The 56533-nt window shown below is 68.9% G+C and carries 51 protein-coding genes, 3 tRNA genes, 1 pseudogene and 1 riboswitch (2 of these 56 only partly in view); of the genes and pseudogenes, 28 read left to right on the top strand and 27 right to left on the bottom strand.

All coding sequences use genetic code 11. The features are described from left to right. The 3 genes and pseudogenes from ACFY2X_RS22675 to ilvC all read left to right on the top strand — a co-directional run. Positions 1–679 (top strand): annotated as a pseudogene (locus ACFY2X_RS22675) (acetolactate synthase large subunit); its annotated part reaches 1067 nt to the left of the window's first position; the annotation flags it as partial. A 70-nt stretch (positions 680–749) separates the two neighbouring features. After that, positions 750–1274: an acetolactate synthase small subunit gene (gene ilvN, locus ACFY2X_RS22670; protein ID WP_389940708.1), complete on the top strand. Its 525-nt coding sequence runs from the start codon at positions 750–752 to the stop codon at positions 1272–1274. Positions 1275–1403: 129 nt separating this feature from the next. Beyond that, positions 1404–2384, top strand: coding sequence for a ketol-acid reductoisomerase (gene ilvC / locus ACFY2X_RS22665; protein ID WP_389940755.1), 981 nt, complete (start codon positions 1404–1406; stop codon positions 2382–2384). 68 nt (positions 2385–2452) lie between these two features. Here ilvC and ACFY2X_RS22660 read toward each other — a convergent pair whose 3' ends face one another. The 3 genes from ACFY2X_RS22660 to dacB form a co-directional block, all read right to left on the bottom strand. Beyond that, entirely contained in the window at positions 2453–3730 is a 1278-nt protein-coding gene (locus ACFY2X_RS22660; RefSeq protein WP_389940706.1) for a CAP domain-containing protein, read from the bottom strand. A 380-nt stretch (positions 3731–4110) separates the two neighbouring features. Further along, the gene (locus ACFY2X_RS22655; protein ID WP_389940704.1) at positions 4111–5145 is read right to left on the bottom strand and encodes a CAP domain-containing protein; all 1035 of its coding nucleotides are present in this window, start codon (positions 5143–5145) and stop codon (positions 4111–4113) included. Positions 5146–5337: 192 nt separating this feature from the next. Beyond that, positions 5338–6879, bottom strand: coding sequence for a D-alanyl-D-alanine carboxypeptidase/D-alanyl-D-alanine-endopeptidase (gene dacB, locus ACFY2X_RS22650; protein ID WP_389940702.1), 1542 nt, complete (start codon positions 6877–6879; stop codon positions 5338–5340). 120 nt (positions 6880–6999) lie between these two features. On the opposite strand from dacB, the gene ACFY2X_RS22645 reads away from it, so the two are divergent. Further along, the gene (locus tag ACFY2X_RS22645) at positions 7000–8343 is read left to right on the top strand and encodes an MFS transporter (RefSeq protein ID WP_389940700.1); all 1344 of its coding nucleotides are present in this window, start codon (positions 7000–7002) and stop codon (positions 8341–8343) included. Here the strand turns inward: ACFY2X_RS22645 and ACFY2X_RS22640 are convergent. After that, the gene (locus ACFY2X_RS22640) at positions 8324–8869 is read right to left on the bottom strand and encodes an FHA domain-containing protein (RefSeq protein ID WP_389940698.1); all 546 of its coding nucleotides are present in this window, start codon (positions 8867–8869) and stop codon (positions 8324–8326) included. The genes ACFY2X_RS22645 and ACFY2X_RS22640 overlap by 20 nt on opposite strands. 97 nt (positions 8870–8966) lie before the next feature. On the opposite strand from ACFY2X_RS22640, the gene ACFY2X_RS22635 reads away from it, so the two are divergent. The 3 genes from ACFY2X_RS22635 (at position 8967) to ACFY2X_RS22625 (ending at position 12857) form a co-directional block, all read left to right on the top strand. After that, on the top strand, positions 8967–9494 hold the full coding sequence (locus tag ACFY2X_RS22635) for a PadR family transcriptional regulator (RefSeq protein ID WP_389940696.1): 528 nt from the start codon (positions 8967–8969) through the stop codon (positions 9492–9494). After that, positions 9491–10198 carry an ABC transporter ATP-binding protein gene (locus ACFY2X_RS22630; RefSeq protein WP_389940694.1) on the top strand — a complete coding sequence of 236 codons (708 nt, stop codon included), beginning with the start codon at positions 9491–9493 and terminating at the stop codon, positions 10196–10198. Before ACFY2X_RS22635 ends, ACFY2X_RS22630 begins: the two co-directional genes overlap by 4 nt. Before the next feature lie 61 nt (positions 10199–10259). Beyond that, positions 10260–12857: an FtsX-like permease family protein gene (locus tag ACFY2X_RS22625; protein WP_389940692.1), complete on the top strand. Its 2598-nt coding sequence runs from the start codon at positions 10260–10262 to the stop codon at positions 12855–12857. A 148-nt stretch (positions 12858–13005) separates the two neighbouring features. On the opposite strand, the gene ACFY2X_RS22620 is transcribed toward ACFY2X_RS22625, so the two are convergent. Continuing rightward, positions 13006–13908, bottom strand: a complete 903-nt coding sequence (locus ACFY2X_RS22620) for a hypothetical protein (RefSeq protein WP_389940691.1) — start codon at positions 13906–13908, stop codon at positions 13006–13008. Positions 13909–14122: 214 nt separating this feature from the next. On the opposite strand from ACFY2X_RS22620, the gene serA reads away from it, so the two are divergent. Further along, a complete protein-coding gene (gene serA, locus ACFY2X_RS22615; RefSeq protein WP_389940689.1) occupies positions 14123–15712 on the top strand; it encodes a phosphoglycerate dehydrogenase in 1590 nt (529 codons plus the stop codon). Positions 15713–16702: 990 nt separating this feature from the next. Further along, positions 16703–19573 (top strand): discoidin domain-containing protein, encoded by a 2871-nt coding sequence (locus ACFY2X_RS22610; RefSeq protein WP_389940687.1) that lies wholly within the window; start codon positions 16703–16705, stop codon positions 19571–19573. On the opposite strand, the gene ACFY2X_RS22605 is transcribed toward ACFY2X_RS22610, so the two are convergent. From ACFY2X_RS22605 to ACFY2X_RS22590, 4 genes are read right to left on the bottom strand one after another with little or no spacing between them, the layout of a single operon-like run. Continuing rightward, complete coding sequence (locus ACFY2X_RS22605) at positions 19561–20445, bottom strand: ROK family protein (protein ID WP_389940685.1); 885 nt, start codon at positions 20443–20445, stop codon at positions 19561–19563. The genes ACFY2X_RS22610 and ACFY2X_RS22605 overlap by 13 nt on opposite strands. After that, positions 20442–21608 (bottom strand): sugar ABC transporter permease, encoded by a 1167-nt coding sequence (locus ACFY2X_RS22600; protein WP_389940683.1) that lies wholly within the window; start codon positions 21606–21608, stop codon positions 20442–20444. Before ACFY2X_RS22600 ends, ACFY2X_RS22605 begins: the two co-directional genes overlap by 4 nt. Next, positions 21605–22345, bottom strand: coding sequence for an ATP-binding cassette domain-containing protein (locus tag ACFY2X_RS22595; protein WP_389940681.1), 741 nt, complete (start codon positions 22343–22345; stop codon positions 21605–21607). The genes ACFY2X_RS22600 and ACFY2X_RS22595 overlap by 4 nt, the downstream gene beginning before the upstream one ends. After that, on the bottom strand, positions 22346–23425 hold the full coding sequence (locus tag ACFY2X_RS22590; protein WP_389940679.1) for a sugar ABC transporter substrate-binding protein: 1080 nt from the start codon (positions 23423–23425) through the stop codon (positions 22346–22348). It lies immediately after the preceding gene. A gap of 109 nt (positions 23426–23534) precedes the next feature. Between ACFY2X_RS22590 and ACFY2X_RS22585 the strand changes: the two genes are divergently transcribed. Next, positions 23535–24707: an ROK family protein gene (locus ACFY2X_RS22585; protein WP_389940677.1), complete on the top strand. Its 1173-nt coding sequence runs from the start codon at positions 23535–23537 to the stop codon at positions 24705–24707. 169 nt (positions 24708–24876) lie between these two features. Here the strand turns inward: ACFY2X_RS22585 and ACFY2X_RS22580 are convergent, their stop codons facing one another. Beyond that, a complete protein-coding gene (locus ACFY2X_RS22580) occupies positions 24877–25557 on the bottom strand; it encodes a C40 family peptidase (RefSeq protein ID WP_389940675.1) in 681 nt (226 codons plus the stop codon). Beyond that, positions 25545–25772: riboswitch (cyclic di-AMP (ydaO/yuaA leader) on the bottom strand. It overlaps the preceding gene by 13 nt. 170 nt (positions 25773–25942) lie before the next feature. Between ACFY2X_RS22580 and ACFY2X_RS22575 the strand changes: the two genes are divergently transcribed. Together ACFY2X_RS22575 and ACFY2X_RS22570 are read left to right on the top strand one after the other, a co-directional pair. Then, entirely contained in the window at positions 25943–26989 is a 1047-nt protein-coding gene (locus ACFY2X_RS22575; protein ID WP_389940673.1) for a 3-isopropylmalate dehydrogenase, read from the top strand. A 173-nt stretch (positions 26990–27162) separates the two neighbouring features. Beyond that, complete coding sequence (locus ACFY2X_RS22570; RefSeq protein ID WP_389940671.1) at positions 27163–28257, top strand: branched-chain amino acid aminotransferase; 1095 nt, start codon at positions 27163–27165, stop codon at positions 28255–28257. Between the two features lie 54 nt (positions 28258–28311). Here the strand turns inward: ACFY2X_RS22570 and ACFY2X_RS22565 are convergent, their stop codons facing one another. Further along, positions 28312–28905 carry a Uma2 family endonuclease gene (locus ACFY2X_RS22565; protein WP_389940669.1) on the bottom strand — a complete coding sequence of 198 codons (594 nt, stop codon included), beginning with the start codon at positions 28903–28905 and terminating at the stop codon, positions 28312–28314. 407 nt (positions 28906–29312) lie between these two features. Between ACFY2X_RS22565 and cimA the strand changes: the two genes are divergently transcribed. Next, complete coding sequence (gene cimA, locus ACFY2X_RS22560; protein ID WP_389940667.1) at positions 29313–30890, top strand: citramalate synthase; 1578 nt, start codon at positions 29313–29315, stop codon at positions 30888–30890. A 47-nt stretch (positions 30891–30937) separates the two neighbouring features. On the opposite strand, the gene ACFY2X_RS22555 is transcribed toward cimA, so the two are convergent. Both ACFY2X_RS22555 and ACFY2X_RS22550 read right to left on the bottom strand, forming a co-directional pair. Continuing rightward, entirely contained in the window at positions 30938–32623 is a 1686-nt protein-coding gene (locus tag ACFY2X_RS22555) for a heparinase II/III family protein (protein ID WP_389940665.1), read from the bottom strand. A 123-nt stretch (positions 32624–32746) separates the two neighbouring features. Next, positions 32747–33721 (bottom strand): helix-turn-helix domain-containing protein, encoded by a 975-nt coding sequence (locus ACFY2X_RS22550; protein ID WP_389940664.1) that lies wholly within the window; start codon positions 33719–33721, stop codon positions 32747–32749. Between the two features lie 70 nt (positions 33722–33791). Here ACFY2X_RS22550 and ACFY2X_RS22545 point away from each other — a divergent pair, with 70 nt between their 5' ends. Continuing rightward, on the top strand, positions 33792–34388 hold the full coding sequence (locus tag ACFY2X_RS22545; protein WP_389940662.1) for a cyanamide hydratase: 597 nt from the start codon (positions 33792–33794) through the stop codon (positions 34386–34388). 110 nt (positions 34389–34498) lie between these two features. Here ACFY2X_RS22545 and ACFY2X_RS22540 read toward each other — a convergent pair whose 3' ends face one another. From ACFY2X_RS22540 to ACFY2X_RS22510, 7 genes are read right to left on the bottom strand one after another with little or no spacing between them, the layout of a single operon-like run. Continuing rightward, complete coding sequence (locus ACFY2X_RS22540) at positions 34499–34861, bottom strand: antibiotic biosynthesis monooxygenase family protein (RefSeq protein ID WP_389940660.1); 363 nt, start codon at positions 34859–34861, stop codon at positions 34499–34501. Positions 34862–34921: 60 nt separating this feature from the next. Continuing rightward, on the bottom strand, positions 34922–35509 hold the full coding sequence (locus tag ACFY2X_RS22535) for an alkaline shock response membrane anchor protein AmaP (RefSeq protein ID WP_389940658.1): 588 nt from the start codon (positions 35507–35509) through the stop codon (positions 34922–34924). Between the two features lie 5 nt (positions 35510–35514). Then, a complete protein-coding gene (locus ACFY2X_RS22530; RefSeq protein WP_389940656.1) occupies positions 35515–36246 on the bottom strand; it encodes a DUF6286 domain-containing protein in 732 nt (243 codons plus the stop codon). Continuing rightward, a complete protein-coding gene (locus ACFY2X_RS22525) occupies positions 36243–36716 on the bottom strand; it encodes an Asp23/Gls24 family envelope stress response protein (protein WP_389940654.1) in 474 nt (157 codons plus the stop codon). The genes ACFY2X_RS22530 and ACFY2X_RS22525 overlap by 4 nt, the downstream gene beginning before the upstream one ends. After that, positions 36713–36901, bottom strand: coding sequence for a hypothetical protein (locus ACFY2X_RS22520; protein ID WP_389940652.1), 189 nt, complete (start codon positions 36899–36901; stop codon positions 36713–36715). Before ACFY2X_RS22520 ends, ACFY2X_RS22525 begins: the two co-directional genes overlap by 4 nt. Continuing rightward, positions 36898–37164, bottom strand: a complete 267-nt coding sequence (locus tag ACFY2X_RS22515) for a hypothetical protein (RefSeq protein WP_389940650.1) — start codon at positions 37162–37164, stop codon at positions 36898–36900. The genes ACFY2X_RS22520 and ACFY2X_RS22515 overlap by 4 nt, the downstream gene beginning before the upstream one ends. After that, positions 37161–37661 (bottom strand): Asp23/Gls24 family envelope stress response protein, encoded by a 501-nt coding sequence (locus ACFY2X_RS22510; RefSeq protein WP_389940648.1) that lies wholly within the window; start codon positions 37659–37661, stop codon positions 37161–37163. The genes ACFY2X_RS22515 and ACFY2X_RS22510 overlap by 4 nt, the downstream gene beginning before the upstream one ends. 333 nt (positions 37662–37994) lie before the next feature. On the opposite strand from ACFY2X_RS22510, the gene ACFY2X_RS22505 reads away from it, so the two are divergent. Then, positions 37995–38771 (top strand): fumarylacetoacetate hydrolase family protein, encoded by a 777-nt coding sequence (locus ACFY2X_RS22505; RefSeq protein ID WP_389940646.1) that lies wholly within the window; start codon positions 37995–37997, stop codon positions 38769–38771. Then, positions 38764–40137 carry a glutamate--tRNA ligase gene (gene gltX, locus ACFY2X_RS22500; protein ID WP_389940644.1) on the top strand — a complete coding sequence of 458 codons (1374 nt, stop codon included), beginning with the start codon at positions 38764–38766 and terminating at the stop codon, positions 40135–40137. Before ACFY2X_RS22505 ends, gltX begins: the two co-directional genes overlap by 8 nt. Here gltX and ACFY2X_RS22495 read toward each other — a convergent pair. Next, complete coding sequence (locus tag ACFY2X_RS22495; RefSeq protein ID WP_389940642.1) at positions 40031–41407, bottom strand: MATE family efflux transporter; 1377 nt, start codon at positions 41405–41407, stop codon at positions 40031–40033. The genes gltX and ACFY2X_RS22495 overlap by 107 nt on opposite strands. Before the next feature lie 54 nt (positions 41408–41461). On the opposite strand from ACFY2X_RS22495, the gene ACFY2X_RS22490 reads away from it, so the two are divergent. Continuing rightward, a complete protein-coding gene (locus tag ACFY2X_RS22490; RefSeq protein WP_389940640.1) occupies positions 41462–41998 on the top strand; it encodes a PadR family transcriptional regulator in 537 nt (178 codons plus the stop codon). Positions 41999–42085: 87 nt separating this feature from the next. On the opposite strand, the gene ACFY2X_RS22485 is transcribed toward ACFY2X_RS22490, so the two are convergent. Continuing rightward, entirely contained in the window at positions 42086–44065 is a 1980-nt protein-coding gene (locus ACFY2X_RS22485; RefSeq protein WP_389940638.1) for a M3 family metallopeptidase, read from the bottom strand. 175 nt (positions 44066–44240) lie between these two features. Between ACFY2X_RS22485 and ACFY2X_RS22480 the strand changes: the two genes are divergently transcribed. The 3 genes from ACFY2X_RS22480 (at position 44241) to ACFY2X_RS22470 (ending at position 44531) form a co-directional block, all read left to right on the top strand. Then, positions 44241–44312, top strand: a tRNA-Gln gene (locus ACFY2X_RS22480). Positions 44313–44368: 56 nt separating this feature from the next. Further along, positions 44369–44444, top strand: a tRNA-Glu gene (locus ACFY2X_RS22475). Between the two features lie 14 nt (positions 44445–44458). Beyond that, positions 44459–44531, top strand: a tRNA-Glu gene (locus ACFY2X_RS22470). Between the two features lie 204 nt (positions 44532–44735). Here the strand turns inward: ACFY2X_RS22470 and ACFY2X_RS22465 are convergent. Both ACFY2X_RS22465 and ACFY2X_RS22460 read right to left on the bottom strand, forming a co-directional pair. Beyond that, entirely contained in the window at positions 44736–46469 is a 1734-nt protein-coding gene (locus ACFY2X_RS22465) for a hypothetical protein (protein WP_389940636.1), read from the bottom strand. Between the two features lie 51 nt (positions 46470–46520). Then, positions 46521–47237 (bottom strand): IclR family transcriptional regulator, encoded by a 717-nt coding sequence (locus tag ACFY2X_RS22460; RefSeq protein WP_389940634.1) that lies wholly within the window; start codon positions 47235–47237, stop codon positions 46521–46523. Positions 47238–47307: 70 nt separating this feature from the next. On the opposite strand from ACFY2X_RS22460, the gene leuC reads away from it, so the two are divergent. The 4 genes from leuC (at position 47308) to ACFY2X_RS22440 (ending at position 49961) form a co-directional block, all read left to right on the top strand. Continuing rightward, positions 47308–48687, top strand: a complete 1380-nt coding sequence (gene leuC, locus ACFY2X_RS22455; protein WP_389940632.1) for a 3-isopropylmalate dehydratase large subunit — start codon at positions 47308–47310, stop codon at positions 48685–48687. A gap of 12 nt (positions 48688–48699) precedes the next feature. Then, entirely contained in the window at positions 48700–49287 is a 588-nt protein-coding gene (leuD, locus tag ACFY2X_RS22450; protein WP_389940630.1) for a 3-isopropylmalate dehydratase small subunit, read from the top strand. Further along, positions 49266–49520: a hypothetical protein gene (locus ACFY2X_RS22445; protein WP_389940628.1), complete on the top strand. Its 255-nt coding sequence runs from the start codon at positions 49266–49268 to the stop codon at positions 49518–49520. Before leuD ends, ACFY2X_RS22445 begins: the two co-directional genes overlap by 22 nt. 141 nt (positions 49521–49661) lie before the next feature. Beyond that, entirely contained in the window at positions 49662–49961 is a 300-nt protein-coding gene (locus tag ACFY2X_RS22440) for an HU family DNA-binding protein (RefSeq protein WP_389940753.1), read from the top strand. 51 nt (positions 49962–50012) lie between these two features. Here ACFY2X_RS22440 and ACFY2X_RS22435 read toward each other — a convergent pair whose 3' ends face one another. Beyond that, positions 50013–50213, bottom strand: coding sequence for a hypothetical protein (locus ACFY2X_RS22435; RefSeq protein ID WP_389940626.1), 201 nt, complete (start codon positions 50211–50213; stop codon positions 50013–50015). Between the two features lie 67 nt (positions 50214–50280). Here ACFY2X_RS22435 and ACFY2X_RS22430 point away from each other — a divergent pair, with 67 nt between their 5' ends. Beyond that, complete coding sequence (locus tag ACFY2X_RS22430) at positions 50281–51504, top strand: MFS transporter (protein ID WP_389940624.1); 1224 nt, start codon at positions 50281–50283, stop codon at positions 51502–51504. Positions 51505–51582: 78 nt separating this feature from the next. On the opposite strand, the gene ACFY2X_RS22425 is transcribed toward ACFY2X_RS22430, so the two are convergent. Beyond that, a complete protein-coding gene (locus ACFY2X_RS22425; protein ID WP_389940622.1) occupies positions 51583–52389 on the bottom strand; it encodes a TetR/AcrR family transcriptional regulator C-terminal domain-containing protein in 807 nt (268 codons plus the stop codon). Positions 52390–52601: 212 nt separating this feature from the next. On the opposite strand from ACFY2X_RS22425, the gene ACFY2X_RS22420 reads away from it, so the two are divergent. Next, positions 52602–54059 carry an MFS transporter gene (locus ACFY2X_RS22420; protein WP_389940620.1) on the top strand — a complete coding sequence of 486 codons (1458 nt, stop codon included), beginning with the start codon at positions 52602–52604 and terminating at the stop codon, positions 54057–54059. Positions 54060–54093: 34 nt separating this feature from the next. Here ACFY2X_RS22420 and cofC read toward each other — a convergent pair whose 3' ends face one another. Beyond that, on the bottom strand, positions 54094–54780 hold the full coding sequence (cofC, locus tag ACFY2X_RS22415; RefSeq protein WP_389940618.1) for a 2-phospho-L-lactate guanylyltransferase: 687 nt from the start codon (positions 54778–54780) through the stop codon (positions 54094–54096). Positions 54781–54845: 65 nt separating this feature from the next. Between cofC and ACFY2X_RS22410 the strand changes: the two genes are divergently transcribed. Further along, positions 54846–55559, top strand: a complete 714-nt coding sequence (locus tag ACFY2X_RS22410) for a lysophospholipid acyltransferase family protein (RefSeq protein WP_389940616.1) — start codon at positions 54846–54848, stop codon at positions 55557–55559. A 20-nt stretch (positions 55560–55579) separates the two neighbouring features. Next, positions 55580–56533, top strand: partial view of an NAD(P)H-dependent glycerol-3-phosphate dehydrogenase gene (locus tag ACFY2X_RS22405; RefSeq protein ID WP_389940614.1) — the 5' portion only. The gene runs 57 nt beyond the window's last position; the window shows 954 of its 1011 coding nt (coding positions 1–954); it begins with the start codon at positions 55580–55582; the stop codon falls past the right edge of the window.

Genomic DNA, 56533 nt, shown 5'->3' with positions numbered 1-56533 from the left:
CCGGGAGACCTACCCGCTGGGCTACGACGAGTTCGAGGACGGTTCGCTCGCCCCGCAGTACGTCATGGAACGGCTGAGCGAGCTCGTCGGGCCGGACGCCATCTACACGGCGGGCGTCGGCCAGCACCAGATGTGGGCCGCCCAGTTCATCGGTTACGAGAACCCCGGCACCTTCATCAACTCCGGCGGTGCCGGCACGATGGGCTTCGCGCTCCCGGCCGCGATGGGCGCCAAGATGGGCCGTCCCGACGCCACGGTCTGGGCCATCGACGGTGACGGCTGCTTCCAGATGACCAACCAGGAGCTGGCCACCTGCACCATCGAGGGCGTGCCGATCAAGGTCGCGATCATCAACAACGGCAACCTCGGCATGGTCCGCCAGTGGCAGACGCTCTTCTACAACCAGCGCTACTCCAATACCAACCTGCAGACGGTCCGCCGGATTCCGGACTTCGTGAAGCTGGCCGAGGCGTACGGTTGTGTCGGCCTGCGGTGCGAGCGCCCCGAGGACGTGGACGCGACGATCAAGAAGGCGATGGAGATCAACGACGTGCCGGTCGTGATCGACTTCGCGGTTCATCAGGACGCCATGGTCTGGCCGATGGTGGCAGCCGGGACCAGCAACGACGACATCAAGTTCGCGCGCGACATGGCGCCGGTCTGGGACAGCGAGGACTAGCGGTGAGTGATCGAAGCGAGCGGGCGGACGGCAGCGGCAGCCCGGCGGGTCGCCAGGCGAGGAGGAAGGCATGAGCAGGCACACGCTCTCCGTGCTGGTGGAGAACAAGCCCGGCGTGCTCGCGCGCGTCGCGTCGCTGTTCAGCCGCCGTGGGTTCAACATCGACTCACTGGCGGTCGGGCCGACCGAGCACGAGGACATCTCACGGATGACCATCGTGGTCAACGTCGAGGATCTGCCCCTTGAGCAGGTCACCAAGCAGCTCAACAAGCTGGTCAACGTGTTGAAGATCGTGGAGCTCGACCCGGCCCAGTCGGTGCAGCGCGAGCTCACGCTGATCAAGGTGCGCGCCGACGCCGACAACCGCTCAAGCGTGCTGGAACTGGTGAACCTGTTCCGCGCGCGCTGCGTCGACGTCGCCTCGGACGCGGTGACCATAGAGGTCACCGGCACGCCGGACAAGCTGCAGGCGTTCATCAAGGTCCTGGAGCCGTTCGGGATCAAAGAACTCGTTCAGTCGGGCATGGTGGCCATCGGCCGCGGGGCCCGTTCCATCACCGATCGTTCTCTCCGGGCTCTGGACCGGACCGCGTAAGCCGTACGGGAAACCCGGAGCACGTTGGGTTGGGGGCGAGGGAGCGAGAGATGAGCGAAGCGGATCCCGCGCTGACGAGTCCCCGAGCGAGCACGACCATAATTTCGAAAGGTTAAGCAAGTGACTGAGATCTTCTACGATGACCAGGCCGACCTGTCGATCATCCAGGGCCGGCACGTGGCCATCTTGGGATACGGCAGCCAGGGCCACGCTCACGCTCTCTCCCTGCGTGACTCCGGGGTGGACGTCCGGGTCGGCCTGCCCGAGGGCTCCAAGAGTCGGGAGAAGGCCGAGGCCGACGGCCTGCGCGTGCTCGCCCCGGCGGAGGCCGTCGAAGAGGCCGACCTGACCATGATCCTGGCGCCTGACCACATCCAGCGCCACCTCTACGCCGAGCACGTGGCCCCGAACCTGGTCGAGGGCGACGCCCTCTTCTTCGGTCACGGCCTCAACATCCGGTACGGCCTCATCGAGGCCCCCGAGGGTGTGGACGTGGCCATGGTCGCGCCGAAGGGCCCCGGCCACCTCGTCCGCCGCCAGTACACCGCGGGCCGCGGCGTTCCGTGCCTCGTCGCCGTGGAGAAAGACGCCAGCGGCAGCGCCTGGGACCTCGCGCTGTCCTACGCCAAGGGCATCGGCGGCACCCGCGCCGGCGCGCTGAAGACGACCTTCAAGGAGGAGACCGAGACCGACCTGTTCGGCGAGCAGGCCGTCCTCTGCGGTGGCGTTTCCGAGCTGATCAAGGCCGGTTTCGAGACGCTGATCGAGGCCGGCTACCAGCCCGAGGTCGCCTACTTCGAGTGCCTTCACGAGATGAAGCTGATCGTCGACCTGATGTACGAGGGCGGCATCCACAAGATGTACTGGTCGGTCTCCGACACCGCCGAGTACGGCGGCTACTCCCGCGGCCCGCGCGTGGTGACGCCGGAGACCAAGAAGGAGATGCAGCGCATCCTCTCCGAGATCCAGTCCGGCGAGTTCGCCAAGGAGCTGGTGGACGAGTTCGACGGCGGCCAGAAGAAGTTCACCGCCTACCGTGACGAGCTGGCCCAGCACCCGATCGAGAAGACCGGTGCCAAGCTCCGCCCGATGATGAGCTGGCTGAAGTAGCCTCAGGCTCTCTCATACGGCATGCGCCCCCGCGAGGTTCTCGTCGCGGGGGCGTCGCCGTTATCTGATCAGTGCTTGGCGAAGTCCTGGGTCCAATAGGGACCCCGGCTGCTGGGCGCCACGCCCACCCCGATGTGGGTGTAGGCGCAGTTCATGATGTTGGCCCGGTGGCCCGAGCTGTTCATCCACCCCTTGAGCACCTCGGCAGGGGTCCGGTAACCGTAGGCGATGTTCTCCGCCCAGGCCGACATCGGGCTGAATCCGGAGGCCTTGATGCGGTCGGTCATGGTCCGGCCGTCCTGCGAGGTGTGGCTGAAGTAGTTCTTGGCCGCCATGTCGGCCGAGTGACCCTGGGCGGCCGATTGCAGCTGCGGGTCACTCTTGAGCGGACCGCAGCCACCCTTCTGCCGCTCGATGTTGGTCAGCCGCACCACTTCTTCCTGGTCCGACGAGCCCTGGCCGGACGTCGGGGTCGCCGTCGGCTTGGAGGTGGGGCTCGCGGTGGGGGTGGCGGTGGGGCTCGCCGTGGGCGTGGGCGAAGTCCTGGGTCCCTTGGCGAAGTCCTGGGTCCAGTAGGGACCCCGGCCGCTTGTGGCCATGCCTGCGCCGATGTGGGTGTAGGCGCAGTTCATGATGTTGGCCCGGTGCCCTGAGCTGTTCATCCACCCCTTGACCACCTCGGCAGGGGTCCGCTGGCCCATGGCGATGTTCTCCGCCCAGGCCGACATCGGGCCGAACCCGGTGGCCTTGATGCGGTCGGTCATGGTCCGGCCGTCCTGGGAGGTGTGGTTGAAGTAGTTCTTGGACGCCATGTCGGCCGAGTGGCCCTGGGCGGCCTTGTGCAGCTTCGAGTCATGGATGAGGGGGGCGCAGCCGCCCTTCTGCCGCTCGATGTTGGTCAGCCGTACGACCTCTTCCTCCTCCGGCGAGCCCGGCCGGGAGTCCGAGGGGGCGGTCGGGGACGCCGTGGGGGTGGGGGAACACGTCAGCCGGGCCGCTTCGGACTTGGCGACGTGGCCCCGGTAGTCGGTGACCAGGGTGTAGTAGACGCCGGGGGAGCACGACGCGGTCATCGTGATCCGTACCTTGTCGCCTCTCGTGGAAGCACTCTTGAGGATCCGGTCGGGACCGGCCTGGGCGCGGTTGAGACGCATGCGGACCAGCGTGGTGTCGTCGCAGTCGAGCCGCTCGGCGGACACCTGGATCTTCCCGTCGGGGGTGACATATGGCGTGGCCGCTTCCACGCGGCACGTGTTCAGCGAACCGGTCGCCGCGTAGGCGGTGGCCGGGATGCTCAGTGCTGCCAGACTCCCGAGGCACGCGAGTGCCCCTAGTGGTCGGCGCATGTTGGTTCCTCCAGAGGGTTCGACGCTGGATCGGTCGGTATTCTGTCGGTAAAGTCTCAGTCTTGTCACGAAAAATTAGGTAAAATCCTGTGAAGCAGGTAAACCACTGTGACTTCTGGGGCGTCTGGATCTTTCCGCTCACCCTCTGGCAAAACCCCCTCACGCGGCCCGGGGAAGCCGGCCGGGAGCTCGGCGGCCCAGTGCTGGGCGGGCTTCGGCCGGGAGCATCCGAGAACCGCATATCCGCTGGTCCGGGTAGGGGGGCGGGTCTTCCTCGGGACCGGCAGGAGGGCGGATCCCCCATATGAGCCGACGCCCCCGCGACGATCATCCGTCGCGGGGGCGTCGTGCCTCTCCGCCACCTCCGGCGGGGGCTCGGTCTACTTGGCGGCGAAGTTCTGGGTCCAGTAGATCTGGCCCTTGGAGTTCTTGGCCGCGCCGACGCCGATGAGGTTGTACTTGCAGTTCATGATGTTGGCCCGGTGGCCCGAGCTGTTCATCCAGGCGCTGACCACGTCGGCCGGGGTCCGCTGGCCCATGGCGATGTTCTCCGCCCAGCCCGACCCGCCGGTGAAGCCGGCCTGCCGGATGCGGTCCATGAAGCTACGGCCGTCCTTCGAGGTGTGACTGAAGTAGTTCTGGGCCGCCATGTCGGCGGAGTGGCCGTAGGCGGCCTTGCGAAGCTGCGGGTCGTGCTTGAGCGGCTGGCAGCCGCCCTTCGCCCGCTCGACGTTGGTCAGCCGTACGACCTCGTTCTCCTCGGCCGTTCCCACCGTGCCGGCCGGCGGGGTCGCCGTGGGTGTGGCGGTGGGGGTCGGCTTGGGAGGCTTGGTGGGGGTCGCCGTCGGCTTCGGGGGCGTCGTGGTGGGCTTGGCCGTCGCCGTGCTCGTCGGGGTGGGCTTGGCCGTCGGGGTGGAGCTGGTCGTCGGAGTGGGCTTGACTGTCGCGGTGGGCTTGACTGTCGCGGTGGGCTTGGGCGTCGCGGTGGGAGTCCCCGGGTCCACGGGGGTCGTCGTGTCCACGGGAGGCGGCGTGTCCGTGGGGGAACAGGACAGCCGCGACGTCTTGGACTGGCTGACGTTGCCCCGACGGTCGGTGACCACCGTGTAGTAGACGCCGGGGGAGCACTGCAGAGTGACGATGATCCGCCCGTTGCCCGTTCGCCTGGACACGCTCTTGACGACCTGGTCGGGGCCGGGTGTGACGCGCTTGAGCCGGATGCGGATCAGCGAGGCGCGAGCGCAGCCGAGCCGCCTGGCGGACGCCAGGATATTTCCGGCGGGAGTGACGTACGGCCTGGCCGCTTGCACACGGCAGGTGGCCTGCGGGGCCGCCGCGGCCTGGGCCGTGGCGATCGGCATGGCGAGGGTCGCCAGGCTGCCGAGGCACGCGAGTGCCCCCAGTGCTCTGCGCATGTTGGTTCTCCAGGGGGGTTAAGGTCTGGTTTCCGCCCATATTTTGGTGGTGATCTATCCCCCTGTCACCAAGTTGTGGCAGAAAAATTTTGATGTCAGGTAAACCTGTGTGCCTCCTGAGACGTCTGGGACCGTTCCCATCTGCCGACTTCCCCGCCGTCTGACGGGGAAGTTGACAGAAAGTTCAATGGCTCAGCATTGGACGGGCTTCAGCCAGGAGCATTCGAGCTCCGGGCCGTCCTGGGGCGCCTGGCGGAGCTGGGTGACCCCGTCGACCGGGGTGTCGCGCCGGAACTGGGCGAGGCGGATGGCGATCTTGTCTTCGATGTCCTTGGGGGAGCCGGACAGATACTGGTTGAGCATGACGGAGAAGACCAGGGGCTCGTTGTCCGCGCTGGTCACGTAGCCGGACAGGGACGTGACGCCGGTCAGCGAGCCGGTCTTGGCGTGGACGTTTCCGGCGGCGGGCGTGCCGCGCATGCGGCTGCGCAGCGTGCCGCCGACCATCCGGTCCGGCTGCCCCGCGATCGGCAGCGAGCCGTACCAGGTGGAGAACCAGGGCTTGGAGCGCAGCGCGATCAGCAGGTTCGTGATGCCGCCCGGCGTCAGGCCGTCCATCCGGGACAGGCCGGAGCCGTCACGCAAGCGCAGCGTCGGCATGCCGTTGGCCCGGGCGAACGAGGTGATGGCGGCGAGCCCGGCGCTCCAGGTTCCGGCTCCGGAGACCTTGCGCCCGATCGACTTGGTCAGGATCTCGGCGTGCATGTTGTTGCTGAGCTTCATGAACGGGACGAGCAGTTCGCTCAGCGGCATCGACTGGCGAGAGGCCACGGTGGCGGCCTCCTCCGGGGTCGCCTCGCGGACGGTGGGCCCGAGCACCCGCACGCCGTGCTTGGCCAGCGCCTTGCGGAAGAGCGAGGCGACGTATCCGGTCGGATCGTGGACGGCGACCCACTCGTCGTAGCCGTCCGCGACGGTTCCGGTGATCACCACGGTGTTGGTGCCGTGCTGGCGCTCGACCAGCACGTCGGTCTCGGTTCCGGTCGTCGCGTGATTGACGATCTTCAGGTAGTCGGTCTCGGGCGTGGTCGACACCTTGGCGGGCTTGCCGGCGGCGTCGCCGGGGGCGACCGAGACGATGACGGAGCCGGCGTCGTAGTCGGTGTCGGGTGAGGCGGTCAGCGCGGAGATCTGCGCCGCGTAGTAGTACGGCTCGTCGTCCCAGGCCCAGTCGGTGCCGAGCCGTACCGAGTCGAACCAGGTGTCGTCGGCGACCAACTTGCCCGTGACGACCTTGATCCCCGCCTCGGCCACGCGGGCGGCCAGCGCGTCGTAGTCGGCCGCGAGGAGGGTCGGGTCGCCGGTGCCCTTGAGGTAGAGGTTTCCGGCGAGGGCCGAGCCCGCCCGGCGGCCGGTCGACAGCACGCTCGTGGTGAAGCGGAAGTCCGGGCCGAGGGTGTCGATCGCGGCGGCCGAGGTCACCAGCTTGGTGTTGGAGGCGGGGGTGAGGATCTTGCCTGAGTCCAGGGTGTAGAGCTCCTCGCCCGAGGTGGCGCTCCTGACCACCACTCCCGCCCGCGCCGGGGTCAGCCGCGCGTCACCGAGGATCTGGTCGATGTCCTTGACCAGGTCGGTGACGCCGGGGGCGGGCTCGATCGCGCGTGCCGGGGCCGAGGCCCAGGTGAGGCTGGCGAGCAGGAGGACAGAGATCGCGGTTCTTCGTGAGGGCCGCACGGCTTCTCCTGTGGTAGGGGTTTGCGGAGATCATGAGTAATCGCGACCCGGGCAACAATACGGAAATCTTCGTATTTTTCGGGCCTGTTGAGCGGTCGCTTGCTGCGCTTGAATGTGGCCATGGTCACACCGGCGCCCACTCCCGTCGTCGTCACCGTGCCGCGCGGCGTGCGCGTCGGCTACGGGGTCGGCTCAGTCTGCACCGCGACGTTCTCCACGGTCCCTGGATTGCTGCTGTTGTTCTACATGACCAACGTGCTGGCGATCTCTGCCTGGATCGCCGGAGCCGTGGTCTTCCTCCCCAAGCTGTGGGACATGTTCATCAACCCCTGGGTGGGCCAGCGTTCCGACCGCACGGTCTCCAGGTTCGGGGCGCGCCGGCCGTGGATGCTCCTCGGCGCGCTGACCCTCCCCGTGACGTTCGCGCTGACGTTCGCCGGTCCGCCGCTTACCGGCGCTCCCGCCGCGCTGTACGTCGCCCTCTGCTACTTCCTCACCGCGACGGCCTTCGCCTTCTACGAGGTGCCCTACAAGGCGATGCCCGCCGAGATGACCGACGACTACCACGAGCGCTCCTCGCTGCTGCAATGGAGGATGGTCTTCCTCGGCCTGGCGATCCTGCTGTCCGGGGCCGTGGCGCCGGTGATCGCCGGCACCGACGCCGCCGGCTACCGGCGGATGGGGCTGGTCATCGGCGCGGTGCTGCTGGTCGCGATGCTCGCGTCCTTTCTCGGTACGGCGCGTGCCCCGATGGTCGCCAGGACCGAGGCCGAGCCGTCGATCCGGGCGCAGTTCGCCGCGGCCCGCTCCAGCAGGCCCTTCCTGACGCTGCTCGGCCTGAGCTGCGCTCAGATGTTCGCCGCGGGGACCATGCTGGCGGGCGCGCCGTACTTCGCCACCTACGTCCTGGGCGATCCCGGGGCCACCACCACGCTCTTCCTGGGCATCGTCGGGCCGCTGCTGGTCACGATGCCCGGCTGGGTCTGGCTGTCCAGGCGTTACGAGAAGCGGGGGGCCATGGTCGTCGCGTCGTCGCTGTTCGCGGCGGGCGCGATCGGGATGGTCTTCTCCGGGGACCTCGGGATGCTCTATGCCCACGCGTGCGTGGTGGTCGTCGGCATCGGCTACGCGGGGCTCCAGCTCCTGCAGTTCTCGATGCTGTCGGACGTGATCGCCCATGACGCGATGGTCACCGGCAAGCGCCGCGCCGGGGTGTTCACCGGGCTCTGGACGGCCTGCGAGACCGTGGTCTTCGCGCTCGGCGCGCTCGTGCTCAGCTGGCTGCTGGGCATCACCGGGTTCGTGGAGTCCGATCCCAGAATGCCGGTGGCGCAGCCGGAGTCGGCGATCGCGGCCGCGCTGTACGGCGGGACGCTGCTGCCGGCGCTCCTCGCCGGGATCAGCATCCTGCTGACGACGCGCTACGCCCTGACCGCCGAGAAGCTCAGATCAGCTGAGGCGTGATCACCAGGAACATGCAGTCTCCGAAGGAGAGGACGTCGCCCGGACGGACCTTCGCCGGTCCGACCAGGCGCCAGTCGTTCAGCCGGGTGCCGTTGAGCGAGCCGAGGTCGACGACGATCCAGCCGTCCTCGTCGCGGCGGAGCTCGGCGTGCACCCGGGAGACGGTCAGGTCGGCCAGGACCAGGTCGCAGGCCGAGCCGCGACCCACCACGTAGCGGGTGCGGCTGTCGCCGGGCAAGGCGAGCCGGGGCAGCCGGGGGCGTCGCCAGGCGGACTCCACGCGCTTGGTGAAGTCGGAGGCCGAGGAGACGATCTCGGTGATCATGCGGCGGAACCGGCCGCGCGGCGGCAGGTCGGCGACGAGATTGTCCAGCTCACCCTGGCTGCGCGCGCGTAACGCCATGTCGACGCGGCCCAGGAACGTCTCGTGGGAAAGTCGGCCTTCCACAGCGCGGTCGCGGAGCTCGTTGATCGCGCGGTCGCGGTCCCCATCGGACGCGCGGGACGGGGGAGGCGGCGAGCTCATCCCCTGAGTATCAGCCCCAGGAGCGGACCCTGTCCAGAATATGCGGATCTCTTGCCCGGCTTGCCGTGACCATACTGAGTATGCATACTCAGTATTCATGGCGATCAGACAAGGGCTCCTCGCTCTGCTGAGTCAGGGGCCCCGCTACGGCTACCAGTTGCGGACCGAGTTCGAGGCGTCCACAGGGGCGACCTGGCCGCTCAACATCGGCCAGGTCTATACGACGCTCTCCCGCTTGGAACGCGACGGCCTGGTGGCTCCGGGCGAGCAGGATGACCAGGGCCGGGTCGTCTACACGATCACCGAGGCCGGTCGGGACGAGATGGAGCGATGGTTCAGCACCCCCGTCGCCCAGGCCGACCGGCCCCGGGACGAACTGGTCATCAAGCTCGCGATGGCGGTCGCCGCGTCCGCGGACGTGCGGCCGATCATCCAGGCCCAGCGTGGCGCGACCATGCGCACGCTTCAGCAGCTCACCCGCGCCAAGCGCACGAGCACCGAAGGCCCCGCGCAGCGCCTGGTGCTCGACTCGATGATCTTCCAGGCCGAAGCCGAGCAGCGCTGGCTCGACCACTGCGAGGCCGTGCTCGCGGCCTCCCCCCAGACGCAGGAGAGACAATCATGAGTTTCGATCCGGTCGTACGGCTCGCGGACGCGAGCCGCGTGCACGGTGACGGACCGCAGGCCGTACCAGCGCTTCGCGGGGTGAGCCTGGACGTCGCCGCCGGAGAGCTGGTCGCGGTGATGGGGCCGTCCGGGTCAGGCAAGTCCACCTTGTTGAACCTCGCCGGCGGCCTCGACCGGGCCACCTCGGGTGACGTGATCGTCGAGGGCACGCCGCTGTCGAGCCTGTCGGCCAAGGAGCTGGCCGGGCTCCGCCGCCGCCATGTCGGCTACGTCTTCCAGGACCTGAACCTGATCCCGTCGCTCACCGCGCTGGAGAACGTGACGCTCCCGCGCGAGCTCGACGGCGTCAGGTTCAAGGACGCCCGCCGCGAGGCGATGGAGGTCCTCACCGAGGTCGGCCTGGAGGAGATCGCCGACCGCTTCTCCGACGAGATCTCCGGCGGCCAGCGCCAGCGGGTCGCGATCGCCCGCGCCCTGGCCGGGGAGCGGCGGCTGATCCTGGCCGACGAGCCCACCGGCGCGCTCGACACCCCGACCGGCGATGAGATCCTCCAGCTCCTGCGCACCCGCTGCGACGCGGGAGCGGCGGTTCTCCTCGTCACCCATGAGCCCCGCTACGCGGCCTGGGCCGACCGGGTGGTCTTCCTGCGCGACGGTGAGATCACCGACTCCACCTCCGCCGCCCTGGAGAGTGCCCGATGAGCGAGCGGATGTACGGCGGGAGCGCCTCGGCGGGCTCCGGTGCCCGGAAAGAGGGGATCGCGTGAGCGCCGTTCTGGCCGCGCTGCGGATCTCCCGCAGGAACGCCTGGCGGGCCAAGGGCCGCAGCGCCCTGATCATCGCAATGGTGGGCCTGCCCGTGCTGCTGATCACGGCACTGCTCACGACCATGGCCACCGTGGACGTCTCTTCGAAGGAGAGCCTCGTCGCCGACCTCGGTACGGCCGACGCCCTCGTGCGCCATGCCGGCCGGCAGCCGGTTGACCAGGAGGACTACGCCGCTATCGGCTTCTCCTTCACAAGGGAAGGGGAAAAGGACGCGCGTCCGTGGACGACCCGGGAGGTCGCCTCCGCGTTCCCGGCCGGCAGTCGCGCGCTGCAGGTCGACTCCACCTACGAGTTCTACGGCTCCGAGCGCTACGGCTATCCCGGGAGGGGCATCGCCATCGAGGTGGTGGAGACGGACCTGCGCGATCCGCTCACCCACGGCATGTTCCGGATGATCGAGGGACGTCCCCCCGCGAGGCCGGATGAGGTGGCGGTGTCGCGACTCCTGATCGAGCGGGGCGCGAAGATCGGCGCGACCATCAAGGTGACCAGGAAGAACGTGGTCAAGAAGGTCGTCGGCGTGGCCGAGCAGGCCTCATGGAAGCGGGATGAGCTCATCGTGGCCCTCCCCGGCAGCGATCTGATGACGGAGAAGCCCGAACGGAACTGGCTGATCGACACTCCTTCTTCGGTGACCTGGGCCGACGTCAAGAAGCTGAACGATCTCGGACTGGCCGTGGCGTCGCGGGCCGTCGTCGAGGAGGCGCCGTACGACGTCGATGAGCCGAGCTCCTGGAACATGTCTGGTCCCGACGATGGTTCCCGGCCGGTCATGCTCGCGATGATCACCTCGATGATCGTTCTTGAGGTGGTGCTGCTGGCCGGGCCCGCCTTCGCGGTGGGGCTGCGGCGCCGCCGTACCGAGCTGGGGCTGGTGGCCGCGCAGGGCGGAGGCGCCCGTCACCTGCGGATGATCGTCCTGATGGACGGGGTGGTGCTCGGCGCGCTCAGCGCCTTTCTGGGCGCGGCGCTCGGGATTCAGTTCGCCCGGGTCGTCCCGTTCTTGGTGGAGTTGTTCCTCGACGAGAGGCTGGGCGGCAGGCCGTTCGAGATCCCCTGGGCGCAGGTCGCCGCCGTCGCGGTGCTGGGGGCGGTGAGCTCGGTGATCGCCGCGGTGGTGCCGGCCGCGCAGGCTGCCAGGATGAGTGTCTCCGCCGTCCTCGGCGGGCGTGCCGAGGCGCCACGCCCCCGGCGCGGCTGGCCGGTCGTCGGCGCGGTCCTGGTCGTGGCGGGTGTGGCTCTCACGATCGCGGGCGTGTGGCTGGACACCCTGGTCATCACCGGCGGCACGCTGCTCACCCAGCTCGGCTTCGTCGCGCTCATGCCCCTGCTGGTCGGGCTGTTCGGCAGGCTCTCCACCAGGCTGCCGCTCCCGCTCCGCCTGGCCTCGCGTGATGCCGCCCGGCACCGTGGCCGCACCGCTCCCGCCGTCGCCGCCGTGATGGGCGGGGTGGCGGTGGCCGTGGCGCTGGCCGTCCCCATGAACAGCGCCTTTGCCCAGGAGAGGGCGGACTACCAACCTCGGGAGGCGGCCGGGGCGTTGGCGGTCATCGTCAGGGATCTGGCCCCCGACGAGTGGCGATCCGTCCATGAGATCCTGCGGCAGGAACTGCCCGGCGTGGCCCCGGTCGAGATGCGGGGTCGCGACGACAGCTCCGACACTTTCCTGCGGCTGGTGATGGAGGGGTGCGGTGACCCATGTGTCATCACCCCGGAGGACTTTCCGGTCGGTGACGAGCGGGTCCTGAGATATGTGCTAGGGCGTGAGGATCCGGCCGCCGAAGCCGCCCTGCGGGCCGGGAAGATGGTGCTCCTCGACCCCGGCGCGATCACCGGCGGTCAGGCCACGATAGAGCTCATCACCCAAAAGGGGGAAACCGAGTCCAAGCGAACGGTCGAGGTGCCCGCGGTGGCGGCGAAGCCCGCCGTGCTCCGGTCGGTTCGGGCAGTCCTGCCACCGGGCCTCCTTGAGAGGCTTGGAGAGAAGACCACGCTCGGGAAGCTCCTCATCGACCCTCGCGAGCACCGGGTCACCGACGTGGAGGAGGAGCGGATCAAAGCTCGGCTGCCGGAGGTGACCTATCATGCCGCCACCTATCTCGAACGCGGTTTCACCGGCGGCTACGACTACGCCCTGCTGGCCGTGCTGGGCGGCGCGGCCGCGCTGCTGGTCCTCGCCGCGGCGTTCACCGCCACCGGCCTGGCCGCCGCGGACGCCCGTGCCGACCTCGCGACGCTGTCGGCGATCGGGGCTCCGGTCCGGATCCGGCGGTTGTTCGTGGCCGGTCAGGCGTGGTTCATCACCGCCTCCGGCGCGGTGCTCGGCGTCCTCTCGGGGGCTGTTCCCGGCCTGGTCTCAGCCTGGCCTGCAAGGGGACTACGCGGTGTGAGCAGGCTGGTGGAGGACAACACCGTTCTCGACGTCCCCTGGTCGCTGCTCGCGGTCCTGCTGTTCGGCCTGCCCGTGCTGGCCGCGCTCGTGGCGGCGATGTTCACCCGGACGAAGGTGTCACTGGTCCGCCGGGCCGGGTAGTGCTCGCGGCCGGGCGGCCACGAGCGCGATCGGCGTCACGGAAAGAATGATCACGACAGGAACGGCGGCCCGCCCGAGCGGGCCGCCGTTCCGGCGTCAGCCGTCTCCGCGCCCTTCGGGCCGGGCGCGCCCGGCCAGAGGTGTTCCGTCAGTCGGTGACGTTGGCGCAGACCACGTGGGCGCCGATCTCGATCATCCGCTGCTCGCTGCGCGCGTCGGCGACTCTGGCCATGAGGATCGGCGCCTCGCTCGCCGCGAGCTGGGGCAGCCGGGCTCGCACCCCGCGATGGATGTCCCTGACCACGTCCTCGGCCGCCGACATGTGCACCTTGACGTGCAGCATGATCCCGGGAGCGCCGGAGGAGGTCCGGGCCTCGGAGATCCACACGTGGTGGACGAGGGGATAGTCGGCGAGCAGATACGAGATCGCGGCGCGCAGGGCGGGCAGGATCGGGTGGTCGCAGCGCCGGTAGCCGGGGTCCACCATCTGCATCGGCCCGGACAGGTGGGGCCGGGGCGCGGGGACCCACGGGCGGGCGGGCGCCGTCGGCACGGGGGTGCTCTGCGCGCGCGCCACTGGGGAATCGGCCCTCTGCGGGCGCGCCACGGGTGGGGCGGGAGGGGGTGCGGGGCGCGAGACCGTGGCCATCGCGCCGGTCGCGTACGCCGTCGGGATCGCACTCGACAGCGCCGGAGTGGGCCCGGTGCGGGTCGAGAGCAGGTAGCGCTGGAGGTCCTCGATGGGCACGGCGGCCGTCACCGGCCCCGCGGCGTCGATCACGATTTCCCGCACACCGGTGACGCGCTGGATGTCGAGGATGGTGTCGGCGTCGCAGGCCGACAGCGAATGGCTGCCACGGTGCAGTGCGTAGGTGCTCGACGAGGTGTAGCCGAGCAAGACACGATCACCGGCCTGCGTCGTGCCGAGCACGACGGAGCGGTCCGGCCGCACGGCAACCAGGAGTCCCCATTCGGCAAGCGCCGACAGCAGGCGGTGCGGGCCGCCGTGCTGCGCGAGCACATCGCCGAGAGCGGGGTTCCCGATGCTCATGTAAGGAACGATAGGTAGGGGACCACGGCTTATGAGGGTAATCGTGAACTTTTAGTGGGATCAATACCAACTTGAATTTTCCGCGCATGGGATGCGTGAAGGTGGGTAACCCGGACGAGTGTCTCGGATTACGGGACAATCGTGAACGCGTTCACAAGCGCCGATAGACTACGTGGGGTCCGTGCAGCCTCTCCGTCCCATAAGGATCCAGCCTGTGAACAAGCCCGTCGTACTGGTCGCAGAGGAACTCTCCGAGGCCGGTCTCGCGGTCCTGGGCGCGGACTTTGACGTCCGCCACACCGACGGCGCCGACCGCGCTCAGTTCCTGCCTGCCCTCGCTGACGTGGACGCGCTCATCGTCCGCAGTGCCACCCAGGTGGACGCCGAGGCGATCGCCGCCGCGCCCAAGCTCCGGGTCGTCGCTCGCGCCGGTGTCGGCCTTGACAACGTGGACGTGGAGGCCGCCACCAAGGCCGGCGTCATGGTGGTCAACGCGCCCACCTCCAACATCACCAGCGCCGCCGAGCACACCGTCGCGCTGATCCTCGCCTCCGCCCGCAACGTCGCCCAGGCGCACACCGCGCTCAAGGGCGGCGAGTGGAAGCGCTCGAAGTACACCGGCGTGGAGCTCGACGAGAAGGTCGTCGCCATCCTCGGCCTCGGCAAGATCGGCCAGCTGGTCGCCCAGCGCCTACAGCCGTTCGGCGTCGAGCTGATCGCCTACGACCCCTACCTCCAGCCGGCCCGCGCCGCCCAGATGGGGGTCCGCCTGGTGTCGCTGGAGGAGGCCCTGCGCGAGGCCGACTTCATCACCGTGCACCTGCCCAAGTCCAAGGAGACCATCGGGCTCATCGGCGACAAGGAACTGCACGAGGTCAAGCCCTCGGTGCGCCTGATCAACGTCGCCCGCGGCGGCATCATCGACGAGAACGCGCTCTACTCGGCGATCAAGGAAGGCCGCGTCGCCGGCGCCGGCATCGACGTGTTCCCCAAGGAGCCGGTGACCGACAGCCCGCTGTTCGAGCTGGACCAGGTCGTCGTCACCCCGCACCTGGGCGCCTCCACCCACGAGGCCCAAGAGAAGGCGGGCACCCAGGTCGCGCGCAGCGTGAAGCTCGCTCTGGCCGGGGAGTTCGTGCCGGACGCGGTCAACGTCCAGGGCGGCGCCGTCGCCGAGGACGTCAAGCCCGGCCTGCCGCTGGCCGAGAAGCTCGGCCGGGTCTTCACCGCCCTCGCCGGAGAGGTGGCCACCAGGCTCGACGTCGAGGTCCGCGGCGAGATCGCCTCCCACGACGTCCGCGTGCTGGAGCTGGCCGCGCTCAAGGGCGTCTTCACCGACGTGGTCGAAGACTCGGTCACCTACGTCAACGCCCCGCTCCTGGCCAAGGACCGCGGCGTGACCGTCGAGCTGGTCACCAGCGCCGAGAGCCCCGACTGGCGCAACGTCGTGACCGTCCGCGGCGTCCTCGCCGACGGCCGTACGGTCTCGGTCTCCGGCACGCTGGCGGGCCCGCGGCAGATCACGAAGATCGTCGAGGTCAACGGCTACCAGATGGAGATCGAGCCGACCGAGCACCTGTCGTTCTTCACCTACACCGACCGTCCCGGCATCGTCGGCGTCGTCGGCCGCATCCTCGGCGACCACGGCATCAACATCGCCTCGATGCAGGTGGCCCGTGACGTGAAGGGCGGCAAGGCCCTCATCGCGCTGACCGTCGACAGCGCCATCCCGGCCGACGTGCTCGACCAGATCGGCACCGAGATCGGCGCCGAGAGCGGCCGCTCGGTCGACCTGGCCGAATAGTCATCCCCGGTACGGCCGCCGCCCCGGATCGCGGGGCGGCGGCCGTACTGCTGTCTCCGCATGTGAGACGGCGCGCGATTGTCTCAGCATGTGAGAAGTCCGTACGGCGGGCGAGACGGCACTCCGTTGACCGGGTAATCTGGCATGAAATGCGCCAGGTTCTCGTACTCATTACCTGCCGCGGCGAGGCCTGACAGGCAGGCCGGCAACTCGCCGCGGTGTGTGGCGTTCGCCGGTTCTGCTCCCCGTCGCCGGTCCGTGACCCGGGCCCGCGACATCAGGCCCGGTCGGTTCCGCGACCGGAGTTCCGACCACCTCACTTGCTCGCATGCGACCGAGACGAGAATCGCCATGTATGACATGTATCCCTGGAATCGTCCTGAAGAGACCGAGAACGAGGCCGCCGACGCGCTCCAGACCGCTCTGGACCGCCGCGACAACGGCGGCGTCCCCACCCGCTGAGCCCTGTCTCACGGATCTCGCCGAAGGGCCATGCCCGGCGGCGTGGCGGCGGACGGTCCTCGCTCGCCGGCCGTACGGGAGGAGTCGCGGTCCGGCCCGGCCGTGACCGCCTGAACGGCGACGGACGACATTCTTGACAACGCCTTGATGACGCACGGCCGGTCGGCCGGGTGGCGGCGATGCCGCCCCCGGCCTTTTGTGATTCTTGAGAATCTCTCGGGTCTCCCCTTGACTTGACGCGTCCAGGAGATCAAAATTCGGGCAATTAGTTAGGAAAGTTACTTAACTACTAACTGAAGCCCGGAGATGTCGATGCTCGGATCTTGGGTGAGAACAGTCCTTGTCGCCGCACTGGTCGTGGTCACAGCCGTGGGAGGGGCATTGACCGCCTTTGCTGCCCCTTCGGTACCGGCGCCCTCACGGTCAACCGCTTCGGGGAGGGCGGATCCGCGGACGGCGGTCTTGGCGCCGGCCGCACTGGGTGGGTACAGGATCCAGTCCTCGTCGAGGACGGCGGACTCCGGCGCGGTGATCTCCACGCCGGGGTACGCCGCCGCCTCGTGGTACCCGGCGGGGCCGCGCTCCACGGTCCTCGCGGCGCTTCTCGCCAACGGCGTGTACCCCGACCCCTTCTACTCCGTCAACATGAAGAACATCCCGGCCGCCGACTTCACCGTGCCCTGGTGGTACCGGTCCGACTTCGTCCTCGGCGACGAGACCGGGCTCAACACCTTCCTCGATGTCACCGGGCTCATCTCGGGCGGGGAGGTCTGGGTGAACGGCACCCGGGTGGCGACAGGCCTGGCCGGCGCCTACCCGCGTCACCAGTTCGACGTGACCTCCCTCGTCCACTCCGGGGTCAACTCGGTGGCCTTCAAGGTCAGCCCGAACGACCCGAACAAGAACCTGACGATCGGCTGGATCGACTGGGTGCAGACACCGCCCGACAAGAACATGGGCATCTTCAGAGACGTGTTCGTACGGCGCAGCGGACCGGTCGCCCTGCGCGACGCCCACGTGGTCACCTCGCTCACAGCCGCGCTGGACCGGGCCGACCTGACGATCAAGGTGGACGCCCGCAACGACTCGCCGTCCCCCGTCACCGCGACCGTCTCGGGCACCGCGGGACCGGTGACCTTCACCCAGGACGTGGCGCTGGCCGCGAACCAGACCAAGACCGTCACCTTCACCCGGTCGATCGACGACCCTCAGGTCTGGTGGCCGTACGGCATGGGCGATCAACCCCTCCACGACCTGGACCTGACCGCGACCGTCGGCGGCACTGTGACCGACACCTCGCACTCCACGTTCGGCATCCGCGACGTCACCTCCTCCCTCGACGGCGGCGGCCACCGGCTGTACAGGATCAACGGTCGTCCGCTGCTGATCCGGGGCGGAGGCTGGTCGCCCGATCTGTTCCTGCGCTACGACCCGGCCTACATCGAGGACAAGCTCCGCTACGTCCGCGATCTCGGCCTCAACACCATCCGGCTGGAAGGTCACCTGGAGCCCGACGGGCTGCTCGACCTCACCGACCGGATGGGCATCCTCGTCATGGCCGGGTGGGAATGCTGCAACAAGTGGGAGGGACACACCAACGGCGGCGAGCCCGGCGTCCCCTGGACCGCGGCCGACTTCCTCGTCGCCAAGGCGTCCATGGCGGCCGAGGCCGCGCGGCTACGTGATCATCCGAGCGTGTTCACCTTCCTGATCGGCAGCGACTTCGCGCCCAACGCCCAGCAGGAGACCGGCTATCTCGACGCGATCAACGCGGCCGACTGGCGGGTCCCGGTCGTCGCGGCGGCCTCGGCCAAGTCATCGCCGCAGCTGGGAAGCTCGGGCATGAAGATGACCGGTCCCTACGACTGGGTGCCGCCGAACTACTGGTACGCCAAGCGGGAGGGCGGTGCCTACGGCTTCAACTCCGAGACCGGTGCCGGGCCCGACGTGCCGACGCTCGACTCGCTGAGGCGGATGCTGTCCGCGACAGAGCTGAACACCCTGTGGCAGAACCTCACCGCCACCCAGTACCACCGCTCATCGTCCAGCACCTTCAACAACCTCAAGATCTTCAACAACGCCATGGTCGGCCGGTACGGCACGCCGACCAGCCTGGACGACTACGTGCGCAAGGCTCAGCTGGCCCAGTACGAGGCGACGCGTGCCCAGTTCGAGGCCTACGGCCGTAATTTCAAGGACGCCTCCAACCCCTCGACCGGCGTCATCTACTGGATGCTCAACAGCGGCTGGAGCTCGCTGCACTGGCAGCTCTTCGACACCTATCTCGACCAGGGCGGCTCCTACTGGGGCACGCGAAAGGCCAACGCGCCCCTTCACGTCCAGTACTCCTACGACGACAGGTCCGTCGTCGTGGTCAACTCCACCCGCGCCGCCGCGCCCGGTCTCACCGTGAAGACCGACGTCTTCAACCTCGACGGAACGAACAAGTACACCAACACCGCCACGGTCACCGTCCCCGCCGACGGAGGCAAGGCCACCGCGGTCTCCATCCCGTCCATCAGCGGCCTGTCGGCGACGTATCTGGTACGGCTGACGCTCAGCGACGGCGGTCGCGAGATCGACCGGAACGTGTACTGGCTGTCCACGGCGCAGGACGTCATCGACTGGGCCAACAACGACTGGTACTACGTCCCCACGACCGCCTACGCCAACCTCAGGGGCCTGTCCGGCATGGCGCAGGCGCCGCTGTCCGTCACCGCGGCCACGCCGTCCGCCGGGACCACCACGGTCACCGTCACCAACACCGGGACCGGCAAGATCCCGGCGTTCTACCTGGACGCGCACATGGTGGACGCGGCGGGCAAACCCGTGCTGCCCGTCCGGTGGTCCGACAACGCGATCAGCCTCTGGCCGGGTGAGTCGAAGACGCTGACGGCCACCTACCGCGCCGCCGACCTGAACGGCTCGGCACCGAGTGTCCGGGTCACCGGTTGGAACACCGCCACCCAGACCGTCCCGGCGGACGGCGGAGGCACCCCGGCCGAGACGCTGCTCTCCCAGGGGCGGCCGGCCACGGCGTCCTCTGTCGAGGGCGGCGCGTACGGCGCGGCCAAGGCGTTCGACGGCGACACCACCTCGACCAGGTGGGCCTCCGCCGAAGGCCACGACCCCGAGTGGCTCCAGGTGGACCTCGGCTCCGTCAGGAGCGTCACCCGCGTGAGGCTCTTCTGGGAAGCCGCCTACGGCAAGGCCTACCAGATCCAGCTCTCCGACGACGGCTCGAACTGGACGAACGCCTACACCACGACGACCGGCGACGGAGGGAGCGACGACCTCACGGGGCTGTCGGGCTCGGGCCGATACGTGCGGATCAGGGGCACGGTCCGCGGCACCGCCTACGGGTACTCGCTCTACGAGACGCAGGTCTACGGGCGATAGGCCCGCCCCTGGGAGCCCGACGCCGTGTAGGCGAGGGCGAGGGCGCCCAGCAGGGGAGCGTCGTGGACGAAGCGGGCGGGACCGATCCCGGGAGGGAACGGGACCGCCCGTGCCACGGCGCTCGCCAGGACGGGCAGGATCCGGTCGGCCTGGCCCATCATCCCGCCGCCGACCACCACGAGCTCGGGGTCGAGGACGACGCACAGGTTGGCCACGGTCATCGCCAGCACGTCCACCGCCTCATCCACGACGTCCCGGACGAGCGGGTCTCCGACCAGGCCGAACAGCTCGGCGGTGGTCACCCGGCGGCCGAGCAGGGCCGAACCCCGCGCGGCCAGGGCGGCGCCGGAGACGCGTTCCTCCATCGGGGCGTGGCCCTCGGTGAAACCCGGCTCGGCCGGGGAACTCAGCAGATAGCCGATCTCCCCGGCCGCACCGTGCGCTCCTGCCACGACCTGGCCGCCGACGACGAGCGCGGCGGCCAGGCCCGTGCCCAGGTTCACGTAGAGCCCGGTGGAGACCCCGCGCAGCGCTCCCCACCGGAGCTCGGCCGCCGCCGCGGCGTTGACGTCGTTGTCGATCACGACCGGGACGGAGCCGAACTCCTCCCGGAGCAGCCGGGGCAGCTCCAGCCCTTCCCAGCCGGGCACGTTCGGCGCGAGCCGTACCCGGCCGTCCCTGATCACCCCGCAGGTCGAGACCCCCACCGCGGCGGGGGAGCCGACGAGATCCCTGGCCGCGGCCAGGGCCCTTGGCAGGATTTCGTCGCCGGTCTTCAGCCGGAGACTCTCCGCCGGAGAGGGCCCGTCCGCGTCCGAGACGCCGATGGCGACCTTGGTGCCGCCGAAGTCGATGCCGAGAACGCGGCTCACCGGGCGTTGCCCTTGCGGGCGAGGGAGTCGATGGCCACGGCCAGCGCGAGGACGGCCGCGGTGACCATGAAGCGGACCGAGGAGTCCACGTTGAGCAGCAGCATCCCGTTGGTGATCGACTGGATGACCAGGATGCCCAGCAGCGCGGCGTAGGTACGGCCCCGCCCGCCGAACAGCGAGGTGCCGCCGATCACGGCGGCCGCGATGGCCATGAGCAGGATGTCGCTGCCGCCGGAGTTCTGGTTCACGGCGGCCAGGCGACCGGCCGCCAGGATCCCGCCGAAGGCCGCCAGGGTGGAGGACAGGACGAAGGCCAGCACCCGGATCCTCGTCACGTTGATGCCCGCCCGGCGGGCCGCCTCGGCGTTGCCGCCCACGGCGTACATCCAGCGGCCGAACGCGGTGTGCCGCAGAACCAGGTCCAGGCCGATCACCAGTGCCCCGAAGATGACCAGCAGCAGCGGCACCCCTCGATCGGCCGACAGGACCGTCACCGCCCCCGCCAGGAGGACGGCCAGCCCCCCGATCCGCAGTGCGATCCAGTGGGAGGGCGTGACCGGCAGCCCGGCGGCCTCTCGCAGCCGCCGGGTGATCACACCGGCCGCCGCGTAGGCGCCGACGAGGCCGGCGACCAGCGTCCAGGCCAGCCACGGCGGCAGCCAGGTGTCGCTGAGCCCGGCCACGAAGCCGTCGAAGGGCAGGTTGATCGTCCCGCCCCGGCCGAGGAGGTAGAGGAGCAGCCCCTGCCAGCCGATCAGCCCGGCCAGCGTCACCACGAACGAGGGCATGCGCAGCCGCGTGTGCATCAGGCCGTGGAGCAGCCCGATGGCCGCCCCGGCCGCCATCGCGACCACGATCGCCGGCAGCGGGCTCCAGCCCTGCCGTACCGAGAGGATCGTCATCACCACCGCGCACAGCCCGCTGACCGAGCCCGCCGACAGGTCGATCTCGCCGAGCAGGAGCACCATGATGATGCCGAGCGAGATCGTCCCGGTGGCGGCCATCTGCAGGGCCAGGTTGGTCAGGTTCTCAGGGGACAGGAAGTGCTCGTTCAGCGACCCGAACACGGCCGCGATGGCGACCAGCCCGCCGACCACCGGCCACGCGCCCAGGTCTCCCTGTCGCAGCCGCTCCAGCTTGTACGGCATGCCGACGACGGTCATGCGTCCTCCACCCTTCCCTGCGAAACCGCCCCGGTGATCGCGGCCACGATGGCCTCCTGCGAGGTGCCGGCCGTGACGAACTCGCCCGCGTTGCGCCCGAGGCGCAGCACCACCACGCGGTCGCTGACGGCCCGCACGTCGGCGAGGTTGTGCGAGATGACCAGCACCGCCAGCCCCCGGTCGCGCAGCCGCCGGATCAGGCTGAGGACCTGGGCGGTCTGCTCCACGCCGAGGGCGGCGGTGGGCTCGTCGAGGATGACCACACGAGGCTCGCCGACGAGTGCCCGGGCGATGGCCACCGACTGGCGCTGGCCGCCGGACAGGGAGGCGACCGGTACCCGGATGTCACGGATCCGCACGTCGAGCTGGTCCAGAAGGTCTCGGGCGGCGCGTTCCATCGCGATGTGGCGGAGCACCGACCAGCGCCGGCGCTCGGTGCCGAGGAAGAGGTTGGCGACCACGTCGAGATTCTCGCAGAGGGCCAGATCCTGGTAGACGGTCGAGATGCCCAGGGCCTGGGCGTCGTGCGGGGTGGTGATCCTGGCGGGACTGCCGTCCACGGTGATGGCCCCGTCGTCCGGGACGACGACCCCGGAGACGGTTTTGACCAGCGTGGACTTGCCCGCCCCGTTGTCGCCCATCAGCGCGACCACCTCGCCCGCACGCAGCTCCAGGCTCGCCCCGTCGAGCGCCTGGACCGCGCCGTAGCGCTTGGAGATGCCGGTAGCCGAGATCATTTACTGGATGCCCGCCTTCGCGCAGGCGCCCTTGACTTCCGCGGTGCAGATGTCCGCGGCCTTGTAGAAGCCGTCCTTCACGACGGTGTCCTTGACCTTGTCCGCGGTGACGGCGATCGGGTCGAGAAGGAAGGCCGGGACGTCGGCGGTGCCGTTGTTCACCGTGGTGGGCGCGGCGGGCTTCTCACCCTTGACCGCCGCCACGGCCAGCTCCGCGGACTTCTCCGCCTCTGCCCTGATGTCCAGGTAGATGGTCATGTACTGCTCGCCGGTGAGGATCCGCTGGACGGCGGCGAGCTCGGCGTCCTGCCCGGTGATCGGCGGAAGCTGCTTGTATCCGGCCCGCTTCATCGCGGCGATCGCGCCGCCCGCCATGCCGTCGTTGGCCGACAGTACGCCGACGATGTTGTCCCGGCCGAGCGCGGTGATCGCCTGCTCCATCTCCTGCTGGGCCTTGTCCGGGCTCCAGTCGGGGGTGTCGAACTCCCGGCCCACCTGGACCTTGCCGTCCAGGATGTTGTGCGCGCCCTTCTTGTAGTCGGCAGAGCTGGGGTCGGTGGTGGAGCCGTGGATCATCACGACCTTGCCCTTGGCCGCCGTGCCCCTGGCGGTGAGCGCGTCGAGCAGCGCCTGGCCCTGCATCTCGCCGACCCGCACATTGTTGAACGAGACGAAGTAGTCGTAGCCGATGCCGGAGATCAGCCGGTCGTAGGCGATCACCGGGATCTTCTTCTGCTTGGCCTGGTTGACCAGAGGGGCCACCGCCCCGGCGTCCACCGCGTCGAGCACCAGCACGTCCGCCCCCTGGGTCAGCGCGGCCTCCACCTGTTGCTGCTGCTTGGCCGCGTCCTGGTCGGCGTTGCTGTAGAGGACCTTGCACCCGGCGCAGAGCTGCTTGACCTTGGCCTCGAAGAGCGGCCGGTCGAACGCCTCGTAGCGGGTGGTCTTGGATTCTGGAAGGAAGAGCGCGATTATCGGCGTCTCTTGGCTCTTCTCGGTCTTGGTAGTAGTGGTTCCACTGCCGCAGGCGGTCGCCGTGAGCGCCGCCGCGAGGGGAACGACCAGCCATCCTCGGTGCATCGCACATCGTCCTTTCGTGCTGCCCCGGAACATGATTGGTAAGAAAGGTATTTTACCATTAAGGGCGTTGGCTAGCCTTTCCCCGGGATCACATGGGAGGGAGAGCGAAGTGCGAAGTCAGCTCGGCAATCCACGGCTGTTGCGGGTGATGAACGAGCGACGTCTTCTCGAGCAACTCCTCGAACACGGCCCGGCCTCGCGGGCCGATCTGGCGAAGGTCACCGGCCTGTCCAAGCCGACCGTCTCGGCCGCGCTGGCCGGCCTTGAGGAGGACGGGCTGGTCCACCTGGTCGGTGAGGTGTCCGGCCGGCCCGGTCCGGTGACCTCGCTCTACGACATGAACGCCGGTGCCGTGCATGTCGCGGGCGTCGACATCGGCCGCGACTGGATCCGGGTCGCGGTGGCCGACCTCCGGGGCCGCTTCGTGGGCCGCCGCGACGACCGCAACGACGCCCGGAGCGAGGACGACCTGGTCGCGAGGGTCCGGGGCCTGGTCAGGGCGGCGGTGACCGAGGCCGACCTCGAATGGTCCTCCATCGCCTACATGGTGGTCGGCGGCCCCGGCGTCTACGATCCCGAGGCCGGGCGGCTGGACCTCACCGCGAACCTGCCCGGCTGGGGCGGCCCCGGCCTGCTGGACCGGCTGCGCGTCGCGCTGGGCATCGACCTGGCGATCGAGAACGACATCAACCTGGCCGCCCTGGGCGAGCACTCCTACGGCGAGGGCAAGGGAAAGTCCCACTTCGCGCTGGTGTCCATCGGCACCGGCGTCGGCATGGGCATCGTCATCAACGGCGAGCTCTACTCGGGGGCGCGCGGCGCCGCGGGAGAGGTCTCCTACCTGCCCGCGGCCGAGGAACTCGCCCCTGACCAGGAGGCGCTGGAACACGGGCTCACCGAGACCATGGTCGGCGCCCCCGGCGTGGTCCGGGAGGCTTGGGCCGCCGGGCTGCGGATGGGGACCGCCAAGGAGGTCTTCGGCGCCGCGGCGGCCGGGGACCCGGTGGCGCTGGCCGTCGTCGAGGCCGAGGGCCGCAGGATCGGCGGGCTGATCGTCGCGGTGGCCGCGGTCCTGGACCCGGAGGCGATCGTGCTCACCGGCGGTGTCGGCCGCAACCTCGACCTGCTCGGCGACTCCATCGCCGGCAGGGTCGCCGAGCTCGGGCCGCTGCGCCCCACCGTGGTGGCGAGTTCTCTGGGCGACAGCGGGGTTCTGCTGGGCGCCGTGGCTCGGGCGCTGAGCCACGCCTGGGACGTCATCTTCGCCACCCGCCGGGCCTGAAGGACGACGGGCTCGGAAGGCCGCCGGCTTGGAGGGCCGCCGGCTTGGAGGGTCGCGGCTCTGGAGGAGCGCCGGTTCGGAGGAGTCGCGGGTTTGAAAGGTCACGGATTCGGAGGACCTTGGGTGCCATGGGCAGGCCTGCCCATGGCACCTAGGGAGCCGCGACAGGTCAGGGGGTGTCCTTCGGATCTTCCTGCTTGTCCTGGACGACCTCGGTGGTCGTCGTGGGGAGGGATTCGGCCGCGCGCTTGAGCTGCTCGGAGAGCTTGACGCCCTCGCGGTCGGGACGGACGGCGCCGACGAACGTCTGGCGGCGCCAGTCGTTGAGCTTCTCTTCCTTGACCACGTCGCCGCTCTGGGGGGCGTGGACCATGTAGCCGGGCCTGGTGATCATGCCGACATGGCCGAGACCGTGGAAGAAGACCAGGTCACCGGGCTTGAGGTTCTTCCAGGGAACCTTCTTGGAAAACGCTCCGTACTGGTCGGCGGCGACGCGGGGCAGCTTGATCCCGGCGGCGCCGTAGGCGCGGAGCATCAGCCCGGAGCAGTCGAAACCACCGTTGCCGGTGCCGCCCCAGACGTACGGGGTGCCGCGCTTGGACATGGCCCACTTCACGGCCTTCTGCCAGGCCGGCATGGGGGTGGCGGCGGTGAGCGCTTCTTTGAGCTTGGGCTTGTCGAGCGTCACCGGAACGGGGGCGGGGATGGGGGTGGCGGTCAGGGCGGGCGAGGTGACCGGGGCGGGGGAGGCGGCCAGGGCGACGGCCGGAGTCGAGAACACTGCGGTGCCTGCGGCGAGCAGGGACAGGGCACGGGGGTAGAACTTGCCGGACAGGGTGATTCCTTCCATAAGGCCGGCCGGGTGAGCTGTCGGGCTCGGGCGTGGAGGTCGCCCTACGGCGCGCGAGTGCGCCGATTCGCCCCAAGGAATCCGGTGGGGAAGGCAGCCGGGACCCGCTCCGGGGGTGGAGCGAAGGTCCGAGCGCCTCGCGGATCCCGAAAGGTGGTTCCCCGGCTCCGCGCAGGCCGAAAGGGGTGGCCGCACGGATTAGGCGTCGATGCGAATGGTGAGGACCATAACGAAACTTAATGAACGGGTCAATAGCTCACAAAACTAGACAAAGCGATCATATAGGTCGTGAGCGCATAAATGATCACGCCTGCCGTGCCACGCGGGTATGTCCGAAGAGTGAGATCGGTGTTCGATTACCGAGACGGGCCGGTAAGGTGCGTGCATGGATTCGCGCAACATTCGCCTGGCAGTCATCCCCGGAGACGGGATCGGCGTCGAAGTCGTCACCGAGGGCCTGAAGGTCCTCCAAGCGGTCGGCACGAAAATGGAGACCACCACCTACGACCTGGGCGCCAAGCGGTACCACAGGACCGGTGAGATCCTCTCGGACGCGGTTCTGGACGAGTTGCGCGGATACGACGCGATCCTGCTCGGCGCGATCGGCGACCCCAGCGTTCCCCCGGGCGTCCTGGAGCGCGACCTGCTGCTCAGGCTCCGCTTCGAGCTCGACCACTACGTGAACCTCCGCCCGGTCAAGCTCTTCCCCGGCGTCGAGACCCCGCTCGGGAAATCCCGTCCCGAGGACATCGACATGGTCGTCGTCCGTGAGGGAACCGAGGGCCTGTACGCCGGAGCCGGCGGCGCGCTGCGCCGGGGCACGCCGTACGAGGTCGCCACCCAGGAGTCGCTGAACACCGCCTTCGGCGTCGAGCGGGTCATCCGCTACGCCTTCGACAAGGCGCTCGAACGACCCCGCAAGAAGCTGACGCTGGTCCACAAGACCAACGTGCTCACCTACGCCGGTGACCTCTGGGCCCGCACGTTCGACCGGGTCGGCCTGGAATACCCCGACGTCACGACCGACTACTGCCACGTGGACGCGGCCTCGATGTTCTTCGTCAGCCAGCCGGAGCGGTTCGATGTGATCGTCACCGACAACCTCTTCGGTGACATCCTGACCGACATCGGCGCCGCCGTCGCCGGTGGCATCGGCCTGGCGGCCAGCGGCAACATCAACCCCGACCGCACCGCGCCGAGCATGTTCGAGCCGGTCCACGGCAGCGCCCCCGACATCGCGGGCCAGGGCAAGGCCGACCCGACCGCGACGATCCTGTCGGTCGCCATGCTCCTGGACCACCTGGGCCTGGCCGAGGAGGCCGCCAAGGTCGAGCAGGCCGTGGCCGAGGACCTGCTCGAGCGGTTGACCGGCTGGGCCGGCCGGACCACCCACGAGATCGGCGACGACATCACCGCCCGAGTAGCCGGCTGAGGAAGCCGCCCCCTCGAATCCCGACGCGCCTGGCGGCTCACCTGAGCCGCCAGGCGCGTCTTCGTTTATCCAGCCCTGACGGCTTTCGCCATAGATGCAGTAGTTTTCCCGTTAGCTGGTCCATCGCAGAATGGACTCAAGCCCAGCCCGCCATGAAGAGAAGGATCTCCGCCATGACCACCGCTCAGAAGCTCAGCTTCGACGTGCAGCTCTCCGACCATGCTCGCACCGCGGCCGAGCGCGAGCAGGTACTGGCGAATCCTGGGTTCGGGCAGATCTTCACCGACCACATGATCTCGATCGACTACACCGAGGGGGAGGGCTGGCACGACGCGCGGCTCATGCCGTACGGCCCGCTGAGCCTGGACCCGGCGACCTCGGTCTTCCACTACGCCCAGGAACTCTTCGAGGGCCTGAAGGCCTACCGCCAGGAGGGCGGTGCGATCGCGTCCTTCCGGCCGTACGCCAACGCCGCCCGCTTCAACCGGTCGGCGGTGCGGATGGCCATGCCGGAGTTGCCCGAGGAGACGTTCGTCGAGTCGCTCGAACTCCTCGTCCAGACGGACCGCGAGTGGGTGCCCACGACCCCGGGCCACAGCCTCTACCTGCGCCCCTTCATGATCGCGACGCAGGCGGCGCTCGGCGTCAACTACCCCTCCAGGACCTACAAGTACATGGTGATCGCCTCTCCGGCGGCCGCCTACTTCGGCGGAGGCAAGCCGGTCTCGGTCTGGCTGTCCACCGAATACACCCGCGCCGCCCCTGGCGGCACGGGCTTCGCCAAGTGCGGCGGCAACTACGCGGCGGCCTTCGTGGCCCAGCGCCAGGCCGTCGAGCAGGGCTGTGACCAGGTGGTCTGGCTCGACGCGAGCGAGCACCGCTACGTCGAGGAGATGGGCGGGATGAACCTGTTCTTCGTCTATGGCGACCGCCTGCTCACCCCGGCCCTCACCGGCACGCTCCTGCCCGGCATCACCCGCGACTCGATCCTCACCCTCGCCGCCGACCTCGGCCTGACCGTCGAGGAGGGGCGCCTGTCGATCGAGGAGTGGCAGTCGGGCTGCGAGTCCGGCGAGCTCACCGAGGTCTTCGCCTGCGGCACCGCGGCGGTCGTGACCCCGGTCGGCTCGGTCAAGGGCGCCGACCGCGCCTGGACGATCGGCGGCGGCGTCCAGGGCCCGGTCACCGCCCGGATCCGCGAGGAACTGGTCGGCATCCAGTACGGCTCCCGCCCCGACCCGCACGGCTGGGTCCACAAGATCTGCTGACCCGCACATGAGGAAAGCCCGGTCTCCCACCAGACCGGGCTTTCCTCGTCGGGCCTACTCTTCGATCAGCTTGCCGGTGTCGATCGTGAGGTTCCACGGCGCGGGCAAGTCAAGGAGGGCACCGAACTTGACGATGACTTCCCGGGAGTACCCAGTCTTGCTGGGGTCGCTGAGAAGTCGGATTTGTTCTTCGAACGTGTCGATGACGAGATAGAGCGGAACGCCTGCCAGCGCACAGTTCCGCGGCTTGACGACATGGTCGTCATTGATGCTGCTTGATGAGACCACTTCTACGACAAGCAATGTGGTGTCGCCGTAGGTTTCGTCCTCGCCCCACATCCTGGGGTTGGGTGGTACGACAGTGAGGTCGGGACGGTAGCGGTCGCTCTGCGGGCCCAGATGGAGCTTGATGTCGTTCCAGATCTTCCAGCCTCGCTCGGTCACCGTGCTGAGGAGTTGGGTGAGGATCCAGAAGACGATGTCGTTGTGAGTTCCGGTTGGCAACTCCCTCACCACGATCCGGCCGTTGATGAGTTCGACGCGCCGGTCAGGCCACCTCTCGCACATCTCTGAGAGACGCCCTCCCAGATCATCTTCATGATCTTGCCGTGATGGCTTCGTTGTTGGTCGATCCAGAACTTTGGCCATGGGTTCATCATCCCCTCCGAGCGGGTGGGCGCAACGTGTTTGACACGCGACCCAAAGTAATCGCAAAGATTTACCTCCGCCCGGAGTTCGGGAAAGTTCTCGTCAGTGTTTTCGAATCATGGTGAGGAATCGCCCATTTCCCCGCTGATCGCCGGGTCGCGGGGAGGCCCGTTTCCTCCGCTCCGGCACGCCGTACATCTCGGATCCTGAGATCCGATGTGTCAAATGGTGTCGGCGTATGGCAGACTCCAGAGCATCATGTTCTACGGTCTGCTCATTATCGGCAGGCGCGCTGGCTGACAAGGGACACCGCCAGCGCGCAGACCTCTCACGTCCGTGAGGGGTCTTTTTGTTTTCCGAAGCCGGATGAGCGCGCGGCGAACGGCCGAACCGCGAAGGAGACTGACATGCCCGACGATCGCTTTCATGTGTATGACACGACGCTCCGTGACGGTGCCCAACAGGAGGGTCTCAACCTCACGGTGGCCGACAAACTGGCCATCGCGCGTCACCTGGACGGCCTGGGCGTCGGCTTCATCGAAGGCGGCTGGCCGGGCGCCAACCCCAAGGACACAGAGTTTTTCAGGCGGGCTCAAACAGAGCTGGACCTGAAGCACGCGCAACTCGCCGCGTTCGGCGCGACCCGCCGGGCAGGGGTGAAGGCAGCCGACGACCCGTTGGTGGCCGCGTTGCGCGAATCCGGCGCGCCGGTCGTGACCCTTGTCGCCAAGAGCCACGACCGGCACGTGGAGCTGGCCCTCCGCACGACTCTCCAGGAGAACCTCGCGATGATCCGCGACACGGTTTCTCACCTTCGTGCGGAGGGCCAGCGAGTCTTCCTCGACGCCGAGCACTTCTTCGACGGTTACAAGTCCAACCCAGCCTACGCGCTGGAAGTCCTGCGCACCGCCGCCGAGGCCGGGGCGTCGGTCATCGCCCTGTGCGACACCAACGGAGGCATGCTCCCCGACGAGCTCGCCGAGGTCGTCCACGCGGCCGTGGAGACGTCCGCCCGGATCGGCATCCACTGCCACGACGACACCGGCTGCGCGGTGGCCAACACCCTGGCCGCCGTGAAGGCGGGCGCCACCCACGTGCAGGGCTGCGCCAACGGGTACGGCGAGCGGTCCGGCAACGCCAACCTGTTCACCGTCGTGGCCAACCTCCAGCTCAAGCGGGGCTTCGACCTCGTCCCGGGGGAGTCGCTGGCCGACATGACCCGGATCGCGCACGCGATCACCGAGGTCACCAACGTCACCCCGAACTCGCACGCTCCCTACGTGGGCGTCTCGGCCTTCGCGCACAAGGCCGGGCTGCACGCCAGCGCCATCAAGGTGGATCCCAACCTCTACCAGCACATCGACCCCGCCCAGGTCGGCAACGACATGCGCATGCTCGTCTCCGACATGGCGGGCCGGGCCTCCGTCGAGCTCAAGGGCCGCGAGCTGGGCTACGAGCTGTCCGCGGAGACCTCGCGCGACCTGGTGAACCGGGTCAAGGAACTGGAGGCCAAGGGCTACACCTTCGAGGCCGCGGACGCCTCCTTCGAGCTGCTGCTCCGCGACGCGGTGGCCGGTCAGCGCAAGCGCCACTTCGAGGTCGAGTCCTGGCGAGTGATCATCGAGCGGACCCGCGGCGGCGAGCTGGTCAGCGAGGCCACGGTCAAGCTGCACGCCAAGGGCGAGCGGATCGTCGCCACCGGCGAGGGCAACGGCCCGGTCAACGCCCTGGACAAGGCCGTCCGGCTGGGGCTGGAGCAGCTCTACCCCGAGCTGGCGGAGGTCGAGCTGATCGACTTCAAGGTGCGCATCCTGGAGGGCGCCCACGGCACCGACGCGGTCACGCGCGTGCTCATCACCTCCAGCGACGCGACCGGCGAGTGGGCCACCGTCGGCGTCGACGAGAACATCATCGAGGCCTCCTGGCAGGCCCTCGAGCAGGCCGTCACCTACGGCCTGCTCCGGGCGGGCCACGCCGCCGACTGAGCCGGCCCGGATCGAGGGGTACGGCCAGGCCGTACCCCTCGAACGCCTCAGGAGAGGTCGGCGCCGCCGACCCGGAAGCCGACCGAGCCCTTGGACGTCTCCAGGTTGACCTTGCCACCGGAGCAGGAGACCGAGGGCTTGTCGGTGCCGGGCACCACGACGGTGAGCAGCGCGTTCTCTGAGGCAGGAGAGATGACCGCGGGGGCGGCCTGCCTCTTCAGGTAGGCGGTGGAGACCCAGCCCTGGTAGGGGTTCTGCTGCCCGCGGACCACGTTGAGCCCGCTCACCGGCTTGCAGGACGGCATCGAGAGCTGGACCAGCGTCGCCTTCCAGCCCGTCTTGTCCTTGACCACGACCTGGCCGCCGGAGTCCGACACGGTGGACAGCTCGGGGGCGAAATGCCAGACGTTGCGGACCCGGGAACCCTTGGGGACCGTGTCCAGCACGGCCATCACGTCCTGGTCGTGGTTGACCAGCACCGAGCGGGTCCTGGGCACGCCGTAGGCCCTGTCGGTCAGCCGGTAGCTCTGCCGGTCCTTGCCGATCGAGGATTTGCTCAGGGCGGTGGCCGTCCTGCCCCGGAACCGGGCGCCGACCACACTCGGCGTGTTGTGGGCCTCGGGGGACATCGTCCAGCGGCGGTAGCCGTTGTTCTCGTAGGAGTGGAAGCCCACGTCGACCAGGACGTCACGGCCCTGGGCGTAGTAGGTCACGCCGAGGTGGTCCTCGTGGCCGTGATACTTCAGGCCGGGACCGAAGCGGATGGAGTAGAACGCCGACTCGGGCTTGTCCCAGGCGGTGCGCCCGTAGACGTAGCCGTTGCCGAACACCCGCACGTTCTTCTTCGAGTGGGAGTAGCCGACCGGCCGCACGTCCGCGCCGCCGTCACCGATCGGGACCATGAACCCGTTCGGCTGGGTGGAGTGGGAGATGAACTCCTCCAGCGACTCCCACCGCCTGGTGATCTCGGCGGGCACCTTCCGGCCGCACTCCTCGATACGGTCCATGGCGACCTTGAGCCGCTCGTGGACGTAGATCGCATAGCGCGGGGCCTGCTCGCGCAGCGCGCCCTGGGAGTCGACGTCCAGCTTCACCGTCTCGGTCAGGCGCTTGACGGCGAGACCCGACCACGCCTCGCGCTTGTACCGGCAGCCGATGCCGAGCAGCGCGATGTCCTGGTCGATGCCGTGGTTGTGGCCCTTCTCGTACAGGCGGGGGTTGGACAGCATCGCGGCGTGCTCGGCCAGGCTCTTGGTCAGCCAGGACTCGTTGACGTGCTTGCTCAGGCAGACCAGCGCGGGGGCGCGCAGCGCGATGGGGTGCTCCTGCCAGGCGTACGAACTGGCCTTGGGACCGCCCCGGCGGGGGTTGTCCGCCACCCAGTCCTTGGCGATCTCGGTGGCACGGGTCAGGTAGGACTCCTGCCCGGTGCTCTCGTACTCGGCGACCAGGCGGCCCATCCAGCGCAGCGAGTGGAAGACCATGCTCCACGAGCGGTTGTGGTAGGGGTCGGTGCGCCAGTTGACGTCCTTGCCGACCTTCACCGGCGGCAGGTCGAGGAACTCGACCCTGCCGCTCATGATGTCGGGTGCCGTCGGGGTCGCCGGTAGCCAGTCGCCCTGGCACTCGGCGGTGCGTTTGACCTTGTCCGCGGCCTCCGCCGTGCCGACCGCTGCGCCGCAGCTCACGAAGAGGATGAGCGAGAGAGTGAGTGCTTTGGTGCGGCGACGCACGCCAGTTCCTTCCGGGCCGAATGAAGAGGGCGGATCATGCTGACCGGATCCCACCAAACCGGTCAAGCTGGCTGGCCCTCTTCCAGCACATTGTTAGCAACTAGATGCGCATCAAGGGTTTAGTCACCCTTGCCCCTCGTCGTCGGGCCCGTCGCCGAAGGTCTCCCGGTAGGCGCTGGGGGAGACCCCGACCTGGCGGCGGAAATGGGGCCGCAGCGCCACGGCCGAGGCGAAGCCCGCGCTGCGGGCCACCCGCTCGATCGGCTCCCGCGTCGTCTCCAGCAACCTCTGGGCGTGCAAAACCCGCTGGTGGAGCAGCCACTGGGTGGGAGTGGTCCCGGTGACCCGGCGGAAGCGCCGGTCGAAGGTGCGGCGGCTCATCATGGCCCGGGCGGACAGGACGTCGACGGTGAGTTCCTCATCGAGGTGGCGCAGGGCCCAGTCGAGGGTCTCGCCGAGCGGATCGCCGTCGGCGGGCGCCGGGACCGGGTGGTCGATGTACTGCGCCTGGCCGCCGGCCCGGTGCGGTGGCACCACCAGGGACCTGGCGATGTCGTTGGCCGCCTGCGGCCCGTACGTCCGGCGGATGAGATGCAGGCAGAGGTCGATGCCGCCCGCGCTGCCCGCGGAGGTCAGGATGTCGCCCTCGTCCACGTAGAGCACGTCGGGCTTGACCCGGATTCCCGGATACGTCGAGGCGAGCAGCGAGGCGTAGCGCCAGTGGGTCGTGGCCGTGCGGCCGTCCAGCAGCCCCGCGGCGGCGAGCACGAACGTGCCGAGGCAGAGGCCGACCACGGTGGCTCCGCGGTCGTGGGCCCGGCGCAACGCCTCCAGCGCCTCTCGTGCCGGAGGACGGCCGAGCGGACGCCGCCAGGTCGGCACGACCACCAGGTTCGCGTCGTTCACGGCGTCCAGGTCGTGCGGCGCGGCGAGCTCGATGCCGAAGTCCGTTCGCACCGGGCCGCCCTCGGCGGCCACCGGGCGCACGTCGAACTCCGGGAGCCCGTCGCGGCGCTCGCCGAAGACGGCGATCGGCACCGAGGCCTCGAACAGCGGGACCTCGTCGAACAGCATCACGGCGACTGTCGTGAACCCCATGGCGGGATCCTATCGATGGATGGCTTCCCAGCCACTCGTGGTGTCTTCCCTGGTAGGACAGGCTGGGCGCATGAGACTCGCCGACATCGTGATCCCCGACACCTCCGCCACCCGCGGCGCGCTGGAGGTGGCCACCGCCTACTGCACGCCGGCCCTGCTGAACCACTCCGTGCGGGCCTACCTGTGGGCGGCGGCGTACGCCGCCATGAACGACATCGCCTTCGACGCCGAGCTGCTGTACGTCTCGTCGATGCTGCACGACCTCGGCCTGGTCAAGGAGTTCGACAATCACACCGTGCCGTTCGAGGAGGCGGGGGGCCACCTCGCATGGGTCTTCGGCGCCGGGGCCGGATGGCCTGTCGAGCGGCGCGTGCGCGCGTCCGAGGTGATCGTGCGGCACATGTGGGACAAGGTGGACGTCTCCCAGGACCCCGAGGGCCACCTGCTGGAGCTGTCCACCGCGCTGGACATCTCCGGCCGGCGGCCTGAGGACTTCCCGGCCGAGCTCCGGGCCGAGGTGCTGGAGCGCTACCCCCGGCTGGGGCTCGGCGAGGAGTTCGTCGCGTGCTTCCGGGACCAGGCCGAGCGCAAGCCGGACAGCCTGGCCGCCGAGTTCGTGCGCGGCGGCTTCGCCGACCGCGTCAGGGCGAACGTCCTGGACCGCTGACCTTCCGGGATCCGCGCCCAGACGCGGCGCTCCGGGCTGCTCACGGCTCGGGCGCGGGCCGGTGTCCCGAGTGGCTCAGGGCTCGCACATGGGCCGGTGCTCCGGGCGGTTCAGGATTCGGACTTGGGGCCGGTGCTCTGGACGACCTCGAACGACCAGAGTTCGGCCCCGCTGGCGGCCGGCCCCTGGTGACCGTGCCCCTGCCCCTGGCCGTGGCCGTGGCCCTGACCGCCGGCCTCGGCGTGTCCCCTCTGGAAGGCCTGGCTCTCGGTCCAGCGCTTGAAGTCCTCCTCGGACCGCCAGCGGGTGTAAACCATGTAGCGGTCGGTGCCCTCCACCGGGCGGAGCAGCTCGAACCACTCGAACCCGTCGGCCGACTCCACGACGCCGGCCCGCCCGGAGAACCGGCGCTCCAGCTCCTCGCGCATCTCCGGGGACACCGTCAGCACATTTATCTTCACTACCGAAGGCACATCTTCTCCTCGAAGCGTTCGAACGTCGGTTCCGCTGACCACTCTATGATCGGCGTCCCGTCAGGCGACGGCTCTGCGGGAGTATGACGGTGCCTCCAGGCTTATCTGGGCGACGGCCGGAACGCTCTCCGTCTCCAGCGCCTGGCGCATGTGCGGGATGGCCACCCCGCCCAACTGCTCGCAGATCGCGCTCATCGGGGCGTTCTCGTCGGCCACCACGCGCAGCCGTACGGCGGGACGCGCGCTCGTGCCGACCATCGCGGCGCTGGCGCCGAGGACGGCGGGGTGCGAGCTGATGTCGGCCGCCACCGCGTCGGCCACGCCACCGCTGTGGATGTTGGTGACCCCTCCGGGGCCGCCTTCCAAGCAGATGTTGCCCAGCCTGTCACGCCGCCCCTGGACCAGCAGCCAGCGCAGGCCGAGCAGGGCGAGGACGATCCCCGCCGCGGCGAGCGCCCACCACAGCCAAGGGCCGTAGCGGGTGAAGGTGTCAAGCACCGGACCGTTGACCAGCGGCTCTTCCGCGGGTGCCCAGCGCTGGGGGAACGCCCTCGCGCCGCGGGCGAGCGCGAGGCCGCCGAGCGTCATCAGCAACAACCCTGTGAGCAGCAACCCCAGCCGGTTGCCCCTCGCGGTCTTCCTCTCCATGAAGATCACTTTCCTCGCAGGTTCACGCGGACGGGGTAGTCGCCTGACGGGCCGAGCGCGGCGATCCGCTCGGTCACGGCCCGCTGTACGGCCTGTGCCAGCCCCGTGGTGTCCCTTAGCGGACTGTGAGCCGTCACCTGCGCGGTCCTCCCGCGCAGCTTGACCGTGGCGCGGTCGACCCCCGGCACCTGCCTGGCCGTGTGCGCCAGGGCGCGGGTGAAGCCCCGGGGCTGCATGCCGACGATCAGGTCCGGGTCACCGGTCCTGATCGGGATGAGCCTGGGCCGTCCCGGCACGAGTGCGAGCAGCACGAGAAGCAGGCCCAGCGCAGTGATCAGGCCGGCGATCGCCATCACCACGGGGTCGTTCCACGTCGTCGACGACGCCCAGCTCAGCAGCCGGTCGTAGGGCACCCAGCGCACCGGCTTGCCGAGCAGTGCGGAGATCACCTCCACCGCGATCAGCGCGCCGATCACGACCATCAGGGCGGCCGTGATCGTGGCGGGGATCACCCGGCGCGGGCGGAAGGCTCTGCGCGCGGCCCGATCGGCGGCGGGCTTTCTCGGAGCCTCCACCGACACGGCCGGTTCGGTCTGCTCCGTGACCTCCGCGCCGGGTGCGGTCGACATCCCTGGGATGAGGCTTTCCTCGGGGGCCGGGGCCTGCGGGCTGGACGCCGCCCCGGGCTCCTGGCCGGGCTCCGGGCCGGACTCGGGACCGGATGTGGGACCGGTCATCTGCGGCCCTCCCCTCGGGGCAGGACGACGCTGGTCATGTTGATGTCGATGTGGCTGACGTTCAGGCCGGTCAGCGCGCGGACCCGGTCGGCGACGTGCCGCCGGATCTCCGCGGACACCTGCCTGAGCGGGACCGGATATTCCACCGACACGTCCAGCTCCACGGCGGTGAGGTTCTCGTCCACGGTGGCGTGGGTGCGTCCCGCGAAGGTCAGCGGCCCCCGCTCGCGAACCTCCCGCACCCCCGCCACCTCTCCGGCGGCGCGGGCCGCGATGCGCGACACCACCCGCTCGGGGATGCTCGTCTTCCCTCGCCGCTCAGCCGGTACGGCCGGCCGTACCGGCTGAGCCTGTTGCGGGACTCGCGCCACACTCTCGGGTAGGACGCCTCCCGGCCGCTGGACCGGGAGAGTGGGCACATCCGCCGGCGCCTCGGAGGACGCGGCGTGGTGTTCGACCGGAGCAGTCATCTCCGCCTCGCCGCCATCCGGGACAGGTCGATCTCGCCACCCTCGACGATGCGGCCGACGAGGAGGCCGACGGCGCCCAGAACGAGCACCAGAAGGAAGGCGCCCAGACCGCCGAAGGCTCCCGCGAAGCCCAGGGCGATGCCGACAAACATTCCGATGACACTCCACATCGGGAACTGGTTCATCGCATACCTCCGATATGAACATTCACGGAGCGGTTCCCCACCAGAGGTGCGAGAGCCGCCCGCACGTCGTCCGCGATCTCCGGAAGCGGTCGTCCCCGCTCGACGACGATGGAGACCTCCACCTCGTCCTCGCGCAGGGCGACCCCGGACACTCTCTCGCCGGGCAGATAGGTCGCGACGGTCCCGAACGGGCCGCCGGACAGGTCGGCGACGTCCGGGCATCGCCGTACGGTGTCAGCTATCTCGTGCGCGAGCTCGCTCACTGGACGCGTGGCTCCGGCTCGGCTCCTTCGATCCTGCCCCTCTCGCCTTCCCCCTGGCCGGGCATGTGGACGTCGTCGACCCTGATGTTGACCTCGACGACCTCGAGTCCGGTCATGCGCTCGATGGCCATGATCACGTTACGGCGCACCCCGGCAGCGAGGTCCGGGATGGCGACGCCGTATTCGATCACCAGGTCGAGGTCGACCGCGGCCTGCCGTTCGCCCACCTCTACAGATACGCCCTGTGTGGCGCTCTTTTCGCCGCCCACGATGCCGCGGACCGCGCCGAGTGCGCGTGCGGTTCCGGCGCCCATGTCATAGACACCCGAGACCTCCCGGGCCGCCAGGCCGGCGATCTTCGCTACGACGCCGCTGTCGATGCTGGTGGTTCCCTTGGAGGTGACCAGGTTTTTGGCGTTTCCCGAGGTGTCGGTTCGGGCGCGAGGCACCGAGGCCTCTTCACTCCTTGGCTTGTCCGTCGTCTTGGCTTCGGTCACGTCGGTTCCCTCCCCCGGGGGAAGATCGTCTGCTTCCCCGATGTTGCCTACTGGGCGTAATACCCCCTTTAACACCAGCAATCGGTACATACCTTTTCTTTGGGTGATGATAGAAATATGCGACTAATGTCATTAATCGCATTTATCTAAAAAGGCATGATTTAGACGTTTTTATGGGTGCGTGATTGGTTTCAAGAGGTGTTGCGTCGCTCGCGGGCACCGTGCGTGACGTCCGGATCTCGGCGGCTCCGCGTCTCCGGGGCGGCACGACACGGGCCGGAGCGGAGACGGGCGGCGGTCCGGCGGGACTCCGGGCGCGACTAGCCTTGTCGTGTGCGCATAGCGAGATTCTCCACAGGTGAAGGTGTCGGATTCGGCGTGGTCGAGGGAGGCCCCGGCGAGGAGTTCATCTCCGCGATCTCCGGGCACCCGTTCGGCCCGATCCAGTTCACCGGTGAGCGTCATTCGCTGTCGCAGGTGAAGCTGCTCGCGCCCATGCTGCCGAGCAAGGTCGTCGCCATCGGCAAGAACTACGCCGACCACGCCCGTGAGATGGGCGGCGAGGTCCCCGACGAGCCGCTGGTCTTCCTGAAGCCGTCAACCTCGGTGATCGGTTCGGGGGAGGCCATCGCCTACCCGACGGGGCTGTCCCAGCGGGTCGACTTCGAGGGCGAGCTGGCGGTGGTCATCGGCAGGCTCTGCCGGGAGGTCCCCACCGAGCGGGCGAGTGAGGTCATCTTCGGCTACACCTGCGCCAACGACGTCACGGCCCGGGACCTGCAGAAGAAGGACGTCCAGTTCACCCGCGCCAAGGGCTTCGACACGTTCTGCCCGCTCGGCCCGTGGATCCAGACGGAACTCGACCCGAGCGACCTGGCCATCACCACGACGGTGAACGGCGAGATCAAGCAGAGCTCGCGCACCTCCAAACTCATGTACGACATCCCGTCGCTGATCGCCCACGTGAGCGCGGTCATGACCCTGATCCCCGGGGACGTCATCCTCACCGGGACACCCGAAGGGGTCGGCCCGCTGGACATCGGCGACGAGGTCAGCGTCGGCATCGAAGGAATCGGCACACTGACGAACAGGGTGGTCTCCCGTGACTGACATCAGGGTGCGCTTCGCGCCCTCCCCCACCGGCATGTTCCATGTCGGCAGCGCCCGCGCAGCGCTTTTCAACTGGGCGCTGGCCGAACAGTCCGGCGGCCGGTTCATCCTGCGCATCGAGGACACCGACGCCACCCGCAACCGTCCCGAGTGGACCGAGGGCATCATCTCGGCCCTCGCCTGGATCGGGATCAGTGGTGACAACCCGATCTTCGAGGGTCCCTACTTCCAGTCGGCCTTCGAGCCGCAGCACCGCGAGGCCGTGGCCAAGCTGCTCGCCGACGGCAAGGCCTACCACTGCGACTGCACCCGCGAGCAGGTTCAGGCGCGGACCGGCTCCGAGCACAAGGGCTACGACGGCTTCTGCCGCGACAGGGGCCTGAGCGCGGGCGCGGTGCGCTTCCGCACCCCCGACGAGGGCGCCACCGTGGTCGACGACGTCATCAGGGGCAGGGTGGAGTTCCCCAACGACGCGCAGGAGGATTTCGTCATCGCGCGCAGCGACGGGTCCCCGCTCTACGTCCTGGCCAACGCCGTCGACGACATCACGCAGCGGATCACCCACGTGATCCGCGGCGAGGAGCACCTGCCCAACGCCGCCCGCCAGGAGCTGCTGTGGCCCGCGCTGGGCGCGCGGCCCCCCGTCTGGGCGCACACCCCGGTCATCGTCAACGAGCAGCGCAAGAAACTGTCCAAGCGCCGCGACAAGGTCGCCCTGGAGTCCTACCGCGACGAGGGCTACCTGCCGGAGGCGATGGTCAACTACCTGATGCTGCTCGGCTGGGGTCCCGGCGGCGACCGCGAGATCATGCCGTGGTCGGAGATGGTCCCGCTGTTCCGCCTGGAGAACGTCATCCCCTCCAACGCCTTCTTCGACGAGAAGAAGCTGCGTGCCTTCAACGGCGAATACATCCGGGCGCTGCCGCTCGCGACCTTCGTCGCCCGATGCGAGCCGTGGCTGGAGCCGAGCTGGGACCGCGAGACCTTCGCCAAGGTCGCCGAGCTCGCCCAGACCCGCATCGCGGTCCTGTCCGAGATCACCGCGAACGTGGACTTCCTCTTCCTCGAAGAGCCGGTCTTCGACCAGGCGTCGTGGGACAAGGCCATGAAGGCCTCCGCCCTGGAGATCCTCAGCGGTTATCTCGACCGCCTCGAGAAGGTCAACATGGACCCCGAGTCGCTCAAGACCGCGCTGGAGGAGGTCGGCGCCGAGCACGGCCTCAAGCTCGGCAAGGCCCAGGCCCCCGTCCGCGTGGCCATCACCGGCCGGACCGTTGGGCTGCCGCTGTTCGAGTCGATCGAGGTGCTCGGCCGGGAACGCTCGATGGACCGGCTCCGCGCCGCCATCGCCAGGCTCGAAGGCTGAGCCGGGACGGCCGCCCCTCAGGGCCCGGAGACGTGAGACCGGGCACTGAGGGGCGGCCGAAGCTCGCGGCGAGCACGACCGTGAGCGTGGCTCCCGTCGTCATCGCCAGCCAGACGCCGGTGACGCCGATCGCGGAGCTGAGCGCGTAGGCCAGGGGCAGCTGGACCGCGAAACCTGTCAGCGTGGAGCCGAGCAGCCTGCTGCCCCGTCCGTTCGCCTGGAGCACTCCGCCCATGGCGATCAGACCGCCGAACGGGATGAGATAGAGCGTCATCCAGCGGAGGAAGCTCACGGCCTCGGCGGTCACCGCGGGGTCGTCGGCGAACAGGGGCGCCACGGGGACGGCGATGGCGTTGAGCACGACGGAGACGATCAGGCCGGCGGCCAGGCCGTACCCGAGGGCGGGTCCCGCCTGGCCGGAGCGGGCCGTGTGGATCATCGCGGCCTGGCGGAGCGCGTAGAAGGCCATCGTCCCGGCCAGCATGATCTTCATCCCTATGCCGTAGCCCGCCAGTGTCACCACCCCGAAGCCGCCCACCACCTCCACCAGGAGCATGCCGACGAGGGACCTGGCCAGGAAGTCCCCGGACATGGGCAGGCCGGTGCGGATGATGTCCAGGGCGTCCGCGTGGTTCGCGGACGCCCTGGAGTCGCGGGGGATCCGCCGCAGGAGCAGGGCCAGCGTGACGGCGAAGGTGATGCCGCGGGCGACCACGGTGGCCGCGGCGGCGCCCTCGACCCCCAGATTGAGTCCGTACCCGTAGATGAACAGCGGGTCCAGGGCGATCACCAGGACGTTGCAGAGCAGCGCGGCGCGCATCGGGGTCGTGGTGTCTCCACGCCCCTTGAAGATCCCGTCCGTCAGCGACTGGGCGAAGAAGATCGGAATCCCGGCCAGGGAGATCAGGTAGAAGTCGGCGGTCAGGCCCGCCGTCACGGCGTCGTCGGTGAAGAGCCGGGCGAGCGGCTCGCGGAGCAGAACGCCGGGGACCGCCACCGCCAGGCTGACCGCCGCGCAGAGCAGCCACGCCGTACGGATCACCGGGGTGATCGGCTGCTTGCCGTCGCGCCTGCCGACGATGACGGTCGTCCCGGTCGAGACGGCGAGGATGACACCCAGGGCGAGGTATTCGGTGGTGGTGGCGACCGTCACCGCGGCCACCGCGTGGCTGCCCAGGCCTGAGACCCAGAACAGGTCGATCAGGCCGACCGCGACCACGGCGGTCAGCAACTCCACGTAGACGGGAAGAGCAAGGCGGATCAGTTTCATCGTATACCTCGTTTCGAGCTATCTCGTTTAGAGGTATAGCGATACGATGCGCCCATGGCAAGTGGCGATCTGACTTTGTCGATCCTCGGCTTCCTCGGCGAGGGGCCGATGCACGGCTACGAGCTCAAGGCGCGGATCTTCCAGCTGAGCGGCCACATCCGGCCCGTCAGCGACGGAGCGCTCTACCCGGCGATCGCTCGTCTGGAGAAGGCCGGGCTCGTGGACCGGCACGAGGAGGAGGGCACGGGGGCGGCCCGCCGCCAGGTCCTCAACCTGACCGACGCGGGCCGGGCCGAGCTTCTGCGGCGGCTCCGCGAGCCCACCGATCTGGAGATCAGCGACCAGACCCGGTTCTTCGTGCTGCTGACCTTCCTGTCCCAGCTCCCGGACCGCGCGGACCAGGCCGGGGTCCTCCGCCGCCGCCTCGAGTTCCTGGAGACCCCCGCGAGCTTCTTCTACCAGGACGGAAAGCCGCAACGGGCCGAGGAGGTCCCCGACCCGTTCCACCGCGGCATGCTTCTGATCGCCCGGGCCACCGGCGAGGCCGAGAAGCGGTGGCTCAGGGAGGTCACCGCCGAACTGGGCGCCTAGTCAGCTTCCGGAAGATCCCGGTCGGCTCCCGGAAGACCGGACGGTGGCCGGGGTGGGGCCCATCCCCGCCCCGGCGTCGAAGGGCGTTCAGGTCAGCAGGCCGCGGCGCTCCAGCAGGGGCTCGATGCGGGGGTCGCGGCCGCGGAAGTCGCGGAAGGCGGCCATGACGTCCATGGAGCCGCCGACCGACAGCAGGGTGGACCTGAAGTGGTCGCCGTTGTCGCGCTTGAGGCCGTCGTTCTCCTTGAACCACTCGACGCTCTCGGCGTCCAGCACCTCGCTCCAGACGTAGGAGTAGTAACCGGCGCTGTAGCCGCCCACGCCGCTGGAGAAGATGTGCGCGAAGTAGTTGGTCCGATAGCGGGGGCGGACCAGCTCGAAGGCGATACCGGCCCGCTCCAGGGCCGCCGCCTCGAACGCCTCGGCGTCCTCGACGGTCTCGCCGGGGGCGAGCTTGTGCCAGGCCCAGTCGAGCAGCGTCGCGGCGAGATACTCCACGGTCGCGAAACCCTGGTTGAACTTCTCGGCGGCCTTCATCTTCTCCAGGAGCTCCGCCGGCACCGGCTCACCGGTCTCGTGGTGCTTGGCGAAGTTGGCGAGGACCGACGGCCAGGTCGCCCACATCTCGTTGACCTGCGAGGGGTACTCCACGAAGTCGCGCGGCACCTCGGTGCCGGAGACGCGGGGGAAGCGGACGTTGGAGAACAGGCCGTGCAGGGCGTGGCCGAACTCGTGGAAGGCGGTGTTGACCTCGTCGAAGGTCAGCAGCGCCGGGCCCTTGGCGGGCTTGGTGACGTTGAGGTTGTTCATCACCACGGGCAGGTCGCCGAACAGGTGCGACTGGTCCACGAGGTTGTTCATCCACGCGCCGCCACGCTTGGTGGGCCGGGCGTAGGGGTCGAACACGAACAGGCCGAGCTGCGAGCCGTCCGCGTTGAACACCTCGAAGATCTGCACGTCGGGGTGGTAGCCGACCAGGTCGTCCCGTTCGGCGAAGGTGATCCCGTACAGCTCGCCGGCGGCGTGGAAGACGCCGTCCTTGAGCACCCGGTTCAACTCGAAGTAGGGACGCAGCTCGGAGCTGTCGAAGTCGTAGCGGGCCTTGCGCACCTTCTCCGCGTAGAACGACCAGTCCCACGGCTCGATGGGGAACCCGGCCTGCTCGCTCAGTGCCTCGGCCTCGCGCCGGGCGTTGGCCACCGCCGGGCCCACCAGCTTGCCGAGCATCTCCTCGACGGCGTCGGTGGTCTTGGCCGTCTGGTCGGCGACGGAGTAGGCGGCGTGGCTGGGGTAGCCGAGCAGAGCGGCCCGCTCGGCGCGGAGCGTCGCCATCCTGACGGCCAGGTCGAAGTTCTCGGGCGCCCGGTTGACGGACAGCTCGTACAGCTTCCTGCGGGTCTGCCTGTCGGTCAGCTCGGCCAGGGCGGGCTGGTTGGTGAAGTTGAGCAGCGGCAGGGAGTATTTGCCGTCCTTCTCGATCGCCTTGATCGCGCTCTCGGAGAGCCCGTCGAGCTCTTTGACGTCCTCGATGACCAGCGCCGAAGCGGTGGAGGCCGTCAGCAGGTTCTGCGAGAAGGCGGTGGCGAGCCTGGACAGCTCCTCGTTGATCTCCTTGAGCCGCTCCTGCTCGAACTCCGAAAGGTCGGCGCCAGCCCGGACGAAGTCCTCGCGGTATTTCTCCAGCAGCCACGCCTCCTCCGGGTCGTCGGTGGCGACCTGTTTGATCCGCTCGTAGAGGGCGCGGTTCAGGTGGATGGCGTCGCTGTGCTTGGTCAGCTTGGGGGAGATCTCACTCTCGATCTCCCGGATGCCGTCGGTCGCGTCGGAGGAGGCGATGCTGAAGAAGACCGTCGAGGTCCGCTTCAGGATCTGACCCGAGCGCTCCAGGGCCTCGACGGTGTTCGTGAACGTCGCCGGATCGGGATCACCGGCGATCGTCTCCACCTCCCGGAGATGGTCCGCCATGCCGCGCTCGAAGGCGGGCAGGTAGTGCTCCTCCTGGATCTCGGCGAAGTTGGGCAGCCGATAGGGCAGCGTGCTGGGGGCGAAGAACGGGTTCTCAGCCAAGGCGCGGACTCCTCACATACGGACAAAACTCCGACAGCAGCGTTACACAGCCGACCATGGAAGGCACGTCGGCATGACGCGGGACCGCGGCGCGGCCAATCGTTTTGGCCTTGACCCCCAACCTGGGCTATTCTTTCGGAGTCGCCAGCGAGCCCCGCAAGGGGGTCGAAAGCGGTGGGGTATGGTGTAATTGGCAACACGACTGATTCTGGTTCAGTTATTCTAGGTTCGAGTCCTGGTACCCCAGCTGTGTCTCCCTCCGGAGATGCTGCGGATTCATCTGAATCCGACGACAGTGTGTAAGGTCCCGTCGTCTAGTGGCCTAGGACGCCGCCCTCTCAAGGCGGTAACGCCGGTTCGAATCCGGTCGGGACTACCACTGCCATCTCGCAAGGCTCCGTCGTCTAGTGGCCTAGGACGCCGCCCTCTCAAGGCGGTAGCGCCGGTTCGAATCCGGTCGGGGCTACATCGGTGAGACCCCCGGAAGCAACGGCTTCCGGGGGTTTTCTGCGTTTCGGGAACTTCCCATCCATTTGCTGAACAGCCGGACCGTCCAACAAGTGGTCGCCCACCGGCCGGACCGTCGGCACCGCCGAGGCGCAGGTCGTGGGGCCGAGGACGGCAAGCTGCACGCCCACGGCACCCCGACCTGCGCCGTTTTCCCGATGCGCTAGTTGTGCGTGGAGCGGGCCTTGAACAGGGCTCGCTTGGCGGCCTTGCCCACCTGCTTGTCCGGGTGGGCCTTGCCGATCGCCTCCAGCAGCTCCTCAAGGTGCGGGTGCGGCACCTTCCAGATCACATCGAGCAGGTTGACCAGGTTCGGCGCGTTGCCGATGTCGTCCAGGCTGCTGACGAACTCCGGCCGGCCGAGACCCGCGGAGATGGTCAGCATGTCGAGGATCAGCCAGTGGGTGTCGGCCTGGGTGGGCGGGGGAGCGTCCTCGACGCCGAGCTGGGCCAGGTGAGTGGCCGCGTAGGGGCGAAGGGACGGCTCGTCGAGGGCGTCCTGCCACGCGGGCACGGCCACCTCGCCGAGCGAGCCCACCATGCTGGCCGCCTGGACCCGGACGAGGGCGTCCGCGTCGTCCTCGGCCGCGGCCTCCAGCAGCTCCTTGGCGGCCTGATCGGGCTCGCGCAGCTCCATCCAGGCGGCGAACTCGGCGTCCGCCTCCTCCTCCGGCAGCTCCGCGCTGAAGGAGAGCAGGTCCAGGGCCGTCATCGCGTCGATGGCGGGCCGGGCGTCCAGCTCGATGTCGGCGTCGTCCGCGAGGTGGACCACGCCCTCCATACCGAGCGGCGTCAGCCGTACCTGGTCGTGCTCGACCTCGATCATCCCGTATCCGGCCAGCCAGTCGAGGACGGGGGTGAGCGGGTCGCCGTACTGCGTGGAGGCCGTCGCCCAGGACTCGGCGCCCTGGTCGTCGTATTCCGCGGCGGCCTCCGCCAGCTCCGCGCGGAGCTCGGACAGGGACTTGGAACCGCTGGCCAGGAGCACCCGGATCAGCAGGGCCCGGGTCAGCCCCGACAGGGCGATCGTGGCCTCCTCGTCTTCGAGCTCGGGGTCGCCGTAGTCGATCGACTGCAGACCGGTCAGCCAGACGTCCAGGGCGTCGTCGTCTTCCTCGAAGGGCCACTCGGCGGTGTCGGGGTCGGCGCTGACGGTGTCTTCGCCCTCGGGCTGGAGGAAGTCCAGGTCGATGGCGAGGTTCCAGATGTTCCAGAGCGCGGGCACGCAGTCGGCCAGCGGCTTGCCGCCCGTCTCGGGGACGGCGAGTCCCAGAGCGCCGAGAGCCTCGGTGATCTCGGCGTCGGTGAGCAGGCTCGTCTCGCCCACCCGGCGCTCGGATCCGACCCAGACCGCGAGGTCGCGAGCCTTGGTGATCAGCTTCGTCTCCCGGGCGGCCATGGCCAGCTCGGCGTCGGGACGCAGGCGGATCGTCGGCAGGTCGGCGAGCTCGTCCGCGAACGGCTCGAAGTCACCCAGCCCCTCGGGCTCCTCCTCGTCGTCGTATTCGTCCTGCTCGGCGACCAGATCCTCCATCGCGTCGACGAAGTCGTCCTCGATGCGGTCGAGCTCGGCGAGGAGGTCCTTGAGCGAGGAGGAACCTTTCGCCAGCCGGCCCGTCTCCGACAGGAAGGTCAGGTAGGCGCGGACCGCGGGCACCATGCCGTCGGCGGCGGCGTCCGGATCTTCCACGACCTGGGGCATCCGATCGAGCAGCACCGTGCGCAGATCGGACTGCTTCCACCGGCCGACGTCGTCGGAGGCGATCAGCCGGTGCCACAGGGCGACGGAGCCGACGAGATTGGAATCACTGCCGGGCGCGTTCTCACGCGCCCAGAGGATGAAGTTTTGGAGCAGGGGACGCAGCTCAGCGGCGGCTGCCTCGATGCGATCTGTCACCTACCCAGCCTAGGGGGCCGCAAGGGTGCTCGCCTCCCCATATCGCACGGCTCAGTTGGCCCGTCGCATCGATTCGGTGATCCGTTCGGCCGCGGTGACCACGGGGACGGCGTGCAGGCGGCCCGGAGTCCGGGTGAGGCGCTCGATCGGGCCGGAGACCGAGACCGCGGCGATGACCTTGCCGGCCGTTCCGCGGATCGGCGCCGAGACGCTGGCCACACCCTGCTCGCGCTCGCCGACGCTGTGCGCCCAGCCCCTGCGCCGGACGCTCGCCAGCGTGGCCGCGGTGAACTTCGCCCCGCGCAGCCCCCGGTGCAGGCGATCCGGCTCTTCCCAGGCCAGCAGGATCTGGGCCGCGGACCCGGCGAACATCGGCAGTGCCGAGCCGACCGGCACGGTGTCGCGCAGCCCGCTGGCGCGCTCGGCGGCCGCCACGCACACCCGCTCGTCACCCTGGCGCCGGTAGAGCTGCGCGCTCTCGCCTGTCAGGTCCCGGAGCTGGATCAAGATCGGCGAGGCGACGGCCAGCAGCCTGTCCTCGCCGGCGGCTGTGGACAACTCGGACAGGCGTGGGCCCAGTACGAACCGGCCCTGCGTGTCGCGGGAGACGATGCGGTGATGTTCCAAGGCGACGGCGAGCCGATGGGCGGTGGGGCGGGCCAAGCCGGTGGCCTGGACGAGCTGTGCCAGGGACGCCGGACCGGCTTCGAGGGCGTTGAGCACGAGCACGGCCTTGTCCAGTACTCCGACTCCGCTAGAGTTGTCCATACACCGATACTGCCGTCTCGACATATGAGAAAGCAAGTGGGGTGCGGAAGGACGATCGCGAGGAGGCGACATGGGCCGCACGCTGGCGGAGAAGGTCTGGGAGCAGCACGTCGTGCGACGTGCCGAGGGAGAGCCTGATCTGCTCTACATCGACCTTCACCTCATTCACGAGGTGACCAGCCCGCAGGCGTTCGACGGCCTGCGCATGGCCGGCCGGCCCGTCCGGCGGCCCGAGCTCACCATCGCCACCGAGGACCACAACGTCCCGACCCTGCTCGGCCCGATCAAGGACCCGGTGTCCCGCACCCAGGTGGAGACGCTGCGCAAGAACTGCGCCGAGTTCGGCATCCGGCTGCATCCGATGGGCGACGCGGGCCAGGGTGTCGTGCACATCATCGGCCCGCAGTTCGGCCTGACCCAGCCGGGCATGACGATTGTCTGTGGCGATTCTCACACCTCCACCCACGGGGCCTTCGGTGCGATCGCCTTCGGCATCGGCACCTCCGAGGTGGAGCACGTGCTGGCGACCCAGACGCTGCCCGCCTACCGGCCCAAGACGATGGCCATCGAGGTCTCCGGCGAGCTGCCGGTCGGCGTCACGGCCAAGGACCTGATCCTGGCGATCATCGCCAAGATCGGCACCGGTGGCGGTCAGGGCCACATCGTCGAATACCGCGGCGAGGCCATCCGCAAGCTCTCCATGGAGGGCCGGATGACCATCTGCAACATGTCGATCGAGGCGGGCGCGCGGGCGGGTCTGATCGCCCCCGACGAGACCACGTTCGAATACCTCAAGGGCCGCCCCCATGCGCCGACCGGGGCCGACTGGGACGCCGCCGTCGAGCACTGGAAGTCGCTGGCGACCGACGAGGACGCCGTCTTCGACACGGTCGTGGAGATCGACGCCACCACGCTGACCCCGTTCGTCACCTGGGGCACCAACCCGGGCCAGGGCGTCCCCCTGGGTACGGCGGTGCCCGACCCGCAGGACACCGACGACCCGGCCGCGGCCCAGCGCGCGCTGGAGTACATGGGCCTGACCGCCGGCACCCCGCTCCGGGAGGTCAAGGTGGACACGGTCTTCGTGGGTTCCTGCACCAACGGCCGCCTGGAGGACCTGCGGGCCGTGGCCGACGTGCTGCGCGGCCGCAAGGTCGTCACCCGCACGCTGATCGTTCCCGGCTCGATGCTGGTCAAGCTCCAGGCCGAGCAGGAGGGCCTGCACGAGGTGTTCAAGGCCGCGGGCGCCGAGTGGCGCGAGGCGGGCTGTTCGATGTGCCTGGGGATGAACCCCGACACCCTCGCCCCCGGCGAGCGCAGCGCCTCGACGTCCAACCGCAACTTCGAGGGGCGTCAGGGCAAGGGCGGCCGTACCCACCTGGTCTCCCCGCAGGTCGCCGCAGCGACCGCCGTCACCGGCAAACTGACCGCGCCCGCCGACCTGGTCTAGGAGATCCCGATCATGGAAGCTTTCACCACCCACACCGGCCGGGCCGTGCCGCTGCGCCGCAGCAACGTGGACACCGACCAGATCATCCCCGCCGTCTGGCTCAAGCAGGTCAGCCGGACCGGATTCGAGAAGGGCCTGTTCTCGGCCTGGCGCGAGGATCCGGACTTCGTCCTGAACAGGCCCGCGCACCAGGGCGCCTCGATTCTTGTCTCCGGACCCGACTTCGGCACCGGTTCCTCGCGCGAGCACGCGGTCTGGGCCCTGCAGCAGTACGGCTTTCGCGTCGTGATCGCGGCTCGTTTCGGAGATATTTTCCGTAATAACTCCACCAAAATGGGTTTGCTTCCGGTTGTCCTGCCGGCGGCCACGGTCGAGGCCCTGCAGTCCGCCGTAGAGGCCGATCCTGCCCTGAATGTCACGGTTGACCTGGGGGAACGCGAGGTCCGCTGGGGTGGCGAGATCGCCAGGTTCGAGATCGACGACTACACCCGCTGGCGGCTGATGGAGGGATTGGACGACATCGGGCTGACCTTGCGCAATGCCGATGACGTCGCGGCGTACGAGAATAGACGGCAGTCATGGCTGCCGACGACCGTCTGACGCGTTCAGAAGACGAGCTGGCGTGGCGGTTGCGCGACGCGCACCGCCGCGTTCGGGTGCTTGCCGTGCCTGTGGCGCAGAAGGAGCGCCTGAGCAGGCGCCTGCTTTCTATCTGTGACGTCGCCAAGCGTGATCTCAGTCATGCAGCGGGGCGTCTTGATTTATTCCTTCTAGACCTAGATGCTCTGGTTTCAGATACGCCGAGTCCTGGAAACATTGCGGAAGGTGATTGAGTCATACGGCTCCGTCCCTTAATTTCAAGCGGGCAAGGGGTTTCTCGCTCTGTTGAGACCTCTGCCGTGACAAATCGGGTGAGACGGGCTTTCTGCCTCATGACCCACTCCCAGACATCGGTAACAGGGGGAGCAACCTTTATGAACAAGAAGGAACTCGTCGACGCGGTCGCAGATCGGGTGGGCGACAAGAAGACGGCCGGCGAGGCTGTGAACGCGGTGATCGACGCCATCCAGAGGGCCGTCGCCAGCGGGGAGAAGGTCTCTATCACGGGCTTCGGCGCCTTCGAGATGGTGAACAAGCCGGCCCGTACGGCCCGGAACCCTTCGACCGGCGCCGAGATCAAGGTGGCCGAGAGCTGGGGCCCGAAGTTCCGGCCCGGCTCGGACTTCAAGGAACTCGTCAATGTGGAGGGAAAGAAGGCCGCGAAGAAAAAGTAAGCCTTCGCAGGCGCCCGGGTTTCCATCGAGGGAGTCCGGGCGTCCGGCTTGTCAGGGCAGGGGGAAGGTCGAGAGCGTGATGTAGGTGACCTGCCCGCCGTCCATGACGATGTTCACCCGCTGGCCGGACCTGAGCAGCCGCAGTGGCCCGGCGTCGAACGCCGCCGCGCCGAACGGAATCTCGGCCCCGTCGTCGAGGAACACCGAGCCTGACCGGGTCGCCGGGTCAAAGGTCCGCACCGTCGCCTGCACCCGATCAGCGTAGCCCCTCGGAAAAAGGTTTGACCCGTCATGCGGGGCGCCGGAACGATGCCTCAGCATGATCGGGAACAGCGCCACCGGCATGTGGCAGGACAGGTCGTTCCGGCTCTTTCTGGGCGCCGACGCGATCAGCCAGTTCGGGACCCAGATCACGATCGTGGCTCTGCCGCTGGTCGCGGTGCTCACCCTCGAGGCGAGCCCCTTCCAGCTCGGCGTGCTCACCGCGGCGGAGATGGCCGCGTTCCTGCTCGTCGGCCTGCCCGCGGGCGTGTGGGTCGACCGGATGCGCCGCCGTCCGATCCTGATCTGGAGTGACCTGCTCCGCGGCGCCGTACTGCTGTCCGTCCCGGTCGCGGTCGCCCTGGATGTGATGACCCTGCCCCATCTCTATGCTGTCGCCCTGCTCCTGGGCCTCGGCACGGTCTTCTTCGACGTCGCCCACATGAGCTTCCTGCCGTCACTGGTAGGCAAGGACGATCTGTTGCGGGGGAACGGCACCCTGGAGACACTGCGCAACACCGCGATGCTGTCGGGTCCGGCGCTGGGCGGCTGGCTGGTCCACGCGGTCACCGCGCCGGTCGCGCTGCTGGCAGACGCGATCAGCTATCTGGTGTCGGCGCTGATGCTGGGCGGGGTGCGCGCCGAGGAGACGACCGCGCCGGTCGCGGAGCGCCGCAGGCTCGCCGAGGAGATCGGCGAGGGTGTCCGCTACGTCGCGGGCCACCCCGTGCTCCGCCGCATCGCCATGGTCGGCGCGCTGACCATGCTGTCCAACGGCATCTGGGCCATCGCCCAGCCGCTTTTCCTGATCAAGACGCTCCACGTGAGCCCGGCGGTCTACGGCCTCCTGCTCTCCGGCGGCGCGGTCGGCTCGCTGATCGGCGCGGTGCTCGCATCCCGCGTCGCGGCCCGGTTCGGGGCCGGCCGAGCCATGTACGGCGGAGCCGCCGTGGCCGCGACGGTCATCCTGGTCTCCCCGCTGGCCGCCGAAGGCCGGCAGCTGGCGCTGTTCCCTCTCGGCTGCCTGCTGAACGGCATCGGCGCCGCGGTGTTCAGCATCAACCAGCTGAGCTATCGCCAGAAGATCACTCCGGCGCACCTGCTGGGCCGGATGAACGCCAGCATGCGCTTTCTGATGTGGGGCGCGGCGCCGATCGGCGGGCTGGTCGGCGGAGTGCTGGGGGGATGGTTCGGCGCGCACGCCATCATGTGGGTCGCCGCCGTCGGCGTCACAGCCGCGCACCTTCCGGTGTTGAGCTCTCGGAGGATCCTGCGACTCTAGGGTCTGTTCGCCGATCTTTCCGCGGTCGTCCTAGGGTCTGGGCGACCGCGGCAGATAGAAGATCTGTGAGACACGCCCTCAGGTGGCGTCTTTCGGGTCTTTCGCCGGCCGCGGTCGCTCGGACGAGGTCTGGTCGATCTTCGACCCGGCAGGATCCGCGGGGTGTGGCTGAGCGTCTTCGGCGAAGGACGCCAGGCCACGGGTGATGATCTCGATGCCGAGGGCGAACCGTTCGTCGTTGGCGTCGCCGATCAGGGCGCCGGAGAGCGCGACCAGGTGGGGGAAGCGCTCGGGCGGCAGCTCGCTGAAGTATCGCTGGAGCGCCTCCTTCATGTTCTCCCAGGAGCCCTCGCCGGCCTTGCGGCGCCGGTCGTCCCACAGGTCCTCCTCGAGGGTGAACCCGTCGATGAAAGTGGAGATCACGTCGCCCGCTGCCGCGGCGACGTGATCGGGGAGGCCACCGGCGCGGAAGATGCCGAGGGCCTGGTTCAGGTGTGGCAGCATCTCGGGGGCGAAAGGAACACCGTTCATCGAGATTTTGGCCAGGTCGCGGTGCGTGCGCAGCTTGGCCCGCCAGATGCGGGCATACTCCATGACCTGCTCCTGCCAGCGCTCCGGGTCGGGGTCGGGCAGGACCCAGTCGTCGAACATCCGGCTGTACATCAGCTCCAGCAGCTCGTCTTTGCTCGCGACGTGGACGTAGAGAGCGGAGACCGCGACACCGAGCTCGGAGGCGACCTGGCGCATGCTGAGCTTGTCGTAGCCCTCGCGGTCGAGCACCGCGTAGGCCGCGTCGACTATCCGGTCGCGGCTGAGCGGGATCCGGGCGGGGCCCGCTTTCCGGCGTGACCGCTCCCAGGGCAGCGCAGGCAACTCGTCGCTCATGACATCAGTGTAACGCCTGGATGAACACTGCTCACCAAAGCGAACATCGCTCATTTTTACGATATATCTTGTCTTCACGATAGATGCGACATATCTTGAGAACATCGTACTTCTCAATGAACATCGTTCTTCAAGTGATCGATGTTCATGTACAGTGAACACTGTTCATTTGAGATGGACGCCATCCCCCGCAGCTTGCATTGAGGAACCCCATGACTACTGACGTGACGATCTCGGCCCCACCAGGAAGTGAGACGGCCGCCTACCGGTGGCGCTGGGCCGCCCTGTTCGTGATCCTGGCCGCGGAGGTGATGGACCTCCTTGATGCCATGGTCACCAACATCGCCTCACCCACCATCCAGACGGAGCTCGGTGGCACTCCCGCCACCATCCAGTGGCTCGGCGCCGCCTACACCCTGTCGATGGCCGTGGGCCTGATCACCGGCGGCAGGCTGGGCGACATCTACGGCCGCAAGCGGATGTTCCTGATCGGCGCTGCCGGGTTCACCGTGGGCTCGTTGCTGTGCGCCGTCGCCCAGTCGCCCGATCTGCTCGTCGGCGCGCGGGTCGTCCAGGGCCTGTTCGGCGCGGTCATGCTGCCGCAGGGACTGGGAATGATCAAGGAGATGTTCCCGCCGAAGGAGGTGGGCGCCGCGTTCGGCATCTTCGGGCCGGTCATGGGCCTGTCCTCGGTGGGCGGCCCGATCCTGGCCGGATGGCTGATCGATGCCGACTTCTTCGGCACCGGCTGGCGCATGATCTTCCTGATCAACCTTCCGCTCGGCCTGGCCGCCATCCTCGCCGGACTGCGGTTCCTGCCCGAGTCGCGCTCGCCGCACCCGCTCAAGCTCGACGTCCCGGGGGTCGTCCTGGCCTCCCTCGCCGGACTGCTGCTGGTCTTCCCGCTGGTCCAGGGCCGGGAGAACGGCTGGCCGGTCTGGTCCTTCGTCATGATGGGCGCCTCTGCCGCGATCTTCGCGGTCTTCGGCTGGTTCGAGTCCCACAAGAGCCGCGCGGGCGGTGACCCGCTGGTCGTGCCCAGCCTCTTCCGCAAGCAGGCCTTCACCGGCGGCCTGCTGACCGGCCTGGTCTTCTTCTCCGCCATGGCGGGCTTCACTCTGGTGTTCAACCTCTACACCCAGATCGGTCTCGGCTACTCCACGCTCAAGGCCGCCCTGGTGATGATCCCCTGGTCGCTGGGCATGGTCGTCGGCTTCGGCCTCGCCCAGGCCGTGAAGAGGTTCGGCCGGAAGGTCCTGCAGGGCGGAGTCCTGATCATGACGCTCGGCACCCTCGGCGTCCTGCTCACGATCGACCTCGCGGGCATGGGGGTCACCCCCTGGCAGTTCGTCCCCGCCCTGGTGGTCACCGGCCTCGGCATGGGCCTGCTGATGGCGCCGTTCTTCGACATCGTGCTGGCCGGAGTCGAGCAGCACGAGACCGGCTCGGCCTCCGGCACGCTGACCGCGATCCAGCAGCTCGGCGGCGCCTTCGGCGTCGCGCTGCTCGGTACGGTCTTCTTCGATCTGCTGGCCGGCGCGCCGAGCCCCGACATCGCCGGGGCGATGCGGGTCGTCCTGTGGGTGGTCGCCGGAATGCTCCTGGCGACCTTCCTGGCGGCCTTCCTGCTGCCGAAGGAGGCCCGTGAGGAGGAGCACGCCGGGCACTGACCCCGGCGTCCAGGCCGGGCATCGAGACCGGCAGTCATGCGGAGGGAGTTCCCCTGACGGGGGACTCCCTCTTCCCTATCCTCTCCACCATCGCCGCGGTGCGCGGGCCGAGTCCGAGGGCCAGGGCCTCACGCAGGTCGTCGGGGGTGTCCACGTCCCGGCGGACCGAGTCGATCCCGTCCAGGCAGAGTTCCTTCGCGCCACGCCGCAGATGGCGGTCTCGCGACTGGCCGCCGAACCCCGGGGTGAAGGGGACGCCGGGCCGTACGCCGTAGAAGGTCGTGCCGACCTCGGCGGCGTCGGGCAGGAACGCCTGGTCGAACTCGGCCGCGGCGGTGAGCACGAGGGCCAGCTCCGCCGGGCGGAGGGCGGGGAGATCGGCCTGAAGCGCGCCGACGGAGTCATCGGGCGCCAGCCGTACCGCCTCCTGGGCGCCGTGCCGTAGCGCGGCGTTCAGTCCCGCCTCGGGGTCGCCGACGACATGGGCGCCCACCCGCCTGAGCGCGTCAGCAGCCACCGGGTCACCCGTCACCACCACGACCCGCGCGACGACGGCGCACCTCGAGGCCGCTTCGACGGTGTCGCAGGCGATGGCGACCGCCAGCGCGGCGCGATGCGGACCCGCCGCCTCCGACAGGCGGGTCTTGGCGGCGACCAGTGTCTTGACCGGAACCACGAGGGTCCAGTTCGAGATCTCCGGAGCAGGCATAACCTTAAGCATCCCGCCTCGACATCCCGCAGAGCCAACCGGGACACTTAGGGCGCATCGCTTATATGGAGGAGCTCATGAGACGCCCCGGATGGCCTTCCCGGTTCTGGGTTGCCTTCGCCGTCGCAATCGTCAAGCCGATCTCGTGGCTCTTGGTCAAGAAGGACTGGCGCCGGGCCGACCGCCTGCCCAGGACCGGCGGGATCATCCTGGCCGCCAACCACCTCTCGTGGGTGGACCCCATCCTTCTGTCGCACTTCCTCTACAACAACGGGCGCTGGCCGACGATCCTGGCCAAGTCGGGGCTTTTCTCGGTGCCGGTGCTCGGGCACATGGTGCGGTCGCTGATGGCCATTCCGGTCTACCGGGGGAGCGCCGACGCCGCCCGCTCGCTCGCGGAGTCCGAGCGGAGGATCGCCGACGAGGCGTGCGTGGTGTTCTACCCCGAGGGCACCTGCACCCGTGATCCGCAGTTCTGGCCGATGGAGGGCAAGACCGGCGCGGCCCGGCTGGCTCTGACGACGGGCGCGCGGGTGATCCCCATGGCCCACTGGGGAGCCCAGGAGATCCTGCCCTACGGGAGCAAGAAGCCCAGCCTCTTCCCCCGTAAGACCTTCCGCGTGCTGGTCGGACCGCCGGTCGACCTGTCGAAGTACGAGGGCAAGCAGCTCCACGCCGACGTCCTGCGCGAGGCGACCGCGGACATCATGGCGGCGATCACCGAGCAGCTGGCGGAGCTGCGCGGGGAGAAGGCGCCTGAGGCGCCGTTCAAGAAGCCATCTGACAACTGACTTCGGCGTACGGTGATGAAATGACCAAGGCGGCTGTATTCGGTACGGGATCGTGGGGCACGACCTTCGCGATGATCATGGCTGGGGCGGGCACCCAGACGACCCTGTGGGGCCGGCGCCCTGAGATCGTCGAGGCGATCGACCACCGCCACGAGAACCCTGACTACCTCCCTGGCGCGGCACTCCCCGAGACCCTGCGCGCCACGACCGATCCGGCCGAGGCTCTCGACGGCGCCGACTTCGTGGTGCTCGCGGTTCCCTCCCAGACGCTGCGCTCCAACCTGATCCAGTGGAGGCCGCACCTGCCGTCCGACGCGGTGCTGGTCAGCCTGATGAAGGGGATCGAGCTCGGGACGACCAAGCGGATGAGCGAGGTGATCTGCGAAGTCGCCGAGGTGCCCCAGGAGCGGGTCGCGGTGGTGTCGGGTCCCAACCTGGTCGGTGAGATCATCCGCGGCCAGCCCGCCGCGACCGTGGTCGCCTGCACCGACGAGCGGGTGATGGAACGGCTCCAGGAGGCCTGCCATCTGCCGCCGTGGTTTCGTCCTTACACCAACCCCGACGTGGTGGGGGTGGAGCTCGGCGGGGCGGTCAAGAACGTGATCGCCCTGGCGGTCGGCGTCGCGGCCGGGATGGGCCTCGGCGACAACGTCGGGGCGATGCTGATGACGCGCGGGCTGGCCGAGATCTCCCGGCTCGGCGCGGCGCTCGGCGCGGATCCGCACACGTTCGCCGGGCTGGCCGGGATGGGCGATCTCATAGCCACCTGCACGTCCCCGCTGTCCCGGAACCGTACCTTCGGCAAAAACCTCGGCCAGGGCATGACCTTGGCCGAGGTCGTCGCCGTGACCAAGCAGACCGCCGAGGGGGTCAAGTCCTGCGAGTCGGTCCTGGAGCTGGCCAGGAAGCACGACGTGGAGATGCCGATCACCGAGGTGGTGGTGGCCGTCGTCCATGACGGGATGCCCCCCAGC

The sequence above is a fragment of the Streptosporangium sp. NPDC000396 genome (genome assembly GCF_042898655.1).
Taxonomy (GTDB): domain Bacteria; phylum Actinomycetota; class Actinomycetes; order Streptosporangiales; family Streptosporangiaceae; genus Streptosporangium.
This window is presented reverse-complemented; position numbering and strand designations above follow the sequence as displayed.

Coding starts and splice junctions, on each gene's coding strand:
- ilvN (WP_389940708.1), top strand. CDS start 750: ATGAGCAGGCACACGCTCTCCGTGCTGGTGGAGAACAAGCCCGGCGTG.
- ACFY2X_RS22660 (WP_389940706.1), bottom strand. CDS start 3,730: ATGCGCCGACCACTAGGGGCACTCGCGTGCCTCGGGAGTCTGGCAGCA.
- ACFY2X_RS22655 (WP_389940704.1), bottom strand. CDS start 5,145: ATGCGCAGAGCACTGGGGGCACTCGCGTGCCTCGGCAGCCTGGCGACC.
- ACFY2X_RS22645 (WP_389940700.1), top strand. CDS start 7,000: ATGGTCACACCGGCGCCCACTCCCGTCGTCGTCACCGTGCCGCGCGGC.
- ACFY2X_RS22640 (WP_389940698.1), bottom strand. CDS start 8,869: ATGAGCTCGCCGCCTCCCCCGTCCCGCGCGTCCGATGGGGACCGCGAC.
- ACFY2X_RS22635 (WP_389940696.1), top strand. CDS start 8,967: ATGGCGATCAGACAAGGGCTCCTCGCTCTGCTGAGTCAGGGGCCCCGC.
- ACFY2X_RS22630 (WP_389940694.1), top strand. CDS start 9,491: ATGAGTTTCGATCCGGTCGTACGGCTCGCGGACGCGAGCCGCGTGCAC.
- ACFY2X_RS22620 (WP_389940691.1), bottom strand. CDS start 13,908: ATGAGCATCGGGAACCCCGCTCTCGGCGATGTGCTCGCGCAGCACGGC.
- ACFY2X_RS22600 (WP_389940683.1), bottom strand. CDS start 21,608: ATGACCGTCGTCGGCATGCCGTACAAGCTGGAGCGGCTGCGACAGGGA.
- ACFY2X_RS22595 (WP_389940681.1), bottom strand. CDS start 22,345: ATGATCTCGGCTACCGGCATCTCCAAGCGCTACGGCGCGGTCCAGGCG.
- ACFY2X_RS22590 (WP_389940679.1), bottom strand. CDS start 23,425: ATGCACCGAGGATGGCTGGTCGTTCCCCTCGCGGCGGCGCTCACGGCG.
- ACFY2X_RS22580 (WP_389940675.1), bottom strand. CDS start 25,557: ATGGAAGGAATCACCCTGTCCGGCAAGTTCTACCCCCGTGCCCTGTCC.
- ACFY2X_RS22575 (WP_389940673.1), top strand. CDS start 25,943: ATGGATTCGCGCAACATTCGCCTGGCAGTCATCCCCGGAGACGGGATC.
- ACFY2X_RS22570 (WP_389940671.1), top strand. CDS start 27,163: ATGACCACCGCTCAGAAGCTCAGCTTCGACGTGCAGCTCTCCGACCAT.
- ACFY2X_RS22565 (WP_389940669.1), bottom strand. CDS start 28,905: ATGGCCAAAGTTCTGGATCGACCAACAACGAAGCCATCACGGCAAGAT.
- cimA (WP_389940667.1), top strand. CDS start 29,313: ATGCCCGACGATCGCTTTCATGTGTATGACACGACGCTCCGTGACGGT.
- ACFY2X_RS22550 (WP_389940664.1), bottom strand. CDS start 33,721: ATGGGGTTCACGACAGTCGCCGTGATGCTGTTCGACGAGGTCCCGCTG.
- ACFY2X_RS22545 (WP_389940662.1), top strand. CDS start 33,792: ATGAGACTCGCCGACATCGTGATCCCCGACACCTCCGCCACCCGCGGC.
- ACFY2X_RS22535 (WP_389940658.1), bottom strand. CDS start 35,509: ATGGAGAGGAAGACCGCGAGGGGCAACCGGCTGGGGTTGCTGCTCACA.
- ACFY2X_RS22530 (WP_389940656.1), bottom strand. CDS start 36,246: ATGACCGGTCCCACATCCGGTCCCGAGTCCGGCCCGGAGCCCGGCCAG.
- ACFY2X_RS22525 (WP_389940654.1), bottom strand. CDS start 36,716: ATGACTGCTCCGGTCGAACACCACGCCGCGTCCTCCGAGGCGCCGGCG.
- ACFY2X_RS22520 (WP_389940652.1), bottom strand. CDS start 36,901: ATGAACCAGTTCCCGATGTGGAGTGTCATCGGAATGTTTGTCGGCATC.
- ACFY2X_RS22495 (WP_389940642.1), bottom strand. CDS start 41,407: ATGAAACTGATCCGCCTTGCTCTTCCCGTCTACGTGGAGTTGCTGACC.
- ACFY2X_RS22490 (WP_389940640.1), top strand. CDS start 41,462: ATGGCAAGTGGCGATCTGACTTTGTCGATCCTCGGCTTCCTCGGCGAG.
- ACFY2X_RS22460 (WP_389940634.1), bottom strand. CDS start 47,237: ATGGACAACTCTAGCGGAGTCGGAGTACTGGACAAGGCCGTGCTCGTG.
- leuC (WP_389940632.1), top strand. CDS start 47,308: ATGGGCCGCACGCTGGCGGAGAAGGTCTGGGAGCAGCACGTCGTGCGA.
- leuD (WP_389940630.1), top strand. CDS start 48,700: ATGGAAGCTTTCACCACCCACACCGGCCGGGCCGTGCCGCTGCGCCGC.
- ACFY2X_RS22445 (WP_389940628.1), top strand. CDS start 49,266: ATGGCTGCCGACGACCGTCTGACGCGTTCAGAAGACGAGCTGGCGTGG.
- ACFY2X_RS22440 (WP_389940753.1), top strand. CDS start 49,662: ATGAACAAGAAGGAACTCGTCGACGCGGTCGCAGATCGGGTGGGCGAC.
- ACFY2X_RS22430 (WP_389940624.1), top strand. CDS start 50,281: ATGATCGGGAACAGCGCCACCGGCATGTGGCAGGACAGGTCGTTCCGG.
- ACFY2X_RS22425 (WP_389940622.1), bottom strand. CDS start 52,389: ATGAGCGACGAGTTGCCTGCGCTGCCCTGGGAGCGGTCACGCCGGAAA.
- ACFY2X_RS22420 (WP_389940620.1), top strand. CDS start 52,602: ATGACTACTGACGTGACGATCTCGGCCCCACCAGGAAGTGAGACGGCC.
- cofC (WP_389940618.1), bottom strand. CDS start 54,780: ATGCTTAAGGTTATGCCTGCTCCGGAGATCTCGAACTGGACCCTCGTG.
- ACFY2X_RS22410 (WP_389940616.1), top strand. CDS start 54,846: ATGAGACGCCCCGGATGGCCTTCCCGGTTCTGGGTTGCCTTCGCCGTC.